At 35.2% G+C, this 57,671-nt stretch carries 48 protein-coding genes, 1 tRNA gene, 1 other RNA gene, 1 pseudogene and 1 riboswitch (1 of these 52 running past the window's edge); of the genes and pseudogenes, 26 read left to right on the top strand and 25 right to left on the bottom strand.

The features are described 5' to 3' along the window. The 3 genes in view from A9G38_RS03630 to A9G38_RS03620 are tightly spaced (at most 57 nt apart) and all read left to right on the top strand, a layout consistent with a single transcriptional unit that may run on beyond the window. On the top strand, window positions 1–1,764 hold the 3' portion of the coding sequence (locus tag A9G38_RS03630) for a TonB-dependent receptor plug domain-containing protein (RefSeq protein WP_162162642.1). 765 nt of this gene lie to the left of the window's left edge; the window shows 1,764 of its 2,529 coding nt (coding positions 766–2,529); its start codon lies off the left edge, out of view; its stop codon occupies window positions 1,762–1,764. 57 nt (window positions 1,765–1,821) lie between these two features. Continuing rightward, window positions 1,822–3,552: an ABC transporter ATP-binding protein/permease gene (locus A9G38_RS03625; RefSeq protein WP_065574695.1), complete on the top strand. Its 1,731-nt coding sequence runs from the start codon at window positions 1,822–1,824 to the stop codon at window positions 3,550–3,552. Between the two features lie 5 nt (window positions 3,553–3,557). Continuing rightward, the gene (locus A9G38_RS03620; protein WP_051634162.1) at window positions 3,558–6,356 is read left to right on the top strand and encodes a M16 family metallopeptidase; all 2,799 of its coding nucleotides are present in this window, start codon (window positions 3,558–3,560) and stop codon (window positions 6,354–6,356) included. Window positions 6,357–6,762: 406 nt separating this feature from the next. Here the strand turns inward: A9G38_RS03620 and A9G38_RS03615 are convergent, their stop codons facing one another. From A9G38_RS03615 to A9G38_RS03555, 13 genes are all read right to left on the bottom strand, one after another. Beyond that, entirely contained in the window at window positions 6,763–7,308 is a 546-nt protein-coding gene (locus A9G38_RS03615) for a 5-formyltetrahydrofolate cyclo-ligase (protein WP_034910648.1), read from the bottom strand. A 29-nt stretch (window positions 7,309–7,337) separates the two neighbouring features. Then, window positions 7,338–7,518, bottom strand: a non-coding RNA gene (ssrS, locus tag A9G38_RS03610) — 6S RNA. A 65-nt stretch (window positions 7,519–7,583) separates the two neighbouring features. After that, window positions 7,584–7,868, bottom strand: coding sequence for a cell division protein ZapA (gene zapA, locus A9G38_RS03605; RefSeq protein ID WP_034910649.1), 285 nt, complete (start codon window positions 7,866–7,868; stop codon window positions 7,584–7,586). Window positions 7,869–7,875: 7 nt separating this feature from the next. Then, entirely contained in the window at window positions 7,876–9,732 is a 1,857-nt protein-coding gene (gene dxs, locus A9G38_RS03600; RefSeq protein WP_034910651.1) for a 1-deoxy-D-xylulose-5-phosphate synthase, read from the bottom strand. 27 nt (window positions 9,733–9,759) lie between these two features. Further along, on the bottom strand, window positions 9,760–10,638 hold the full coding sequence (ispA, locus tag A9G38_RS03595; RefSeq protein WP_080702305.1) for a (2E,6E)-farnesyl diphosphate synthase: 879 nt from the start codon (window positions 10,636–10,638) through the stop codon (window positions 9,760–9,762). Continuing rightward, on the bottom strand, window positions 10,622–10,867 hold the full coding sequence (gene xseB / locus A9G38_RS03590) for an exodeoxyribonuclease VII small subunit (RefSeq protein WP_034910657.1): 246 nt from the start codon (window positions 10,865–10,867) through the stop codon (window positions 10,622–10,624). Before xseB ends, ispA begins: the two co-directional genes overlap by 17 nt. A gap of 66 nt (window positions 10,868–10,933) precedes the next feature. Beyond that, complete coding sequence (gene rmuC / locus A9G38_RS03585; RefSeq protein ID WP_051634163.1) at window positions 10,934–12,286, bottom strand: DNA recombination protein RmuC; 1,353 nt, start codon at window positions 12,284–12,286, stop codon at window positions 10,934–10,936. Between the two features lie 2 nt (window positions 12,287–12,288). Continuing rightward, on the bottom strand, window positions 12,289–13,275 hold the full coding sequence (gene epmA, locus A9G38_RS03580) for an elongation factor P--(R)-beta-lysine ligase (protein ID WP_034910659.1): 987 nt from the start codon (window positions 13,273–13,275) through the stop codon (window positions 12,289–12,291). A 52-nt stretch (window positions 13,276–13,327) separates the two neighbouring features. Next, complete coding sequence (mdoH, locus tag A9G38_RS03575; RefSeq protein WP_051634164.1) at window positions 13,328–15,688, bottom strand: glucans biosynthesis glucosyltransferase MdoH; 2,361 nt, start codon at window positions 15,686–15,688, stop codon at window positions 13,328–13,330. Window positions 15,689–15,723: 35 nt separating this feature from the next. Beyond that, window positions 15,724–17,286, bottom strand: coding sequence for a glucan biosynthesis protein G (locus tag A9G38_RS03570; RefSeq protein ID WP_080702306.1), 1,563 nt, complete (start codon window positions 17,284–17,286; stop codon window positions 15,724–15,726). A gap of 18 nt (window positions 17,287–17,304) precedes the next feature. Continuing rightward, the gene (locus tag A9G38_RS03565; RefSeq protein ID WP_034910661.1) at window positions 17,305–17,967 is read right to left on the bottom strand and encodes a hypothetical protein; all 663 of its coding nucleotides are present in this window, start codon (window positions 17,965–17,967) and stop codon (window positions 17,305–17,307) included. A 202-nt stretch (window positions 17,968–18,169) separates the two neighbouring features. Continuing rightward, window positions 18,170–18,409 carry a YecH family metal-binding protein gene (locus tag A9G38_RS03560; protein WP_034910662.1) on the bottom strand — a complete coding sequence of 80 codons (240 nt, stop codon included), beginning with the start codon at window positions 18,407–18,409 and terminating at the stop codon, window positions 18,170–18,172. A 204-nt stretch (window positions 18,410–18,613) separates the two neighbouring features. Beyond that, window positions 18,614–20,551 carry an exoribonuclease II gene (locus A9G38_RS03555; protein ID WP_034910664.1) on the bottom strand — a complete coding sequence of 646 codons (1,938 nt, stop codon included), beginning with the start codon at window positions 20,549–20,551 and terminating at the stop codon, window positions 18,614–18,616. Between the two features lie 136 nt (window positions 20,552–20,687). On the opposite strand from A9G38_RS03555, the gene A9G38_RS03550 reads away from it, so the two are divergent. Then, window positions 20,688–21,437 (top strand): alpha/beta fold hydrolase, encoded by a 750-nt coding sequence (locus tag A9G38_RS03550; protein WP_034910666.1) that lies wholly within the window; start codon window positions 20,688–20,690, stop codon window positions 21,435–21,437. 22 nt (window positions 21,438–21,459) lie between these two features. Here A9G38_RS03550 and A9G38_RS03545 read toward each other — a convergent pair whose 3' ends face one another. From A9G38_RS03545 to A9G38_RS03530, 4 genes are read right to left on the bottom strand one after another with little or no spacing between them, the layout of a single operon-like run. After that, window positions 21,460–21,795 carry a prepilin-type N-terminal cleavage/methylation domain-containing protein gene (locus A9G38_RS03545; protein ID WP_051634165.1) on the bottom strand — a complete coding sequence of 112 codons (336 nt, stop codon included), beginning with the start codon at window positions 21,793–21,795 and terminating at the stop codon, window positions 21,460–21,462. After that, window positions 21,788–22,222: a DUF2509 family protein gene (locus A9G38_RS03540; RefSeq protein ID WP_034910668.1), complete on the bottom strand. Its 435-nt coding sequence runs from the start codon at window positions 22,220–22,222 to the stop codon at window positions 21,788–21,790. Before A9G38_RS03540 ends, A9G38_RS03545 begins: the two co-directional genes overlap by 8 nt. Continuing rightward, complete coding sequence (locus A9G38_RS03535; protein ID WP_034910671.1) at window positions 22,206–22,769, bottom strand: prepilin peptidase-dependent protein; 564 nt, start codon at window positions 22,767–22,769, stop codon at window positions 22,206–22,208. The genes A9G38_RS03540 and A9G38_RS03535 overlap by 17 nt, the downstream gene beginning before the upstream one ends. Then, entirely contained in the window at window positions 22,763–23,239 is a 477-nt protein-coding gene (locus A9G38_RS03530) for a prepilin-type N-terminal cleavage/methylation domain-containing protein (RefSeq protein ID WP_034910673.1), read from the bottom strand. Before A9G38_RS03530 ends, A9G38_RS03535 begins: the two co-directional genes overlap by 7 nt. A 352-nt stretch (window positions 23,240–23,591) precedes the next feature. On the opposite strand from A9G38_RS03530, the gene dapD reads away from it, so the two are divergent. The 4 genes from dapD (at window position 23,592) to yqfB (ending at window position 27,857) form a co-directional block, all read left to right on the top strand. Beyond that, a complete protein-coding gene (dapD, locus tag A9G38_RS03525) occupies window positions 23,592–24,416 on the top strand; it encodes a 2,3,4,5-tetrahydropyridine-2,6-dicarboxylate N-succinyltransferase (protein WP_034910674.1) in 825 nt (274 codons plus the stop codon). Between the two features lie 104 nt (window positions 24,417–24,520). Continuing rightward, complete coding sequence (locus tag A9G38_RS03520; RefSeq protein ID WP_034910675.1) at window positions 24,521–25,012, top strand: YajQ family cyclic di-GMP-binding protein; 492 nt, start codon at window positions 24,521–24,523, stop codon at window positions 25,010–25,012. 210 nt (window positions 25,013–25,222) lie between these two features. Continuing rightward, window positions 25,223–27,505, top strand: coding sequence for a beta-glucosidase BglX (gene bglX, locus A9G38_RS03515; protein ID WP_051634166.1), 2,283 nt, complete (start codon window positions 25,223–25,225; stop codon window positions 27,503–27,505). Between the two features lie 43 nt (window positions 27,506–27,548). After that, window positions 27,549–27,857, top strand: a complete 309-nt coding sequence (gene yqfB / locus A9G38_RS03510; protein WP_034910676.1) for a N(4)-acetylcytidine aminohydrolase — start codon at window positions 27,549–27,551, stop codon at window positions 27,855–27,857. A 53-nt stretch (window positions 27,858–27,910) separates the two neighbouring features. Here yqfB and A9G38_RS03505 read toward each other — a convergent pair whose 3' ends face one another. From A9G38_RS03505 to A9G38_RS03495, 3 genes are all read right to left on the bottom strand, one after another. Next, on the bottom strand, window positions 27,911–28,375 hold the full coding sequence (locus A9G38_RS03505; protein ID WP_034910677.1) for an NfeD family protein: 465 nt from the start codon (window positions 28,373–28,375) through the stop codon (window positions 27,911–27,913). A gap of 106 nt (window positions 28,376–28,481) precedes the next feature. Further along, entirely contained in the window at window positions 28,482–28,712 is a 231-nt protein-coding gene (locus A9G38_RS03500) for a hypothetical protein (protein WP_034910680.1), read from the bottom strand. 107 nt (window positions 28,713–28,819) lie between these two features. Beyond that, window positions 28,820–29,728 (bottom strand): SPFH domain-containing protein, encoded by a 909-nt coding sequence (locus tag A9G38_RS03495; RefSeq protein WP_034910684.1) that lies wholly within the window; start codon window positions 29,726–29,728, stop codon window positions 28,820–28,822. A 361-nt stretch (window positions 29,729–30,089) separates the two neighbouring features. Here A9G38_RS03495 and A9G38_RS03490 point away from each other — a divergent pair, with 361 nt between their 5' ends. The 12 genes from A9G38_RS03490 to A9G38_RS03435 all read left to right on the top strand — a co-directional run bounded on the left by A9G38_RS03490 (window position 30,090) and on the right by A9G38_RS03435 (window position 45,631). After that, entirely contained in the window at window positions 30,090–31,652 is a 1,563-nt protein-coding gene (locus A9G38_RS03490; protein ID WP_051634167.1) for an anthranilate synthase component 1, read from the top strand. Further along, window positions 31,652–33,283 (top strand): bifunctional anthranilate synthase glutamate amidotransferase component TrpG/anthranilate phosphoribosyltransferase TrpD, encoded by a 1,632-nt coding sequence (gene trpD, locus A9G38_RS03485; RefSeq protein WP_034910686.1) that lies wholly within the window; start codon window positions 31,652–31,654, stop codon window positions 33,281–33,283. Before A9G38_RS03490 ends, trpD begins: the two co-directional genes overlap by 1 nt. Before the next feature lie 15 nt (window positions 33,284–33,298). After that, entirely contained in the window at window positions 33,299–34,681 is a 1,383-nt protein-coding gene (gene trpCF / locus A9G38_RS03480; RefSeq protein ID WP_034910688.1) for a bifunctional indole-3-glycerol-phosphate synthase TrpC/phosphoribosylanthranilate isomerase TrpF, read from the top strand. A 27-nt stretch (window positions 34,682–34,708) separates the two neighbouring features. Beyond that, window positions 34,709–35,902, top strand: coding sequence for a tryptophan synthase subunit beta (gene trpB, locus A9G38_RS03475; protein WP_034910691.1), 1,194 nt, complete (start codon window positions 34,709–34,711; stop codon window positions 35,900–35,902). After that, on the top strand, window positions 35,899–36,705 hold the full coding sequence (trpA, locus tag A9G38_RS03470) for a tryptophan synthase subunit alpha (protein WP_034910694.1): 807 nt from the start codon (window positions 35,899–35,901) through the stop codon (window positions 36,703–36,705). Before trpB ends, trpA begins: the two co-directional genes overlap by 4 nt. Before the next feature lie 212 nt (window positions 36,706–36,917). Further along, a tRNA-Met gene (locus tag A9G38_RS03465) sits at window positions 36,918–36,994 on the top strand. A 191-nt stretch (window positions 36,995–37,185) separates the two neighbouring features. After that, the gene (gene rimP / locus A9G38_RS03460; RefSeq protein WP_034910697.1) at window positions 37,186–37,647 is read left to right on the top strand and encodes a ribosome maturation factor RimP; all 462 of its coding nucleotides are present in this window, start codon (window positions 37,186–37,188) and stop codon (window positions 37,645–37,647) included. A 16-nt stretch (window positions 37,648–37,663) separates the two neighbouring features. After that, window positions 37,664–39,139, top strand: a complete 1,476-nt coding sequence (gene nusA, locus A9G38_RS03455; protein ID WP_034910699.1) for a transcription termination factor NusA — start codon at window positions 37,664–37,666, stop codon at window positions 39,137–39,139. 17 nt (window positions 39,140–39,156) lie between these two features. Continuing rightward, complete coding sequence (infB, locus tag A9G38_RS03450) at window positions 39,157–41,820, top strand: translation initiation factor IF-2 (RefSeq protein WP_034910701.1); 2,664 nt, start codon at window positions 39,157–39,159, stop codon at window positions 41,818–41,820. A 66-nt stretch (window positions 41,821–41,886) separates the two neighbouring features. Continuing rightward, on the top strand, window positions 41,887–42,264 hold the full coding sequence (gene rbfA, locus A9G38_RS03445; protein WP_034910703.1) for a 30S ribosome-binding factor RbfA: 378 nt from the start codon (window positions 41,887–41,889) through the stop codon (window positions 42,262–42,264). A 66-nt stretch (window positions 42,265–42,330) separates the two neighbouring features. Continuing rightward, window positions 42,331–43,230 carry a tRNA pseudouridine(55) synthase TruB gene (gene truB, locus A9G38_RS03440; RefSeq protein ID WP_218056486.1) on the top strand — a complete coding sequence of 300 codons (900 nt, stop codon included), beginning with the start codon at window positions 42,331–42,333 and terminating at the stop codon, window positions 43,228–43,230. An 835-nt stretch (window positions 43,231–44,065) separates the two neighbouring features. Further along, a complete protein-coding gene (locus A9G38_RS03435) occupies window positions 44,066–45,631 on the top strand; it encodes a hypothetical protein (RefSeq protein WP_176713223.1) in 1,566 nt (521 codons plus the stop codon). Window positions 45,632–45,838: 207 nt separating this feature from the next. Here the strand turns inward: A9G38_RS03435 and pssA are convergent, their stop codons facing one another. Together pssA and ydiK are read right to left on the bottom strand one after the other, a co-directional pair. After that, on the bottom strand, window positions 45,839–47,194 hold the full coding sequence (pssA, locus tag A9G38_RS03430) for a CDP-diacylglycerol--serine O-phosphatidyltransferase (RefSeq protein WP_034910709.1): 1,356 nt from the start codon (window positions 47,192–47,194) through the stop codon (window positions 45,839–45,841). A 181-nt stretch (window positions 47,195–47,375) separates the two neighbouring features. Further along, a complete protein-coding gene (gene ydiK / locus A9G38_RS03425; protein WP_051634168.1) occupies window positions 47,376–48,428 on the bottom strand; it encodes an AI-2E family transporter YdiK in 1,053 nt (350 codons plus the stop codon). Window positions 48,429–48,528: 100 nt separating this feature from the next. Between ydiK and eco the strand changes: the two genes are divergently transcribed. The 6 genes and pseudogenes from eco (at window position 48,529) to ribB (ending at window position 54,999) form a co-directional block, all read left to right on the top strand. Next, window positions 48,529–49,023, top strand: coding sequence for a serine protease inhibitor ecotin (gene eco / locus A9G38_RS03420; protein ID WP_034910714.1), 495 nt, complete (start codon window positions 48,529–48,531; stop codon window positions 49,021–49,023). 339 nt (window positions 49,024–49,362) lie between these two features. After that, window positions 49,363–50,472, top strand: a complete 1,110-nt coding sequence (locus A9G38_RS03415) for an extracellular solute-binding protein (RefSeq protein ID WP_034910715.1) — start codon at window positions 49,363–49,365, stop codon at window positions 50,470–50,472. A gap of 100 nt (window positions 50,473–50,572) precedes the next feature. Then, entirely contained in the window at window positions 50,573–51,709 is a 1,137-nt protein-coding gene (gene potG / locus A9G38_RS03410) for a putrescine ABC transporter ATP-binding subunit PotG (protein ID WP_034910718.1), read from the top strand. A gap of 321 nt (window positions 51,710–52,030) precedes the next feature. Then, window positions 52,031–52,900 (top strand): annotated as a pseudogene (locus A9G38_RS03405) (ABC transporter permease subunit); the annotation flags it as partial. A 243-nt stretch (window positions 52,901–53,143) separates the two neighbouring features. Further along, window positions 53,144–53,902, top strand: coding sequence for an ABC transporter permease subunit (locus tag A9G38_RS03400; RefSeq protein ID WP_141671718.1), 759 nt, complete (start codon window positions 53,144–53,146; stop codon window positions 53,900–53,902). 110 nt (window positions 53,903–54,012) lie between these two features. After that, window positions 54,013–54,190: riboswitch (FMN riboswitch) on the top strand. Window positions 54,191–54,351: 161 nt separating this feature from the next. Beyond that, complete coding sequence (gene ribB / locus A9G38_RS03395) at window positions 54,352–54,999, top strand: 3,4-dihydroxy-2-butanone-4-phosphate synthase (RefSeq protein WP_034910722.1); 648 nt, start codon at window positions 54,352–54,354, stop codon at window positions 54,997–54,999. A gap of 122 nt (window positions 55,000–55,121) precedes the next feature. Here the strand turns inward: ribB and A9G38_RS03390 are convergent, their stop codons facing one another. The 3 genes from A9G38_RS03390 to A9G38_RS03380 are packed head-to-tail and all read right to left on the bottom strand — an operon-like array spanning window position 55,122 to window position 57,353. Next, window positions 55,122–56,222, bottom strand: a complete 1,101-nt coding sequence (locus A9G38_RS03390) for an amidohydrolase (protein ID WP_034910725.1) — start codon at window positions 56,220–56,222, stop codon at window positions 55,122–55,124. A 14-nt stretch (window positions 56,223–56,236) separates the two neighbouring features. Further along, window positions 56,237–56,704: a YjiG family protein gene (locus A9G38_RS03385; RefSeq protein ID WP_034910726.1), complete on the bottom strand. Its 468-nt coding sequence runs from the start codon at window positions 56,702–56,704 to the stop codon at window positions 56,237–56,239. Beyond that, entirely contained in the window at window positions 56,697–57,353 is a 657-nt protein-coding gene (locus tag A9G38_RS03380; RefSeq protein ID WP_034910728.1) for a nucleoside recognition domain-containing protein, read from the bottom strand. Before A9G38_RS03380 ends, A9G38_RS03385 begins: the two co-directional genes overlap by 8 nt. Between the last annotated feature and the right edge of the window lie 318 nt (window positions 57,354–57,671).

The following is a 57,671-nucleotide window of genomic DNA, read 5'->3' as shown; positions in this document are numbered from 1 at the left end:
AGAAGAGAATCGGATATTTCTTCAGTCACTTATCAAGGACCTTCATTATTATTAGAAGGAGATGATTTGATTGAAATTCGAAAAAACGGTGGCATGAAAAACCAAACACGTGTTTCAGATAATTTTTCATCTAAATTTACTTGGTATGCTACTGATCAAACAATCGTCAATATTTCGGCCAATTATTCTAAGTATGATAATTATTCCTTTGCTGCAACTGTAGCTAATTCTGGCTATGATACTAAGCACAATGGGTTAAGCATGGCGTTGCAACTAATGCATGAGTTTGATTTTGCCAAATTAGATGTGACGACTAGTTATCAAATGCTAGAAGATAAAAGAACCAATGATCAAAATTATTTTGTTACGTTAGTTGATTATTCTGACTGGCGAAATCCCGTGCAATATCATTCGGGAGGCGTCGGTAATTTAACCACTAAACAAAATAATTGGGGATTTAAATCAAAGCTTGAGTTTATGCCTATTAATTGGTTGAATGTAACGCATGAGCCCTCTATGGGGTTTGAATTGACAAAAACCAAAGCTCGCTATATTCGCAATGAAGATTTTTATCGTTATACCTATACTGGTACATGGGATTCTCTTCCTTGGCTCTCTTTTGCTGATCATGCTTCAGTTTTCCAAGCAGGTCGTTATCAAGCAAGCTATGATAATTACACACTATTTGCTGATGATACAATGCAATATGGTCGCTTAACTGTTCGTCCAGGGATACGAATTGATTATGATAGTTTTATTAAAGATGCCAATCTGGCCCCAAGATTAGTGACTAGTTTTGATGCTTTTGGTAACGGTAATACGGTCTTAACTACGGGGTTTAACCGTTATTATGGCCGTACTATGATGGCTTATGCTTTATATGGTGCACAAAATGCAGGATTAAAGAACTGTTATTATTTTTGTACTCCTGGACAAGTTGATGAAGATTGGATAAGTTCAAGCGATTTTGAGGGGTTAGATTCACTTTCTACGCCTTACAATGACGAAATTAGCTTAGGCATTGAGCAAATCGTAGATAATAGTTTATGGCAATTACAATATGTGCATCGTAAAAGCTATGATGAAGTTCGCAGTCGCCCTAAATATAATAATGGTAGATCAAATGTTCGAACCTTTGATAATTCTGGGCGTAGTAAGCATGATACTGTTTCACTAACGGTAAAAAATAGGCTACCTATTGAGTTTTATCATGCTGAACATACAGCATCAGCATCTATTTCATGGCAGCAAAGCAAAAGTAATTCACCTAAAGAATTAGGATATGCGCATTATGATCCAGCAAATAACGTTCGCCATGATAAAGTTTGGTATAACGGCAAAATAATTAATGCATCGGATTTACCCGCAACAGATTTTAATATCCCTGTTAAAGTCAATGTTGAGCTCACAAGTAAGATCCCTGAATATGATTTAACTCTTTATAATTTACTACAATGGCAAAGTTCACGGCATCAAGCTGTTCGCTATAGCAACCAATATTACATAGATCCTAATACGGGTAATAAAATGGCAAAATACGAAAAAGAACGCTTTGCCAGTACTTTTCGGTGGGATACTAAACTCGGTTGGACACCAAGTTTTGCTAAAGGAGCTAATTTTTCGGTAGAAGTTAATAATATTTTAAATAAAAAAAATGTTATCGATCGTTATGTTTATGGTGCTGATAAGGTTGGTAATGATAGAGTTGTCAATGCTTATGCTCCAGGTCGTCAGTTTTGGATTCAAGTTGGTTATGACTTCTAATTTACATAAAACGTTATACTTTTGTCAAAATAATATAAATTTTAGTGCCGCATAAATATGCAAAAAATTAAACAATTTTTATATTTAGTAAAGCCATTTTGGTGTTCATCAGCATCAAAGGTGGCTTGGTTATTATTACTTTCTGTTGTCGTATTAAGCTTATCTACTGTATGGTTTAATGTTAAATTAAATCAATGGAATGGTGATTTTTATAATGCTTTACAGACTTTAAATGGGCAAATTCTTTATCGTTTATTAGGCGATTTTATTGTTCTTATTGTTATTATGATTTTGGTTGTTGTGTACGCTGATTATTTACAAAAGAAATTGTTAATAATTTGGCGTCACCATATGACAGAAAAGGTAACTAAGCAATGGTTATCTAAACATTCTCACCATTATCACCTTAAATGTAGGCAAGATAAACTAGATAATCCCGATCAACGTATTGCGGAAGATGTTTATTTACTAATCAAACAATCATTGGATTTATTGCTTTCATTTTTGCGTTCATGTATGACGTTAATCTCTTTCACTGCCATTCTTTGGACGCTATCTGGTACTATTTCCTTTACTTTGCTATCGATAGATATTTATATTCCAGGTTATATGGTTTTTGTCTGTCTTATTTATACATTATTAGGAGTTATTTGTACGCATGCTATAGGCAAACCATTACATAAGATTAATGTGGAAAAACAAAGAAGTGAAGCTGATTATCGTGCAGCCTTGATTTATTGTCATCAATCTAGCGAAGCAATTGCTGGTCAACATGGTGAAAAACAAGAAACAGCTAGATTACAAAACAAATTTACTGCTATTATTCATAATTGGCAAAATTTGATGAGTAATGAAAGAAATCTTTCATTTTTTAGTGTAGGTTATCAACAAGTTTCTTCTTTAGCGCCCATTTTTTTTGCCTTACCGGCATTTATTGCTGGCTTAATTAATTTAGGTGGTTTAATGCAGATTAGGCAAGCCTTTATGCAAGTTTCATCGGCATTAAGTTGGTTTATTTATGCATACCGAGATATTGCTATTTGGCAAGCAACGGTAACTCGGCTTTATCATTTTATTCGACTTTTAGATGAGCTACCTGAAAACACTGTTATCCCATCTACCAATAAGGATAAGTTACTCGATGCACAAGTAGTATTACGAAGTGCGGATAATCAGCAGGTATTATTATCAACTAATATTGAGTTAGCTAAGGGAGATACTCTATTACTTCAAGGGCTTTCTGGTATAGGCAAATCGACACTATTAAAAGCCATTAGTGGTTTTGGGGCAAACTATCAAGGTGTTATTCAACGCACAGATAATTATCTGTGGATCCCACAAAAAATTTGGCTTAGCTATGATAGATTAGATAATTTATTGACTTATCCAGCGTGTCGGCAAAGTTTTGCTCGAGATGCACTAATTGAAACGTTGTCATTGGTGGGTTTAGATAAATTAAATAGTGAATTAGAAACGGAAGATGATTGGAGCAACCGTCTATCGGGTGGGGAACAGCAACGCTTAATGTTTGCTCGATTATTACTTAATAAACCCGATCTGATATTATTAGATGAAGTAACTTCCGCATTGGATTTACCAAGCGTTTATCAACTTATTTCGTTATTACAAGAAAAACTGTCTGAAAGTGCTGTGATCTTTGTTTCTCATCAGCCGATACAAAATTATGTTAAATACATGATCAATTTAGATACTACTGTTACTCCGTCAAATCAACAATCAACTAAACTGCGCAGTAATGCTGTTAATATGTTTGTATCTAAGGTTTAAATACTATGTTAAAAAATTATTTATATTGTACTTTATTTATTTTATTGCTAAATTTTCCTCATTTATGTTGGGCAATAACGCCAATTGACACTGATCCTGCAATAGAAACTTACCAATTAGAGAATGGTTTAACCGTTTATCTACAACCACGCCCAAAAGCAGGATTAGAATTAAGGTTAATTGTGCACAGTGGTTCCTTGCAAGAAAATGAAAAGCAACTAGGTTTAGCACATTTTGTTGAACATATGGCATTTAAAGGAACAAAAAATTTCCCAGATAAATCAAGTTTTAAGTCGCTAGAAGAGCATGGTATTCATTTAGGTAGCCATATAAATGCGGCGACCAGCTTTAATTCTACTGTATACCGTTTGTCGTTACCAACTAGTACAGATCAACAGGTAGAAAAGGGATTAATGGTATTATCTGATTGGGCTTATCATATTTCTTTTGAATCGAAAGATTATGAAAGTGAACGCGATGTTATTATCGAAGAATGGCGTTTACGACAAGGTGTGGCTTATCGTATTAATACTATCTTAGATGAATTACGTTATCATGGTAGCTTATATGCTGATCGAGCACCGATTGGTTCGTTAGATATTATAAAAAATGCGCCTGTAGAAGAGGCGAAAACCTTTTATTCCAATTGGTATCAACCTCAAAGAATGAGCCTAGTTGTTGTAGGAAACTTTGATACTAAAGTCGCAAAACAATGGATTGCTAAGTTTTTTGGCCAACGTCCTCGAGGTAATGCACCTGTTGATGTTCCTCAATTAAGGGCTTTTGCATCGCAGAGTGAGCCATTAGTTAAGATTATTCTTGATCGTGAACAAGGGCAAAGGATAATACAATTAGCATTACAACGTAATTTGCCAACAACCTTAAATACACCACAAGGCATAAAAGAAGACGTTTTTGATCTAGTCTGGTTAACACTACTTAATCAACGGTTATCGTTATTGGTAGAAAATCAGATATTGCCTAATTCTCAAGTTAATCAACAAGGGATCTTATTCGATGATAAACGTATGCAATATCTTATTTTTGCACAGCCAAAAGATCAACAGTATTTAGATGCAATAAAGCATCTTTTTACTGAATTACAGCGGATGTCAACCAATCGTGTATCTGAAATTGAATTGCAGCAGATAAAAACGCAAATCTTGACAAAATTAAAACAACAATTAGAAAATGAAAGTAATTATCAAAATGATTATTTAGCTAATCAATTAGTTAACAACATCACCAATAGTTTGCCCATACAAAATAAACAGCAACAATTAACACAAACAGAAAAGATTTTAAAAAAGGTTAATACAGAACAATTGCAAACAATGGTGGCTGAAAGGTTAAATAGTGCTGATTTACGGATTGCTATTATTGGACCTGATAGTGATGAAGAAGCTATTAATATATCTCAAATCAAACAATTATGGCAATCTATTAGGCAAACTCAGCTTGGTGACTTTTCTTTTAAAAAGGTGGACGTTAAGCTTGATATAGTACCGTTAGAGCAAGGAAAGATTAAAACAACCCGTAACATCAGCGAAATAAAAGCATATGAGTGGCAATTAAGCAATGGACTTCGTGTTATTGCTCGTCCTGATAATACTTTATCAAGTGATGTTGAAATATTATTACAAATTCCAGGAGGATTATCCCTAGATACCTATCAACAATTAGGTATTATGCGTTGGTCTCAAAGATTGGCTGAAGCAAGTGGATATGGATCTTATAGTGCAGCAAAATTAAACCAATTTGAACGGCAACATCAAGTTAGCGTTTACCCTTATGCAGAATTACTTTATCATGGTTTACGTGGAAAAGCCCCCAATGATCAATTAGCATCATTATTTAAATTATTCTATTTGAAATTAACAGCGGCTAATTTTGACCCAGAAAGATTAGCTAAGACCAAACAAAAATTGGGCTTGGCTTACGAAAAACAACCTGTTGAAAGACAATTTTTAGATTTAATCAATAAAAATGCTTTTAACCATGGCGAGCGATTACTCGTTTCGCCAAAAGGACCTTGGATCAATTTTACTGTTGATCAACTTAAACAATACTATTCACAAACGTTTAACTTACCGCTATCAGCTAATATTATTATTTCTGGACGTTTTAATATTGATGACATTAAGCCATTAGTGGAACGTTGGTTTGCAGGTTTACCTGTTGTTGATAGGAAAACGACATGGATAGATAATGGTATCACACCAATTCATCATTCAATGCAAAAAGCCTATCCAATGGCTAGCAGTGATAAGTCGATGGTCAGCATACTTTATTCTGAGCAAAAATCATGGCAGTTGAGTGATCAACTGAAACTTGAATTACTTGATTATATTGTTAATTTAAGGCTACGTCATTATGTAAGGGAACAAGCGTCTGGTGTTTATACGATTATTTTTTCTCAACAATTGATTAAATATCCGACTTCTTATTATTTGGCTAGGTTAAATTTCACCACGGCACCAGATAAGGTTAACGCTTTAACTTTACTGGCTGATAAAGTGATTCAATCAGTAGCACATGATGGTATTACCTTAGATGAACTAGAGCAGGCGAAAAAATCATGGTTACTCGATCATCAAGAAAAGGTGACAAGTTCTACTTATTGGTTAACAGCTATGGCACAAATAGCCGCTGATGGAGATCGTTTTGATGAGTTAAAGACACAACCAAATATCATTGAAGCTATCACATTGGAGGATACCAATCATTTAGCGAAGCAATTATTAGGTAAAAATCCAAAAATTTTCACTTTATTACCAAAAGAAAACAACAGCTTGAATCAATAAAATTATTAATTTTGTTATGGAGTTAAAGTAATAAGCCAGCATATGGGGTATTACTTTTAATCCTATATTTTAGATATTTTTATACGGGTAATCTCTATGTCCTACTCTCATAATTATGATCGGCTTATTGTTTAATCAAACTTTTAGTGACAAAAAGATGCCTTATATAAATAAAAATATGGTTTCCAGTTTAAACCATGAGCCATTAAATTTGCTTAAACAACGGTATTTTATTTATTTTAGGTGTCTAATTATGGCAAGTCTTCTTATTTTGAATCTTCGTTTTCCTAATAAACTAATTTTTATATCTAGGCTGAATTTCTAGATATGAAGGTAAAACTGTTACAATTTATTCTTTATAATAAGAATGATTGTAATTTATAGTTTCAATAAAAAATAAAACAACTTAAGCATAGATAATTTCAGGTAATTGAACATCCCAAGGTTTGTTATCAATATGTTGGACTTTTTGGCAAGCAAAAGCAAGTCCAATTGGTAAAATTTGTTGAGTTTGATAATTTGCTAGTAATCGGTCGTAAAATCCACCCCCCATTCCCATACGATAACCTCGTTGATCGAAAGCAACTAGTGGCGTAAAAACAATGTCGAGTTGATGGTAAGGAAGTACATTTAATACATTTAACTTTGGTTCTAATATACCAAATTTATTTTTTATAAGTTGAGTTTGGCTAGTATATTTTAAGAAGAGTAAATGTTTAGAGGAAAAAGGGTGAATAATAGGTAAATAGACAGATTTATTTTGTTGCCATAAATAGTTAATTATAGGTTGGGTTTCGACTTCGCCATCAAATGATAAAAATATGGCAATATTTTTTGCTTTGTTAATCGCTTGGTGACAGGCAATTTTTTGATATATAGCGTGTTGTGCAATGTCTCGTTCACTGGAAGATAATTGTCGCCGTTTTTGACGAATGATTTGCCTTATATTCATCAGTTTTCACTGTTGTTTAAAAGTAAAAGAGCGCTCCAAGATGTCGTTAGGGTCGTAACCCTTGAACCCAAGGTTCAAGGTGAACATTGTGTTTTAATTTTTAGGTTTCCTTACAAGTAAGGCATACACACCAATTAAAAGTCACTCCGTTCTTAAGTTTAGAATATCGGCTCAGGGGACTAACCCATATGGCGATCATCTCAGAGTCGTGTGCTATAATACAAAATTTGACGGATCATACAATATTATTTGTATTAAATTTACAATTCAAGTAGTTAATTATTAGGATTTAGGGCTGAATCGAGTAATTGTTGTAACATTTTTAACCGATCGCCAAATTCATTGCTTTTTTCTTTTTCTTTTGAGAGTTCGTAAGAAATGTTTAGAGCCGCAGTCATAATAAGTTGATCACTGCCAACATGTGGAGACTTTTCTCGTAAATTTGTTAAGCGCGCATCTAAATCTTTTGCGGCATTGTTAAGTGCGTCGACTTCATCAACAGGACAATTAAATTTTAATGTTCGTCCAAAAATTTGAATAGTGACAGCTTGAGTTTCCATATTTAACCTATTGATTCATAAAACGATTAATTTTATCGATAATGTGTTTTTTATCTAGTCCTATTTCTTGCCTTATTTCGCTTTGAGAGCCTTGAGAAATAAACTTGTCAGGGAGTCCAATATTTAAAATATCACATTTTATTTTTTTCGATAATAAATATTCACAGACGGCGCTACCTGCTCCGCCTTTGATACTGTTTTCTTCGATGGTGACAAGTATATTATGAGTTTGGCTAATGTGCAAAAGGACTTTTTCATCTAATGGTTTAACAAAACGCATATCGATAACTGTAGCATTGATTTGTTCTGCAGCTTGTAAAGCTTCGGTAATTAAAGAGCCAAAATTTAGTAAAGCAATATTTTCACCTTGCCGGCACAATTTAGATTGTCCCAAAGGAATTGCTGTTAATGAGATTAATGGCGTTCCAGTGCCTTCACCACGGGGGTAACGTACTGCTGCAGGACCATTATGTAAATAGCCTGTGTAGAGCATTTGTCGACATTCGTTTTCGTCACTCGGTGTCATAATGACCATATTGGGTATGCAGCGTAGATAACTTAAGTCAAATGCACCTTGGTGAGTTTCACCGTCGGCGCCGACAATTCCTGCACGATCGATAGCAAACAATACGGGTAAGTTTTGAATAGCAATATCATGAATCACTTGATCATAAGCGCGTTGCAAAAAAGTTGAGTAAATAGCTACAACAGGTTTTAATTCACTAATTGCAAACCCAGCAGCAAGGGTTACCGCATGTTGTTCGGCTATTGCAACATCAAAAAATTGGTCAGGATAACTATTTGCAAATTTTGTCATACCTGAACCTTCTCCCATTGCAGGGGTTATTGCCATTAAACGTTTATCATTTTGCGCCATTTCGCATAACCAATCGCCGAATACTTGCGAATATGTTGGCGCAACTTTTTGAGTAGTAGGTAATATACCATCATTTGGATTAAATTTTGGTACGCCATGCCATAAAGTCGGATCTTTTTCAGCTGGTGCGTAGCCTTTGCCTTTTTGTGTTATTACATGAAGCAATTGTGGACCCTTTAATTGGCGAACTTTTTGTAAAGTTGCGACCAATCCATTAATATCATGTCCATCAACAGGACCTATATAATTAAATCCAAGTTCTTCAAATAAGATAGCCGGTGTGACTAATCCTTTTAAGTGTTCTTCAGTTTTTTTAACAAGTTCTTTTAATGGTGGAATATTAGCTAATATTCGTTTGCTATTTTCCCTAAAAGATGTATAGGCTTTACTCGATAAGATTTGAGTTAGATGTTGGTTAAGTGCACCGGTATTTGCAGAAATTGACATGTCATTATCGTTGACAATCACTAGCATATCCGGTTTGATATGCCCTGCATGATTCATAGCTTCAAATGCCATACCAGCAGTTAATGCTCCATCGCCAATAATGGCAGCTACTTTTTTACCTGATTGTTTTTTTTGTTCGCTAATTGCAATACCAAGTGCTGCACTAATTGAAGTTGAAGAATGACCTGTGGTTAGCACATCATATTCACTCTCATTACGATGAGGAAATGGATGAAGTCCCCCTTTTTGACGAATAGTGAGCATTTGGTCTCGTCGACCAGTCAAAATTTTGTGAGGGTAAGCTTGATGACCAACATCCCAAATAATTTTATCAAAAGGTGTGTGATAAACATAATGCAAGGCCGTAGTTAATTCAACCACACCTAGTCCCGATGCTAAATGACCACTTGATTGACTTACGCATTCGAGTAAGTATTGTCTAAGCTCGTGACAAATAGACGATAACTGTGACTGAGGAAAACGTCTTAGATCCTCAGGTGAGTTTATCTGTTTTAACAAAGGGTAATTATCTAAATTCATTATGTAATGTTGTATTTTAGCTAGTTATTAACTATTGCGATTAATAATATAACCAGCAAGTTCCTGTAATGGCTGATTATTATAAGGTATTTGTTTTAGACTATCGATAGCTTGCTGATAGAGTTGCTGGGTTAGTTTTACTGCACTATCTAGCCCAATTAATGCAGGGTATGTACTTTTTTCATGAGTAAGGTCTGAACCTTGTGGTTTACCCATAATAGATTGCTCGCCAATGATATCTAAAATATCGTCTTGAATTTGAAATGCTAGCCCAATTGCCTCAGCATAGCGATCGAGCATTAGCTGATAAGGTTTAGCTATTTCACCGCATGCAAAAGCACCCAAACGGATTGCCGTTTTGATCAATGCTCCTGTTTTATAACAATGTATTTTTTGCAAATGTTCAAGACTAATTGATTGATGTGTGGCCTGTAAATCAAGTGATTGACCAAGGCACATGCCATTAACGCCACTGGCATGGGCAAGTTCAGTTATCATATTAATTTTAGTTTCAGCATCGATTAATTTACTTTTTGCTAGTATTGAAAAGGCTAAACTTTGTAAGGCGTCACCAGCAAGTATTGCTTGAGCTTCACCAAATTGGATATGGCAGGTTGGTTTTCCTCGGCGTAAGTCATCATTATCCATTGCAGGTAAGTCATCATGAATTAATGAATAAGTATGAATTGCTTCAATCGCAGCAGCGGCTTCATCTAACTTAGAAAGGGGGCAATTAAAAATTTGTCCAGTTAAATAGACTAAAATAGGTCGAATTCGTTTTCCACCAGCTAGCAAGCTGTACTCCATTGCTTGTTGAAGTTGAGATGGTTCAATTTGTGAAATATAGGTGGTTAAAAACGAATCAATTCGTTCTTGTAATGGCTTTAAACTATTCATTATCATCATTTGAGAATTCTGACAGTTCGGCGTCACTATTTTCAGATAATAAAATCTGAATACGTTGCTCAGCTTGCTGTAACTGTTTTTGTCCTGCTTTTGCTAATTTGATCCCTTTTTCAAACTCATTTAGTGCTTCGTCTAATGGTAGATCGCCGTTTTCTAATTGAGCTACAATGGTTTCGAGCTGTTTAAGTGTCTCTTCGAAACTTACTTCTTTGTCTTGCTTTTTTGCCATATTCAATTCCTCTTTGCGTGCGATGAGTATACACTTATTTCCCCTAATCGTGAATCTGGGTTTTGTTTATTTACTCTCATTTTCGTTATTCAATTCATCGATTGATAATAAGGTAATATCTGGATTAATCGGTTTTTTAACTTCGATACCCATTTCACGAAATCGTTCAATTTGTCCAATTACATTGCCACGACCTTTACATAATTTGTTCATGGAATTTTGATAGGTTTGTTGAGCTTTGTCTAAACAACTGCCCAGATTTTCCATATCTTCAACAAAGCCACGCATTTTGTCATATAATTTGCTTGCTCTATCGGCAATAAGTTCAGCATTACGATTTTGATATTCAAATCGCCATAAATTATGGATAGTTCGTAATGCAACTAATAAAGTAGTGGGGCTTACTATCATAATATTACTTTTCAGCGCATCGTTAATTAATGTTGGGTCATTATCTATTGCACTTAAAAATGCTGGCTCGACAGGAATAAACATCAAAATATAATCTAATGAATTAATGCCAATAAGTTTATGATAATCTTTTTGGCTAAGTTGTTTTAAATGGTTACGCACAGCCGTTAAATGTTCGGCCATTGCTTTTGCTTTAACGTTTTCGTCATCACTATTAAAATGGCGTTCGTAGGCAACCAAGGTCACTTTTGAATCAATAACTACATCACCCCCTTGCGGTAAGTGAACAATGACATCGGGTTGTAATCGTTGATTGTTTTCGTTGGTTAGATTAACTTGTGTTTCGTACTCATAACCTGAACGTAATCCTGAATTATCTAAAATTTGACTTAAGATAAATTCTCCCCAGTTTCCTTGGGTTTTGTTATTGCCTTTTAATGCATTGGTTAGATTGGTTGCCTCTTTGCTCATTTGTGCATTAAGCTGTTGCAAATTACGAATTTCATGGGTTAATGTGTGGCGCTCTTTAGCCTCTTGCCCAAAACTATCTTGAACTTGCTTTTTGAAGCCTTCTAACTGTTCTTTAAGTGGTGAAAGTAAAAAATCAAGGCTCTGTTTATTTTGTTGTTCAATCTTTTTACCACTCTGTTCAAAAATGCGATTAGCTAGGTTTTCAAATTGAGTGGTAAGTCGTTGTTCACTTTGTTCTAGTATAGTTTGACGTTCTTGTGTTGCACTTAATGTTTCTTCTAAGCGTGTTTTGAGTTCACTAATTTTGACATTTTGCGCCAAATTTTGTTGTCGATACTGCTCTAATTCGTGTTCGAGTTGTTTTACTTGAATTATTAAAGTTTGGTTTTCTTCCTTTTTTTGAATTAGTTGTAGATCGAATAGTTGCTGTAAATTATTAATTGTTAATTGAGATTTTATAGCAAACACAAATAACATTAAGGCAACAATCCCAATAATAATGGCAATCCATTCTGTGAATCCTAAAGCATTGAACATAATTAAGCCCTTTCAAAAGTAAATGACATTACATCATTCAAGCTATTACAGTTTAGAGCAAGCATAATTAAACGGTCTAATCCGATAGCAACTCCAGCACAGTCTGGTAGCCCAGCTTCCATAGCGGCCAGTAATTCAATGTCAATATTCTGAGCTGGTAGGTTTTGATTAGTACGATCTAAATTATTTTGTTCAAAACGCATTCGTTGTTCTTGGGCATTAGTCAACTCTTTAAAGCCATTAGCAAGTTCAACACCTTTGTAATAGAATTCAAATCGGCTAGCTACACGATGATCTTCCGGGCTAATAGCGGCTAATGCAGCTTGTGATGATGGAAAGTTAAATACAGCAATAGGTTTGTTTTGACCAATATGTGGTTCAATGCCGAAAGTGAATAAGCATTGTAACAATCCATCTTTATCATAATTATCTGTGTTAAGTCCGATATCAAGCTGATTTGCTGCATTAGCTAAGGTTGCGTGATCGGCTTCCAAAGGGTCAATATTAAGATGTCGTTGAAATGCTTTTTGATAAGAGATGCGTTCAGCAGGTTCACAATCTAAAATAGTTTGTAATAGATCATCGACTTCATTAATCATTTGCATCATATCAAATTGGATGCGATACCATTCTAACATGGTAAATTCAGGGTTATGATAACGGCTGACTTCTTCATGATTACGAAAACATTTACACATTTGATAAATTGGACCACTACCAGCAGCTAGTAAGCGTTTCATATGATATTCAGGGCTGGTAATTAATGACATGTTTCGCCCTTGTTGATCATCGATTTCACCAGGCTTTAAAAACTTAGTGTGAAAAGAGCTTAAATGTACGTCTGTTACTGCATATTGGCTTAAGGTAGGTGTTTCGACCTCTAAAATACAGCGATCAGCAAAAAATTGACGAATTTGAGAAACAATTTTCGCGCGCTTAAGTAAATTATTTATAGGTGCAGAAGGTTGCCAAGTCATAAAAATATCCATGGATTTTGATTAGTTACTAAAAAGAAGTGAAATAGGGCAAAAGCCCTATTTCTTATTGTTGGCGTTCATTTTGCCATATTGAGAACAAATTGTCGTATTTTTCTTGTTGCTGCCAAATATGACGATGTAATGCGGAAAGAATAATTGGGTCTTCTAAAATAGCTAACTGCTTTTCTTTACTCATTTTTTCTAAGTCTATGTGTTGATATTGTTCAATAAGCTCATTGCGTTTTTGTTGGTTTTTATTATTAACTCTATGTCTTGAAGTCGATAAAGCGCAAGTTAGCGCATTATATATAGGATCGACCAACGCCATAACAAAGCCATGCTCAACAAATGCAGTTTCAGTTTTAATTAAATATTCGCCTGTAAGAGTAACAGCTCTTGTAGGATGCGTTTCTTCAGGGGTTAAAAATAGTCCTGCTTTTTTTGCCTTCATGCCGATACTTGAAAGCCCAGATACTCTAATTACTAAAGGTGAAATGGTTAAAGGTATTAATATGGCTATATACCAATAAGTAAATTGTGGATTTAACCAGATAATTACTCCTAACCAGACAATACCTAATAATGAAAGTGGCCAACAAAAATAAAATGATTCACCCCATGTTAAAGCATCGTCATTTCGAGATGGTGATTTCCATTGTATTTTACTGCCCATCCATGCTTTTAGTACAAATTTACTATGAAAGATCATGCGTATTGGTGCTAAAATCATAGACCAGATCATTTCAATTAGTATTGATAAGGTTAATTTAAATATACCACCAACATCTTTTGCTCCAGTTCTGGCTATAATAATACCGTAGCTGAAGAATTTAGGTGCAAACAGTAAAACCATTGTGGTTGATAATAGTTGAATTGCTAATTGTTCGTCCCATCTTGGCCAAGTTGGGTAAAATTGGTTAGGTTGGAAGAAATATTGAGGCTCAGAAATATTAAACACCAATAGTAATAGTGTCGAAAATATTAAAAATATTAGCCACAATAATGAAGAAATATAAGCCATGCCACTAGTTGCAAACATTAAACGATGGGTCAATTTAATACCGCTTTTGAAGATTAGTCTTAAATTAATTAAGTTACCCATACACCAGCGATTATCACGTTTTAAATCTTCAATCATATTACCAGGAAGCTCTTCATAACTTCCATTCATATTATAAGCAATCCAGACGCCATAACCAGCACGACGCATAAGCGTCGCCTCAACTAGATCATGCGATAAAATATGAATTGGACCCTTACGTTTTTGCAATGGCGATAATATGCAATGCTCAATAAAAGGTTTTAAGCGAATCATTGCATTGTGACCCCAATATTGTGCTTCGCTTAGTTGCCAAAAGTGTGTGCCAGAGCAAAATATATCACTATAAATCTGATTGGCAAATTGTTGAATACGTCCGTAAAGTGTTGTCATTCTGACTGATTTTGGTGGTGATTGTAAAATACCTGCTTTAGGTGTCATTTCCATCATGGCGATCATTTTTAAAATACAATCACCTGTCATGATACTATCGGCATCAAGGATCATCATGTATTCATATTGGTGCCCCCAACGACGGCAAAAATCATCAATATTACCACTTTTACGTTTTACTCGGCGTTTGCGATGGCGATAAAAAACGTTGCAACCATTGTTTTGTTTTGCTGCATTAAATTCAGCCCAAGCTTTAAGTTCGTTCACATATAGATCGGGATCGTTAGTATCACTTAATATATAAAAATCACAACAAGCTGCGTGGCCTGTTTCTGCTAAAGATTGATAAGTTGCTTGTAACCCAGCAAATACTCGAGCAACATCTTCATTACAAATTGGCATAACAAGAGCGGTTCGATGTTTTGTGTCGATATGTGATGCTGGATCCTTGGGAATAGGAATAGTGTAACGGTCTTTACCCATGACGGCTAAAATTAGTCCCATAATGCTGGTCCAAAATCCAATAGAGATCCAACAAAACAAAATAGCAAACAGGATAATAATCGCCCCTTGTATGATATAAGGTATTATGCTGTAGATGGCTAATTCAGGATTGATATCCCAATTAGTCATAAAATTGATTTTTTGCCAACTCTGGTATGGTAATAAAGAAGATAGATAAGTGGTTCCATAATATGTTTGTACTACAATCAACGCAAACATAATAAAGCGTCGAATTATAGCTAAAATATTAAAGTTATGTTTTGACTTGGCAATATAGCGCTGGTTCCAGATTTGAGGTTGAATTGAAACGCGTTCAACTTCAGGATAACTTGGTTGTTGTTTTCGGTCATCAATAAAAGAACTAGTATCGCCAATCTGATTTAAGCGATATTTTAAGAACTCAACATCATCAGGTGGTGTTGTATTATTTTCATATTTTTGACGCCAAGCTTCAGCATCAGGTAGATTTGTAAAGTAATCTTTTTTCATATTTTTATCTTATAATAATAATGACTATTACATTACTATTGTGCTGGGTATTGCCCGCTCCAAGTTTCAGAAATCACTTCATTGGTTGCTTGTGAAGCGAGTTGTACACGAATATCCGTTGCCTTTTTACTATCTTGGACGTTGAATCTAACAATTACACGCCATCCTTTTATTATTGGATTGTACTGTGAATTACAGCTTACAATAGAGCCGTTAGTAATACTTGAAATTACTTTGACTGGGTCATTTTCTGATAATGAAGGACCAGCGAAGTCAATCACGTACGCATTAGAGCCATCAAGTTTACGAATTAAATTAGCTTGTTTTATATCGCCGAGTGATAATCGGGTACTAATAGCTTTTGCGATATTATTAGGATAACGCTGTAATTCATGTAATGAATAATGTAATCGATATTTTATATCAAGCACGTCGCCAGCTTTATATTGTTTTTCTGGCACCCAAAAAGTGACAATATTATCGTTAGTTTCGTCTGCTGTTGGGATTTCAACTAATTCGACTCGTCCTTTTTGCCAATCGCCTAAAATTTCAGTCCAAACGCTTGGTCGTTTTTCATAGTGATCATCGAGATCTTGATAATCATCAAAACCTTTATCACGCTGAATTAAGCCAAAAGCTTTTGGGTTTTCTAAGCTATACGATGAAAAAGATAGACGTTTAGGGTTATTTAATGGACGCCAGATCCATTCGTTATTATTTGCTAAAATTGATAGTCCATTAGAATCATGCATTGCAGGTCGATAATTTAACAATGGTGATGGTTGATTAGGCCCAAATAAAAACATACTGGTTAGTGGGGCAATGCCAAGTTTTTTTACAGAATCGCGGAAAAAGACCTTAGCTTGAACTGTAACAGTAGTATCAATACTTGGAATCAATGTAATTTTATAAGCACCAGTTACGCTTGGTGAGTCAAGTAATGCATAGATAACTAAATGTTTTTGATTTGGTTCTGGTCTTTCAATCCAGTACTCTTTAAAACGTGGAAATTCTTCACCAGACATTTCTCCAGTGTTAATGGCAAGCCCTCTTGCCGAAAGACCATAGCGTTGATCTTTACCTACCGCACGAAAATAACTGCCACCAAGAGCTGAAAATATTTCATCGTCGGTTTTTGTTGGATTATTAATTGGGTAATGGACTTTAAAACCAGCAAAACCCAAATTTTTAGTATCTAGTTTATCAAGATTAATCTGGCTTAAATCAAAATAGCTAGGATCATATTGTATTGGAGTTATTTGGTTATTAACAATTTCATTAATCTTTATTGGAACATCAAAGTACATTCCTTCGTGATAAAACTCAAGTTTGAAACGGCTTTTTTGATCACCCCAGTAAGCTTTTTTATGATTAAATAGAATTTTTTGGTAATCAGCAAATTGTAAAGATGCTAATTCATTAGGAATATTTTTAGATGGTTGAACATAAGCCTTTTTAGATAGTTTTTCAGCTTTTTCAACTACATCATCAAGCGAAAAAGCCCATGCAGAAAAACTAATACAAGTAGCTGAAGCTAAGCAAAGCACCTTGCAAATTAAAGTTTTATTAAACTTATGAATTGGAAATAAATTGCACATAAAAGACTCGCGTTAGTATTATCTAAAAATATTAAAATAATTGATAATATTGTTTTTTGGATCATCTAAGCATTTCTCAACGTAATCCACTTTCATTTCTTGAAGAATGCTTGGGTTTTCGTTTATTAGGAAGTAAGAATAGTCATCTTTAGTAATCTTTGCTTTTAAGGATGATATATCTTGTTCTGACATTCTAAATTGTGGTCGAAAATATTGTGTTATTTTTGCATTATCTTTTGTATAAATTGCTGCAACGAAATCAGCTGAATATTGGCAATAACTTTTTATATTGTTTTCAGTTGCTTTTATTTTACTTAGTTCCATATTATGTTCGGCTTGGTTTTCCTCAACTACTTTTTTGAGTTGCACATGATACTTTAATTTATATAGTTCATTTAAATAAAAATTCAATACACAAGAGGAGAGGTTATTATCGCCTTTACAATTTAGAATACCTTGTTTAATAATGTAGTTATCGAAGTTTTTATCACCAACAAACCGAATTAATTGATTTTTAGCATCAACAACATAAGGGTCGTTAGTTTCAGTTTGTTGTTTTAATAGAGATAGTTGCTCTGTTTCGGAAATTGGTTCATTATTTTTTAAAGGTAAATTTTTTTTTGCACAACTTGTGACAAGAATAGCAACAAAGGTGCATATAAGGATATTACTTACTTTCATTTATCAAATTCCATGAGCATATTCTTTAGGTTAATTTTAAAGCGAGCAACTTTGCCACTAGTTTAGTCACGTTATTAGTAACAACAGCCACTTATAACGATTATTGTTGTAGCGCGAAATTATATACTCTTATTAATTTAAAAAACACTAGCAGATTAAATTAAATTTATAAAAATTGTACTTTATATACGGTCATTTTTCTCTAATGTTTGCATATTTTTTTATTATCGACCGTAAATTTAGTTTCATGATCAACTGAGGGTTTAAATTTCCCCTTTGCTTTTAAAAAAGCGATTAGTTGCTCTGCATTCATGTTGGATTTTGAACAAGTATGAAATATGGCATCTTCTCCAAACTTACTTTTGATAGCATCAAGTAAAGAAGATTCGGTATAATTGTTTCCATTCATCATATGCAATACTTCGTGTCCATGAATTGACATTATAGCCTCCCTGAATTATTGTTCATTTTAATGATTAATTCATTATTTCTAGCCGCGAAAGATAACAGATATTTTTAATAAGAAAAAGAGGTTTAATATTAAAAATATAATAAAGTTTTAATTATTCCCCCTGATTTACATCGGGGGAAGAAATAACAGCAAAAAAGCTGTAAATTCAAGTAAGAATAATCTTTCTTTTATTTTTTAATTGTTGGCTAATTTTGTAATGATTGATTGATTTTCGCTTTTAACCTGATGAATAACAACAGAGATAGTATCAGCAAGTTTGTAGCAAACCTCATCTTTAATTTTGATGATTCCTTCCTCAGGTAACGAGATAATTTCTTCCTTGACTGAGTGAATCATTGAAAGTGGCACAAATGCAAAAGCGCCTATATCACATAAACGAACTCGAGCACCACCACGATTGATATCGATAATTTCAGCAGAAAAACTTTCACCTACTTTATTTGACAAGTATTGAGCATAAAGGTTTTCAGCCATATCACGTTCTGCATAGCGTAATGTTTTGCGTCTTTCATTCATGTTTTTTAATTGATCTTTATCGGGTGCGATTAATTCTTGTGATCGGATAAATGCTTTGATTAATCGATGGTTGACCATATCACCATATTTACGTATTGGTGAAGTCCATGTTGCATAGGCATCAAATCCCAAACCAAAATGTGGTTTAGGTTCAGTTGAAAAATCAGCAGGGCTTTGGAACTTGCGAAGTTTTGTTGACAAAAATGGAGTGTTGTCGATTATACGACGCAACTTTACGTAACCATCGAAAGATAATAATGATTCTTTATCAAATTCAGTGATTCCGTTGTCATTTAAAAAAGTCACTACTTGTTCAATATATTTATTATCAAAACCTGAATGAATATTAAAAATTCCAAAACCAATTTTATTTTTTAATTGCAATGTTAAAGCTTGGTTAGCTAAAACCATGACTTCTTCTACTATTTGATTTGCAATCCGACGAGACTCTTTAATTATTGATTTAACTTGGCGATTTTCATCAAGTTCAAAACGATAATCTCCATTATCTTTAAAAACTAATGCATGATTTTGCCGCCATGTCATACGAATTTTTGCTAAGTCAGCTAAATGTTTAAGTTGCTGTTTAATAATTGGATTATTAGTTTCTAAATCTTCATTATTTTCTAAAAAATTAGAAACATTGTTATAAGTTAATTTAGCTTTTGATTCAATCCAAGCTGGTATAAAAGTGATCTCATCGCTATTAATATTGCCCGTTTCGTCAATACTCATTTTACATATCATTGCTGGACGTTTTTGATTTGCTTTTAATGAACATAAATCATTGGCAAGCTCTTTGGGTAGCATAGGGATATTAAAATCAGGCAAATAAGTGGTAAAATTTCTGATTTTGGCAATACGATCAAGTTCGCTATCTTGTAATACATAAGCGGTAGGATCGGCAATGGCAACCGTCAATTGATAATCTCCTTGTTCACCTTTTGATATCGCAATAGCATCATCCATATCTTCTGTATCTTCGCTATCGATGGTGAAAAAGTTAACATCGGTTAAATCTTGACGGTTATCAAGTTCAGTAACGTTAATTGATAATGAATCGAACTGTGGGGCGTGAGTTTCTAAATCGTAGCGCGCTAACGTTTTTAGCCAAAGTTGATAAGGTGAATTGCTTTCAGCAACAAAACGAACAATTTCGGCAAGAAATTGATTCTGTTCTTCTTGCAAAGGGTGAGAAACAAGCGTTGCCACAACCCAATCGCCTTCTTTTAGTTTTTCGCTAACTTGCTTGTTTATTTTGCAACGAATGGCTAGATTAGTTGACATATTTTCAGGATAAATAACCATTGCACGATCTTGAAAGCCTATTTTGCCAATAAATTTTTGCAATGCACTTTCAATTAATGATTCAGGTTCAAAAGACTCTTTATCGTTATTACTTATTACTGTCCCTGATACCTTATCACCATTGCAAACTCTTTTCATTTTAGCAATAGGGATGAAATAACTTTTTTTATTATCAACATCTAAAAAACCAAATCCTTTTTCATGAGCTCTAATAGTGCCTTCAACGCGTGGTGTTTGTTCATGGAGTTCTTGTTTTAATTGTGCAAGTAGAGGGTTATTTTGAAACATATGGCTTAATACTAGTTAAAAAGTTGGTGTTAAATTCTATCATATTTATGTAAATTGTGGTTATTGAATTAATCGGTGATGGTATTGAAAATAGACGTATAATAATGCCACTTAAAATAATTGGTCAAATTAGAGTATGAAATTAAACTATAAATTACAGGGTGATGGACAACCGATAGTGTTTTTACATGGGGTGTTTGGTAGTTTAGATAATTTAAATATGATAGCGAAAAATTTTGTGCAGCATTATCAAACCGTGCAAGTTGATCTTCGTAATCATGGGCATTCCCCTTGGTCTGATAAGATAACTTATCAAACTATGGCTGAAGATGTAGCTGAACTTTGTTATGATTTACAATTAAAAGATATAATATTAGCTGGTCACTCAATGGGGGGGAAGGTTGCTTTGCAATTGTCGCAAATGCTTTCAGATTCTATCCAAAAAATTGTTGCTATCGATATTGCGCCTATAAAATATCACCGTTCGGCCAATGCCACTATTTTAAGAGTGTTAATGTATTGCCTTAGTAACCAAATTACCGATAAAAAGCAGATCATCAATTTAATGGAACAAGTAGGGATTAACATGCCAACCATTCTTTTTTTACTAAAATCGTTTAAGAATGATAAATGGTTGTTTAATATTGAAGCAATTAATTCACAATATGCTCATATATGCGATTGGCAAAATATCTCTCCTTGCTTAAAACCCACGTTATTTATTCGGGGAGGTAACTCTACTTATATTACAAATGAAGCTTATCCAGCGATTTTCGAACAATTTCCTAATGCAAAAATTGAAGTAGTTGAAGGTGCTGGGCATAATGTTCACGCTGAAAAAACGTCACAAGTTTTGCAACTTCTACATAACTGGATAGAGGGATGAATGGTATTTAACTTGCAAACATTTAGAGTGAATTACAAAATAATCGTTGCTGCTTGGCAACTTGTTTGTTAGGTGCATTAACCGTTATAACAACCATTTTACACTGAGCATTATAAGTTTTACTGGTGAGCTTATAGTGCCAACCAGAAGGAATAATTTGGTTTGTGGTATAAGGGTAGCTATCAAGTAGCTGAAAAGCAATTTTGTTGGCACGTAAGTAGTTTGTAAAGTAGTGATGTTTATAAAACAATGCTTGTTGGTAATTAACAAATCCTAACATAATAATTGAAAATAATAGCGTTGCTATCATAACTTCAATTAAACTAAAGCCAGCTATTTTTTTCTTTTTGTTATTCACAATAAATAGCCTTTTTTTCTGGGCAATAATCGAGCCAATGACCTTTTTCAACAATCAATCGATTGTTATCAAAATGTGCAAGTGTATATAAATAGAAGCCTTTAGATTCGCCCCTTACTAACACATACTTATCAATTTTTAATAAAGACTTTTTTATACATGCTTTTAATTGATAAGTGGGTTCAGTCATACAATACCAATTTGTTTTAGGAGTTTGCCAATTTTGGGTTATTGCCCAAGTTAAAGATGAACTAGCTTGATTAAATTTTTGATAGTATTGACTTTCCATTAAGATAGTTTTTTGCCACGAGGTAATAAGTATATTAAAACCAATTAATAGCACCAATCCCACAACCATCAAAATAATTACCATTAAAATAGTGCTAAACCCAGACGAAGTATAAATTTGTTTAAAATAGGTTTTCATTTTTGATTATTTCAGTTATGTGATAATTAATCTGCTTGTTTTTTCTTAATTCAGCAGTAACAGATAGACTAATGGCATCGGGTAGCTGTTTTATTGTAAAATCGGTTACTTTGATTTCGTTTGAATCAAATAAGTTTTCCCATTTAGTTCCAAAACAATCTATTGCTCCTGTTTTATAGGCTATATTGTTTTCTTTATAGCGATAGGTAAAAACATCTGACTTTATAGGGGAAAATTTGTCCCAAACCCAAGAATTGCGAATTTCGCTATCGTATCGAAGAACAATACATTTTCCTTGTTTATCGATTTTAATAGCTTTAGCTGTTATTTTTTTGGGGTCATTAGCAATAAAACCAGCTCGTCTTATGTCTTTTTTCATACCAGCTAATCCAAGTTCAATTGCCTGTTGTAAACGTGTTTTTTGATAATATTGCATCATACTTGTTTGTAATTGAATGTAAAACGAGGTTATACCCATAAAAATTAGACTTGATAATATTAAGCTAATAAGCATTTCAAATAAGGAATATCCAGATGCTTTTAACATGGAGGTAAGCCTGTTATATAGCTATTTTCTGCACAGAATCGAATGCGTCCAAATAAAGAAATAAAAATCCTGCTAGTACCTATCTTATTTTTTAATTGGAAAGACATTGTTTGTGCTAAGTTGCGACGACCTAAGATCAAAGCATTTTTATTGTTTAATAATTCACTAATTTCAACAGAATTATCAGGTTTGATAAAATAAAGTACTCCTTCACTGCACGAAGTGGGTTTTTCATCATTAGTGATAGCAATACACCAAGGTGAAGTAAATTGATGAATAATGTAATTCTCATTTTTAATCGACGCTTTTATTTGAACTTCATACAAAAAATAAGCTAACTGTTTGGTTGTATAAGCTAATTCATTACGCAGTTGTTGCTCTTTCCAATGCTCAACGCCTATTGTGACTAAAATAGCACTAATACAAATAGTTATTAACAGTTCTAGTAATGAAAATCCCCAATTTTGCATAATGTTATTTTTTTAAGATCGTAGTAAAGCAAGTGTAGCTTGGAATAAAATAACTAATTATTTATTGCTTTTAATTTGTGATGAGCTACGCAAATAAATTGTACTTTTTTATATTGATAAAACTTTGATAGAAATTAGTTCAAAATCATTCAGGTAGAACATTTATTTTATTAGATATTTTTTTATTTAATGTTTTTGTTTTTTGAAAATATGAATCATCATTATAAAAAAGGCCAAAAACGGTATTGATTGAGAGGATATGATTAAACCACTTAAAAAGCGAGAAAGATTATATTATACTGTCTATCTATTTATTATTTGCTAACGGGCTATAAATTAAAGGAAACTTGAGATGCAACAATTACAAACTATTATTGAAGCAGCATTTGAACGTCGTGCTGAGATTACACCGTCAAATGTTGATACAGTTACACGTGATGCGATTAACCAATGCATTGCTTTATTAGACAGTGGTAAAATGCGTGTCGCAGAAAAAATCAATGGTGATTGGGTAACTCATCAATGGTTAAAAAAAGCGGTTTTGCTCTCTTTCCGTATTAACGAAAACCAACTGATTGATGGCGGTCCGACTAACTATTATGACAAAGTGCCATTAAAATTTGCTGAATATGATCAAGCAAGATTCCAACAAGAAGGTTTCCGTGTTGTTCCATCTGCTATTGCTCGTAAAGGTGCCTATGTTGCTCGAAATACTGTATTAATGCCATCTTATGTCAATATTGGTGCTTATGTCGATGAAGGTACGATGGTTGATACATGGGTAACTGTTGGTTCTTGTGCGCAAATTGGTAAAAATGTTCATTTATCGGGTGGTGTTGGTATTGGTGGTGTTTTAGAACCGTTACAAGCTAACCCAACCATTATTGAAGATAACTGTTTTATTGGTGCACGTAGCGAAATTGTTGAAGGCGTTATTGTTGAAGAAGGTAGCGTAATTTCAATGGGTGTATTTATTGGTCAAAGTACTAAAATATATGACCGTGCAACTGGTGAAATTCACTATGGACGTGTACCAGCTGGTTCAGTAGTTGTTTCTGGCAACTTACCGACAAAAGATGGCAAATATAGTCTTTATTGTGCAGTTATTGTGAAAAAAGTTGATGCTAAAACTTTAGGTAAAGTAGGTATCAATGAATTGCTTCGTACTATCGATTAATTCACGCTTATATTTTAAAGTCGCCTAAATTATTGTTAGGCGACAATTATTCTATTTATTAACTAGATAATTTTAGTTTTATAACCATTAGAAGAGGAGAATTTATGCCTTCTTTTGATATCGTTTCAGAAATTCAAATGCCAGAAGTTAAAAATGGTGTTGAAAATGCCACTCGAGAGTTAGCTACTCGTTGGGACTTTAAAAATGTTGAAGCATCGTTTGAATTAAATGAAAAAAATGAAACGATTAAAGTAACAAGCCAATCTGATTTCCAAGTACAGCAACTGCTCGATATCCTGCGTGATAAGCTAGCTAAACGTGGTATTGATGGTGGTGCACTTGAAATTCCTGAAGAAATGGAGCACAGCGGTAAACTTTATAGCATTACGGTTAAGCTTAAGCAGGGTATTGATAAAGAGCTAGCTAAAAAAATTGTAAAAGCGATCAAAGACAGCAAAATTAAAGTGCAAGCTCAAGTTCAAGGTGAACAAGTTCGTGTTACAGGTAAATCACGTGATGATTTACAAACTACTATGGCATTAGTTAAAAATAGCGAATTTGGTCAACCGTTTCAATTTACCAATTTTAGAGATTAATGTGTTATTGAGTTGATATTGCCAACAATTGTCGGCAATATTATCCCTTGAACTTTGTAAAAAATTTCAGAAAAGACAGCGTTTGAATAAGGGGATGCAATAACTATTATGATGTTTTAAACCTGAATGTAAGTAGATAAAAAACGAGATTTTTTGTAAATACGTTATGCTGTCTGCTTGTCTATCCTCTTAATTATAACAATATTTATTATGATGAAAAAAGTAGCTATATATTTATTTTTTCTTATCTTTTCTGGGCATTTGTTTGCACAAGAACCTAATAGCGAAGTAAAGGAAATAAAGAAAGTTTTTATTGATAATCTATTATCAAAAATGACGCTTCAAGAAAAAGCGGGACAATTGCGCCTAATTAGTGTTGGTGGTGATCTAACGTTAGATAAAGTACTTGATAAAATCGAAGCAGGTGAAATTGGTGGCATTTTTAATACTGTTGTCGAACCTGACCTTTCTCAAATGCAGGAGCGTGCTCTAAAATCTCGCAATAAAATTCCTCTATTTTTTGGTTTTGATATAATTCATGGACATAGAACTATCTTCCCGATTAATTTAGGTATTGCATCCACTTGGGATCGTAGTGCAATTGCAAAAGCTGCTGAAGTATCAGCTGACGAAGCTACCTCGGATGGGGTAAATATAACTTGGGCGCCAATGGTTGATATTACACGTGATCCTAGATGGGGGCGTGTGTCTGAAGGGTTTGGTGAAGATCCTTATTTAACCTCAGAAGCTGGGCGTATTTTTGTTGAAAAGATGCAAAAGCAATCGCTTGCCGATAAAAAATCATTGGTGGCATCAGTAAAACATTTTGCACTTTATGGCGCAGTTGAAGCAGGGCGTGAGTATAACAGTACGGATATGAGCGAACGCAAAATGTTCCAAGAATATCTTGTGCCTTATAAAGCAGCAATTGATGCAGGTAGTCGAGCTGTGATGGTTTCGTTAGTGAGCGTTAATGGTATTCCAGCAACGGGGAATCATTGGTTGTTAACCGAAGTACTACGGAATCAGTGGCATTTTGATGGTGTTGTTGTTAGTGATCATGGAGCTATTCGTGAACTTATAAATCATGGCGTAGCTAGTGATCCGAAAGATGCTGTACGTGTTGCGATTAAAGCTGGCATTGATATAAGTATGAATGATGAATATTTCTTACAATTTTTGCCTGAATTAGTCGAAGAAGGTGCCATTACAGAAGATGAAATAAACCAAGCTTGTCGTCATGTACTTGAACTTAAATATGATATGGGGTTATTTAGTGATCCTAATCGTAATTTAGATCCAAAATTAGATATCGATACAATGTTTGCTGATAATCGATTACATCGTGAAGAAGCTCGTGATGTGGCACGCCGCAGTATTGTGTTATTAAAAAATGAGAATGAGATATTACCGCTAGCTAAAAATAAGAAAATTGCGGTGATTGGTCCATTAGCTGATTCAAAACGTGATATTTTGGGGAGTTGGTCGGGAGCAGGGCGTGCTAATTTAGCGGTAACTCCATTAGAAGGTATTAAAAATGCAGTTAAAAATCCTGAATCAATTAGCTATGCATTTGGTGCCAATCTTTCTGATGATGAAAATTTATATCGGTTTTTAAATTTATACGGAGAAACAACTAAATTTGATAATCGACCAGCCGATAAAATGATTGCAGAAGCGGTGAAAATAGCTAAAAAAGCTGATATTGTTATTGCCTTTGTTGGTGAAGCAGAAGGAATGGCTCATGAATCATCAAGCAGAACAGATCTATCTTTGCAAGCGACTCAAAAACAATTAATTAAAGCAATGAAGAAAACAGGTAAACCTTTGGTCATTGTCTTAATGAATGGTCGTCCTTTAACACTATCTGAAGAATATGCTCAAGCTGATGCTATGCTTGAAACTTGGTTTTTAGGAACTGAAGGAGGTAATTCCATTGCCGATGTACTATTTGGTGACTATAACCCTTCGGGTAAATTACCCATGTCTTTTCCTTATAATGTTGGGCAGATCCCAGTCTATTATAGCCATTTGAATACAGGCCGTCCTCGTGGTACGGAAAATATGGGCAAATATACAACCTCGTATTTTGATAGTCCTAATGAGCCGTTATTCCCCTTCGGGTTTGGTTTGAGTTATACCAATTTTACGATGGACTTTTCATTATCAAGTACTAAAATGAATCGAGAAGGTGAAATTATTGTCACCGTTAATGTTGAAAATACAGGGAATAGAGAAGGTATGCAGACCGTCCAGCTTTATTTGCAAGATGTGACAGCGTCGGTTAGCCGCCCAGTGAAAGAGTTAATTGGTTTTGATAATATTACTTTAAAACCGCACACTAAGGGGCAAGTAAAATTTGTGATTAAATATGATATGCTGAAATTCTGGAACAATAAAATGCAATATGTTGCCGAACCAGGAAAATTTAATGTGTATATCGGTAGTGATTCGACAACTCAGAACAAGCAAACATTTACTTTGCTTGATTAATACTTGTTAAATAATTTGGGTAATTTTCATATAGGATAATGCTGTGCAAAATGATATTACTTTTTATCAACGTTTTAAGTCTGATATTTTAGCTGGTTTAAAAGTCATTACCATTCGAGATAAAAGTGAATCACATTTTAAAGTTGGTGATAAGCTTCGTGTTGGAACTTTTGAAACTGATGAGTATTTTTGTACAATTAAAATAGTTAATATTACACAAATTACATTTGATCAACTTACCGAAAACCATGCCCAACAAGAGAATATGACTTTGAGTGATTTGAAAAAAGTAATTTCTGACATATACCCCAATGAAAATCATTTTTTTGTAATTCATTTTTCGCTCTTATAATAAAAAAGACGCATTGTTAATGCGCCCTATTTATTTTTATAACTAGCAAAAAACTATTGATTTATAGGTAGCACATCTAAAATTAGACCATCCACAGCAATAATTTCAACACGCTGCCCAACATTAAGATCTTCAACGCATCTTGCCGACCATGTTCCATCTTTGATTTTTACTCGACCTGAGCCATTAACAATAGCATCTGTGACAACTGTTTTAATACCAATTAAATCTTGTTGTGGCTGATTGATTTCGCCTTTATTTGATTTATCTTTACCTTGCTTTTTGAGCCAAAGCCACCAAAGATAAGCAGATACAAGCGTTAGAATTGCGAATAAAATCCACAAAATTGGCCAAGAAAGAGGTAAAATCCAAGCAATTAAACCAACAATAATGGCAGCAATCCCACTCCAAAGCCCGTATCCGCAGGTACCAAGTAATTCTATAATCAGCAAAATACCGCCTAAAGCAATAAATACCCATTGAGGCGAATTATAGAAAACCATAAAAAAATCAGTCATGATCAATTACCTTTAAGATTCATTCAGTAAAAATCTTAAACATAGCGTTTATAGATTTTGTCAAAAAGTTTCAGGAAACACTATGTTTAAGTATAAAATTTGATTTTTATTTAGTATTTTTAATTATTTCATTAATGCCTCCAAGGCTGTCCATGATCCACAAAATTGGCCAAGAAAACGGTAAAATCCAAGCAATTAAAACAATAATAAAAGTAGCGATCCCACTCCAAAAACCATATTTGCCGGTATCGAGTAATTTTATAACTAGCAAAATACCACCTAGAACAATAAATCCCCAATAAGGCGGATTATAGAAAACCATCAAAAAACCATTCATTATCAATCACCTCTAAGATTCATTCAGTGAAATTTCTAAATATAGAGTTTACGATTTTGTTAAAAAGTTTTCAGGGAACACTTTGCCTATGTATAAAATTTGATTTTTTATTTCGTGTTTTTAATCAATTCAGCAATACCGCCAATGCTACCCATTAAACTTGACGCATCAAGTGGCATCATAATCACTTTACTATTATCCGATGAACCAATTTGTTGTAATGCTTCAGTATATTTTTGGGCAACAAAGTAGTTAATAGCATTAATATTACCTGCAGCAATAGCATCGGATACCATTTGAGTTGCTCTTGCTTCTGCTTCGGCAGCACGTTCACGCGCTTCGGCTTGTAAAAAGGCAGATTGTCTTTCACCTTCTGCTTTTAAAATTTCAGATTGTTTTTCACCTTCAGAGCGTAAAATCGCTGCTTGACGAACACCTTCTGCTTCGAGAATTTCGGCACGTTTATTACGTTCTGCTTTCATTTGCGCATTCATCGCAGCAATCAATTCTGCTGGTGGGCGAACATCTCGAATTTCGATACGGGTAATTTTGATTCCCCATGGACTTGTTGCCTCATCGACAATACTTAGTAACTTAGAGTTAATATGATCACGTTGTGATAACATTTCATCCAATTCCATGCTACCTAAAACAGTACGAATATTAGTCATCATTAAATTAATGACAGCACGCTCTAATTGATTTACTTGATATGCAGCCCTTGCTGCTTCTTGTACTTGGATAAAGCAAACAGCATCAATTTGCACATTAGCATTATCTTTTGAAATGACTTCTTGTGATGGAATATCGAGTACTTGCTCCATCATATTAATTTTACGACCAACACCATCCATAAACGGAATAATGATATTTAAACCGGGTTCAAGTGTATGGGTATATTTACCAAAACGTTCAATAGTATATTGATAACCTTGGGGAACAATTGTAATTGCCTTTAAGACAGTAATTAACGCAAGCAAAACAATAACACCAATGACGATATAAAATACTGGCATAGTTCAAAAATCCTTATAATTTTTTATAATAAAAATGAGTCAACCATTTTATAGATTATTAAATTTTTTGCCTAGTTATAAATGCGAAGTTTGTTTTTTAAAATAAATAATCTCTTGACAGTGTGCTAGTAAACTAGTTTAATAGTACAAAATTTATTTTTAATCGATAAAAATTATGAAAGCACAATATTTACATCTTATTACTCGTCAATTCACCAGCTTTGGTTGGTGGTGCGTTACCTTTTGCGGGTGATGTAATGATGTATTGTCTTTTTTACACAACCCGCTTTATGCGGGTTTTTTAGTTTTTTGGATGTTAAACGAATCAGCTAAATAAAAATTTAAATGTAGAGAGCCAACAATGAATAAGCCGACATTAACACAAATAACCCAAACCATCGGTTATTATCAAGATCCAACTCAAGTGTTTTATCAATTGTGCGATAGTAAACCGGCAACGTTGTTACTAGAATCAGCCGAAATTGATAATAAGCAAGGAATTAAAAGTGTCATGATTGTCGATAGTGCATTACGTATTTCGGCAATAAATAATGAAGTGACTTTTAAGGCATTGACCACAAATGGTGAAAAGCTATTACCTTTATTACAACAGGCTTTTACAGACAAGTTAGATAATGTACAAGTGGATGAACAAACACTTAAATTGGTATTTCCCACTATTGATAGTATGCAAGATGAAGATTCAAGATTAAAGTCGCTATCAGTTTTTGATGCATTACGCACATTATTGACTATTGTGAATATCCCTGAACAATGTGGTCAAGATGCGATTTTTGTTGGTGGGCTATTTTGTTACGACCTTGTCGCTGGATTTGAAAACTTACCTAATTTACCTACAGAGCAGCGTTGTCAAGATTTCTGTTTTTATTTAGCTGAAACAATATTAGAAATAAATCATAAAGATCATAAATCCATTTTAAAAACGACGGTTTTCACTTCTGATTTAAAAGAAACTGAGCGCTTAACACAACGGTTAGCTAATTTACAAGCAACATTAAATAGCCCAATGAAAGCCATTCATACTCAGTCCCTTGCTAATATCGATGTGACATGTAATAAAAGTGATGATGATTTCAATACAGTTATCAAAAAAATGCAAGATGCAATTGAGCAGGGGGAAATTTTTCAAGCAGTACCTTCACGGCGTTTTAAATTACCTTGCCCTGAACCATTATCGGCTTATCAGATATTAAAAAACAATAATCCAAGCCCTTACATGTTTTATATGCAAGATAGTGATTTTGTGTTATTTGGGGCCTCACCTGAAAGTGCACTTAAGTATACTAAAGCAACTAATCAAGTTGAAATCTACCCAATTGCCGGTACTCGTCCACGTGGATTAACTACAAATGGTGAAATTGATTTTGATTTAGATAGTAGGTTAGAACTTGAAATGCGCACCGATAAAAAAGAACTAGCCGAACACTTAATGTTAGTTGATTTAGCTCGCAACGATTTAGCGCGTATCTGTAAACCCGGTACTCGTTATACTAAAGATTTGTTAAAAGTGGATCGTTACTCTTTTGTGATGCATTTAGTTTCGCGTGTGGTTGGTCAGTTACGCAGTGATTTAGATGCGCTTCATGCTTATCAAGCCACTATGAATATGGGAACATTAACAGGAGCACCCAAAGTTCGTGCGATGCAATTAATTGCTGAATCAGAAAAAGTTAAACGTGGTAGCTATGGTGGTGCTGTTGGCTATTTTACCGCGAATGGCGATCTTGATACCTGTATTGTGATTCGAAGTGCCTATGTCGAAGATGGCATAGCGACAGTACAAGCTGGCAGTGGTGTGGTGCTAGATTCAAAGCCACAATCAGAATCTGATGAATCACGTAATAAAGCACGTGCAGTTATTCGAGCTATCATGGCAGCGCATAATGTAGAAGGTGTATTCTAATGGCTAATATCTTATTTATTGATAATATTGATTCTTTTACTTATAACTTGGTCGATCAATTACGTAATAGTAAGCATTGTGTGACGATTTATCGAAATACTATCCCTGCAAATGTAATTATTGAAAAATTGTCACAAATGCAAAACCCTATTTTAATGTTATCACCAGGTCCAGGAGCGCCAAGTGACGCTGGATGCATGCCAGAACTGTTAAAACGTTTAAAAGGTAAATTGCCTATTATTGGTATCTGCCTTGGTTATCAAGCTATTGTGGAATCCTATGGTGGAGCGATTGTGCCAGCTGGCGATATTTTGCATGGTAAGGCATCTTTAATTGAGCATGATGAGCAAGCGATGTTTAAAGGATTACCAAATCCGCTACCGGTGGCTCGTTATCACTCTTTAAAAGGTGAAAATATTCCAAAAACACTAACCATCAATGCGCTTTGCAATAATATTGTAATGGCAGTTCGTAATGATGAGGATCGGGTTTGTGGTTTTCAATTTCATCCAGAATCTATATTAACCATTCAAGGTGTAGAATTATTAGAACAAACTATTAAATGGGCACTAAATCCTCCACAAAAACAAGAGAAGCCAAAACAGGAGGCTATTGTTGATAAGCAAGAGTATAATATTCAACCTATTGTTAATAAATTATATTTAGGGCAAACCCTTACACAAGAGGAAAGTAAAATACTATTTAATTTAATTATTCAAGGTAAGATTGAACCAACTGTATTGGCTACCGCAATAATTAGTATGAAAGTTCGTGGTGAAAAACCGGATGAAATAGCAGGGGCAGCTTTAGCATTGCTTGAGAATGCCGATCATTTTGATTCTCCAGATTATGATTTTACTGATATTGTTGGTACTGGGGGTGATGGCACCAATAGCATTAACATCTCAACAGCTAGTGCTTTTGTGGCTGCAGCATTAGGTTATAAAGTGGCTAAACATGGTAATCGTGGTGTATCAAGTAAATCAGGCTCTTCCGATGTGCTTTCTGCCTTAGGCATTAAATTAAATATGTCAGCACAAACATCTCGTCAGGCATTAGATGAACTTGGTGTGTGCTTCTTATTTGCCCAGCAATATCATTCAGGTTTTCGCCATGCAGCACCAATACGCCAACAATTAAAAACTCGGACCATTTTTAATGTGTTAGGACCATTGATTAATCCATCTCGTCCTAAACGTATTTTATTAGGCGTGTATCATCCAGATTTGATCCAACCGATTGCTGAAACATTAAAAATGCTTAATTATAAACATGCTTATGTGGTGCATGGCGCAGGTATGGACGAGGTTGCTATTCATGGCGAAACTGACGTTGCTGAAGTTAAAGATGGTAAAATTCGATATTTTACGCTTAAACCTGATGATTTTGGCTTGCCAACATTTACCTTAAAAGATATTGAAGGGGGTACACCTGAGCAGAATCGTGATATGTTAATTGCCATTTTACAAGGTCACGGAAAACCAGCACACCAATCAGCAATTGCCGCTAATGTTGCGATGTTAATGAGCTTATTTGGCGAGTCAAATTTAAAACAAAATGCACAACGGGCAATTGAGATGATGCAAAGTGGTAAACCTTATGCATTATTACAACAACTAGCAGCAAGATAACAAGTGGAGAATAACATGGCAATTGCAGCATTAGTAAAAAATGTTGAAATGGCAACAGTACTAAAAAAGATCATTGACGATAAACAGATTTGGTTAACGCAGCAGCAGGAAACAAATCCACTTACAATGTTCAAATCAGCAGTAATACCTAGTGATCGCAATTTTTATCAAGCGTTAAATCAATCTAAAACGGTTTTTATTTTAGAGTGTAAAAAAGCGTCGCCATCAAAAGGATTGATTCGGGATGATTTTGATCCAGCCGCTATTGCTAAAGTTTATAAAGATTATGCTTCAGTAGTTTCAGTATTGACTGATGAAAAATATTTTCAAGGTAGCTTTGAATTTTTACCCATAGTTCGTAATGAAATCATACAACCCGTGCTTTGTAAGGACTTTATTATTGATGAATATCAGATCTATTTAGCGCGTTATTATCAAGCTGACGCAGTACTATTAATGCTATCTGTATTGACGGATGATGAATATCGTCATCTAAGTAACATTGCTCATAAGCTCAATATGGGGATATTGACAGAAGCTAGTACTGAAAACGAAGTTGAAAGAGCCATCCAACTGGGTGCGAAAGTAATCGGTATTAATAATCGTAACTTAAGGGATTTGACGGTTGATCTAAATCGGGTAAAAGCCTTATCCAAATCAATTCCTAACGATCGCATTATTATTAGTGAATCGGGTATTTATACTCACAATCAGGTTAAAGAACTGAGTCGTTTTGCAGATGGATTCTTAATTGGTAGTGCGTTAATGTCTGAACCAAACTTAACTTTGGCAATTCGCAAGTTGATGTTAGGCGAAAATAAAGTATGCGGTTTAACACGTCCCGAAGATGCTGTTAGTGCTTATCAAGCTGGTGCAGTTTATGGTGGTTTGATTTTTGTTACAAATTCAGCACGTTATATACAGCCAATTAAGGCTCGAAAAGTTATTGTTGCAGCACCGCTTAATTGGGTTGGTGTATTTCGAAATGAAGAGATCGAAACAGTAGTTCGAATAGCAAAACAGTTATCCTTGTATGCTGTCCAACTGCATGGTAATGAAGATGAAAACTATATCGAAATGTTGCGACAAGAATTACCCAGAACTTGCCAAATTTGGAAAGCATTAAGTATTGGTAGCACCGTTCCTGAACATAATAATCTCTTAATCTCACGTTATCTGTTTGATAACGAGGATGGTGGTACAGGTGAATGTTTTGATTGGACAATGCTCACTAATCATAATTTAAATAATGTCATTCTAGCAGGGGGTATTAACTCAAAAAATATAAAGTCAGCTTTAGCAACTGGGGTGATAGGCGTTGATCTAAACTCTGGTGTTGAAATATCCTCAGGAATTAAAGATAAACAAAAAATCCAAGCTGTATTTGAACAAATTTAATTTTTATTTAAAAAAAAAGGAATAGTTATGTCTAAGTTAAATCCTTACTTTGGCGAATTTGGTGGGCAATATGTTCCTCAAATATTAATGCCAGTGCTTGAACAACTTGAAGATGCTTTTATCTCTGCAGTCAACGATCCAAACTTTCAGAAAGAGTTTAACGACTTATTAGTTAACTATGCTGGTAGACCAACAGCATTAACTTTATGTAAAAATCTAACGGCAGGCACCAAAACCAAGCTTTACTTAAAACGAGAAGATTTAGTGCATGGTGGTGCACACAAAACTAACCAAGTTTTAGGACAAGCATTGCTTGCTAAAAGAATGGGCAAAACTGAAATTATAGCCGAAACAGGTGCAGGGCAACATGGTGTTGCTTCGGCTTTAGCCTGCGCACTACTTGGCTTAAAATGCCGAATTTATATGGGTGCAAAAGATGTTAAACGCCAAGCACCTAACGTATTTAGAATGCGGTTGATGGGCGCAACAGTCATCCCAGTTGAAACTGGTTCAGCGACTTTAAAAGATGCGTGTAACGAGGCATTACGTGATTGGTCTGGCAGTTATGAAAAAGCGCATTATATGTTAGGTACTGCAGCAGGTCCGCATCCTTTTCCAATAATTGTACGTGAGTTTCAACAGATGATCAGCCGTGAAGCTAAACAACAAATCCTTGAAAAAGAAGGACGTTTGCCTGATGCAGTAATTGCATGTGTTGGTGGTGGTTCAAACGCAATTGGTATGTTTGCTAATTTTATTGATGATAAATCCGTCAAATTAATTGGTGTAGAGCCAGGAGGTCATGGGATTGAAAGTGGCGAACATGGCGCTTCGTTAAAGCATGGTAAGCTTGGCATCTATTTCGGTATGAAATCACCGATGATGCAAACGGAAGAAGGACAAATTGAAGAATCTTATTCAATATCGGCAGGGTTAGATTTTCCATCAGTTGGTCCACAGCATGCGTATTTAGATAGTATTGGTCGTGCTGATTATGTTTCAATTACTGATGATGAAGCGCTTGATGCATTTAAAGCGTTATCACGGCATGAAGGTATTATTCCTGCGTTAGAATCATCACACGCATTAGCTTATGCTATGAAAATGATAAAAGAAAATCCAACTAAAGAACAGCTACTAATAGTTAATCTGTCAGGGCGTGGCGATAAAGATATCTTTACCGTTTATGATATTTTAAAAGCAAAAGGAGAAATAGAATGAGCCGTTATCAAAAACTGTTTGCAACATTAACAGCCGAAAAACGAGGTGCTTTTGTTCCTTTTGTTCCAGTTGGTGATCCAACGCCAGAACTATCATTTAAAATCATTCAAACTTTAATTGAATCTGGCGCTGATGCACTAGAGCTAGGGATCCCATTTTCAGATCCTATGGCCGATGGTCCAACTATTCAAAATGCCAATATTCGGGCATTTAAAGCAGGAATAACAGTTGAAAAGTGTTTTGAAATTTTAACCAATGTCAGAGCGCAATACACCAATATTCCAATAGGATTACTTATTTATGCTAATTTAGTTTTCAAAAATGGTATCGACGACTTTTATGCCAAGTGTACCAAAGCGGGAGTTGATTCAGTATTGATTGCTGATTTGCCAGCTCAATATGCACAAGAATTTACAGTGGCCGCCGAAAAATACAATATAGCACCGATTTTTATTTGTCCACCAAATGCTGATGATAAAGTCATTCAAAGTATTGCTAAGCAAGGCAAAGGTTATACCTATTTGGTATCACGAGCAGGTGTTACTGGTGCTGAAAATCGAGCTAACAAACCGCTTACCCATCTGATCAAAAAATTAGTTGAGTTTGGTGCTCCACCTGCGTTACAAGGGTTTGGTATTTCAGAACCAACTCAAGTTAGCGAAGCGATTAAATCCGGTGCAGTTGGGGCAATTAGCGGATCGGCAACAGTAAAAATTATTGAGAAAAACCTCGACAATCCCGAACAAATGCTTAGCCAATTAGCCAAATTTGTTCAATCAATGAAACAGGCAACTAGCAAGTAATTTATATTACTTTATAGTACTAAATAGTGGGCACAATAATAGGCTTGAAAATGGAATTATTGTGCCAATATAAGTTAAACAATTATGCTTAAGTTAAGTGGTATATATATTAAAATTGACGTGTAACATATTTTTAATAATTTTACTGATAAAATCGGTGTGATTTGCAGTTGCATTTTATTTAAAATGCCGTATAATTCTCATTCATCTATCGCGGGGTGGAGCAGCTTGGTAGCTCGTCGGGCTCATAACCCGAAGGTCGTTGGTTCAAATCCAGCCCCCGCAACCACTTAAATTTTCATTCATAAACCAATCTATCCTGTTATTGTCTGAAAGTTCGAATAAAGTGGCTTCATTATAGTTAGTTTTTGAATGTAAGCCTCGCATGTCGAGGTTTTTTTTCGTGTAGTGATTTAAGCGTAAGTTTAAAAAGAATGTTGGGCTTTATGCCCTTTTTTATTTTCTGCTGTGGAGGTTTGTTTGGCTAATATAGAACAACAATTAACCGATATTATCCAAGAGCCAGTTAATGCACTTGGTTTTGAATTAGTCGGAGTTGAATATATTCGTGGTCGTTATCCTATACTACGAGTCTATATTGATAGTGAAAATGGTATTACGGTTGATGATTGTGCTGATGCAAGCCGTCAAATCAGTGCGGTGCTTGATGTAGAAGACCCGATCAAAGATGCTTACAATCTTGAAGTTTCATCACCAGGAATGGACAGACCTTTGTTTACGCTCGAGCATTATCAGCGGTTTATTGGTGAAGAAGTTACAGTCAGTCTACGTATACCTGTTGCTAATCGCCGTAAATGGAAAGGACAAATTAAGTCTATCGATAGCCAAATGATTACATTAATTGTAGATGATAAAGATGAAGTATTTGCTTTTAGTAATATTCAAAAAGCGAATATTGTACCTAATTTTAACCTTAAATAGAGTACGGATGTAAAGGATGAATAAAGAAATTTTAGCTGTTGTTGAAGCTGTATCAAACGAAAAAGCACTTACGCGTGATAAAATTTTCGAAGCTTTAGAAACCGCATTAGCAACGGCCACAAAAAAGAAGCATAATGTTGATATTGACGTTGTTGTTAAAATAGATCATAAAACAGGTGATTACGATACTTTCCGCCGTTGGCTTGTTGTTGATGAAGTTACGCAACCAACTAAAGAAATGACATTAGACGCTGCACAATACGAAGACCCATCTGTTAAACTTGGTGATTACGTTGAAGAGCAAATTGAATCCGTTGCTTTTGACCGTATAACCACACAAACAGCAAAACAAGTTATCGTACAAAAGGTACGCGAAGCTGAGCGTGCAATGATCATTGACATGTTTAGAAATCGTATTGGTGATATTGTGACTGGAATTGTCAAAAAAACCAATCGCGATAGCGTGATTCTTGATTTAGGTAACAATGCAGACGCAATGATGTCACGCCATGATATGTTACCGCGTGAAAACTTCCGTATAGGCGATCGTGTCCGTGGTATTTTATATCTTGTAGAACAAAATAATAAACCTGCACAACTATGCATTAGCCGTTCAAACCCTGAAATGATGGAAGAGTTATTCCGCATTGAAGTCCCTGAAATTGGTGAAGAGATGATTGACATCAAAGGCGTGGCTCGTGATCCTGGCTCACGTGCTAAAATCGCAGTTAGTAGTAATGATCGTCGTATTGACCCTGTTGGTGCTTGTGTTGGTATGCGTGGTGCGCGCGTACAAGCAGTATCTAATGAATTTGGTGGAGAACGTATTGACATTGTTTTATGGGACGATAATCCTGCACAATACGTAATTAATGCTATGGCGCCGGCAGATGTTGTTTCAATTGTTGTTGATGAAGACAAACACACCATGGATGTAGCCGTCAATGCTGAAACTTTACCACAAGCCATTGGTCGAAATGGTCAAAATATCCGTTTAGCTTCACAGCTTACTGGCTGGACTCTAAATGTGATGAGTAACGAAGATTTACAAGAAAAACATCATGCAGAATCTTTTGCTGCAATCAATAATTTGATGAAACATCTTGATATTGATGAAGGGCTTGCACAGTTATTAGTTGAAGAAGGCTTTACCTCACTTGAGGAACTTGCCTATGTGCCAGTTGACGAATTGCTTGAAATTGAAGAACTTGATGAAGATCTTGTTGAAGCTTTAAGAACGCGAGCAAAAGATGCATTAACAACACTTGCACTAGCAAATAGTGGCGAAAAACAACCAGCTCAAGATTTGCTAAATCTACCTGGTATGACACAAGAGTTAGCTTATCAATTAGTACAACATGACATCATTACTTTGGAAGATTTAGCAGAACAAGGTACTGATGATTTAGCTGAAATTGAAGGTATAACAAACGAACAAGCAGGCGATTTTATTATGGCTGCTCGTAATATTTGTTGGTTTGCAGATGAATAATTGAGGAAAAGTAATACATGACCAAAGTATCAATAGAAACACTGGCTCAAGAAATCAATACACCAGTGCAAACACTTTTGCAACAGTTTGCTGATGCAGGTATGAAGAAATCTGCAACAGACACTGTCACACAAAAGGAGAAAGAAGCTTTGCTTGCTCATTTAAAACCTCAGCAAGGTCCAACAAAGTTAACATTGCAACGTAAGACGCACTCAACCTTAAATGTGTCGAGCGGTGGTGGCAAAAGCAAAGAAATAAAAGTAGAAGTTCGTAAAAAACGAACTTTTGTTAAACGCGATCCAGCTGAAATTGCGGCGGAGCAAGAAAAAGCACGCTTAGAAGCTGAACAAAAAGCTCGCCAAGAAGCAGAACTAAAAGCGAAACAAGAAGCCGAATTAAAAGCGCGTAAAGAAGCGGAAGAAAAAGAAAAGAAAGCTGAAGAAGAAGCGAAAAAGCGTGCTCAAGAGGAAAAAGCGAAAGCGGCACAAGAGCGAGTAGTTGATCCAAAAGTAAAAAAAGCGCAAGAAGAAAAAGCACGATTAGAAGCTGAAGCGAATGAAATTAAACGTAAAGCGGAAGAAGAAAATCGTCGAAAATTAGAGGAAGATGCCAAGCGTATGGCTGAAGAAGCTCGTAAGCTAGCAGAACAATATAATGAAGTTGATGATAGTGATCATACAGAAGATGAAGATTATCATGTGACAACCTCTAAATACGCTAGAGCAGCAGAAGATGAAACTGACCGTGAAGTTGAAAGCGCTCGTGGACGTGGTCGAAACACTAAACAAACTAAACAGAAAAAAGGCAACAAGCTATCAGAAGGCAAAGCGGAACGTGAAGAAGCTCGAGCTGTGACTCGTGGCGGCCATAATAAAAAGAAAGGTAAAAGCACGTTGCAACAAAGTTTTACTAAACCTGTCCAAGCGGTTAATCGTGATGTTGTTATTGGTGAAACCATTACCGTTGCTGAATTAGCGAATAAAATGGCAGTAAAAGGTTCCGAAGTGATCAAAACTATGATGAAAATGGGGGCAATGGCAACTATTAATCAAGTTATCGATCAAGAAACAGCACAATTAGTGGCTGAAGAAATGGGACATAAAGTAGTACTTCGTCGTGAAAATGAGCTTGAAGAATCTCTTATGAGCGATCGTGATACAGGTGCAGAAAAAGTTTCTCGTGCACCTGTAGTTACCATTATGGGACACGTTGACCATGGTAAAACCTCTTTACTTGACTATATTCGTAAAGCAAAAGTGGCTTCAGGCGAAGCTGGTGGAATTACACAACATATCGGTGCTTATCATGTTAAAACACCAAATGGAGAAATAACTTTCTTAGATACTCCAGGTCATGCGGCGTTTACCTCTATGCGTGCGCGGGGTGCTAAAGCAACGGATATTGTAGTACTTGTTGTTGCTGCTGATGATGGTGTAATGCCTCAAACTATAGAAGCAATCCAACATGCTAAAGCGGCAAATGTACCAATTGTTGTTGCTGTTAACAAAATTGATAAACCTGAAGCTGATCCAGAGCGTGTAAAAGGCGAACTTGCACAATATGGCGTGATGTCAGAAGATTGGGGTGGTGATACTCAGTTTGTTCATGTGTCTGCTAAAGCAGGTACTGGTATTGATCAACTACTTGAAGCCATCTTACTACAAGCTGAAGTGCTTGAATTAACCGCGTACGAAACAGGTATGGCAAGCGGCGTTGTGATTGAATCATTCCTTGATAAGGGTCGTGGTTCAGTTGCAACAGTACTTGTTCAATCAGGTACATTGCATAAAGGTGATATCGTACTTTGTGGATTTGAATACGGTCGTATCCGAGCGATGCGTAATGAACTAGGTAAAGAAGTGACTGAAGCTGGTCCATCAATACCAGTTGAAATTCTTGGCTTGTCTGGAGTGCCATCAGCTGGTGACGAAGCTACTGTTGTACGTGATGAAAAGAAAGCTCGTGAAGTTGCGCTTTATCGACAAGGTAAATTCCGTGATGTAAAACTTGCTCGTCAACAAAAAGCGAAGCTTGAAAACATGTTTACCAACATGACAGAAGGCGATGTTTCTGAACTCAATATTGTTCTAAAAGCAGATGTTCAAGGTTCTGCTGAGGCGATTTCTGATTCATTACTTAAACTATCAACAGATGAAGTTAAAGTTAAAATTATTGGATCAGGTGTGGGCGGTATAACCGAAACTGACGCATCGCTGGCTGCTGCATCAAATGCGATCATTTTAGGCTTTAACGTTCGTGCCGATGCTTCAGCACGTAAAGTGATTGAATCAGAAAATTTAGATCTACGTTATTACTCTGTTATTTATGATCTAATTGACGAAGTTAAACAAGCTATGAGCGGTATGCTTGCACCAGAATACAAACAAGAAATTATTGGTCTTGCTCAAGTGCGTGATGTGTTTAAATCACCTAAATTTGGTGCAATTGCAGGTTGTATGGTAACCGAAGGTGTTGTTAAACGTCACAACCCAATTCGTGTATTGCGTGATAACGTTGTTATCTATGAAGGTGAACTTGAATCATTACGTCGCTTTAAAGATGATGTTAACGAAGTACGTAATGGAACCGAATGTGGTATTGGTGTGCGTAACTACAACGATGTTCGTGTTGGCGACACGATTGAAGTTTTTGAAACTATCGAAATCAAACGTACGATCTAATTACAACGTATTTGATGTTATAAGCAAGGTATAGTCCTTGCTTATTCATTTATAAGGAAAATAGATATGGCAAAAGCATTTAATCGTTCATATCGAGTTGGACATGAATTACAAAAAGAAATTGCAATTATCTTACAACGAGAAATCAAAGACCCTCGCCTTGGTATGGTAACTGTTTCAGGCGTTGATATCTCGCGTGATCTTTCGTATGCCAAAGTTTTTGTGACTTTTTTGAATGACGATGATCCACAAGTTATTGAACAAGGATTAACGGTACTTAATGATGCTAAAGGTTACATTCGAACCTTAATTGGCAAAGCGATGCGTTTGCGAATCATTCCAGAGATAAAATTCTTTTACGATGAGTCGCTAGTTAAAGGTATGCAAATGTCGAGTTTGGTGGCGGATGTTATCAAACAAGATAATGAGCGTCATAAAGATTAATATTAAAAAATAGTCCTGAACTCTGTCAAAAAGTTTCAGGTAACTATGTGTTTCAGTATAAAAATGATGAATATAAAAAAAACTCGCCGTGATCTTCACGGCGTTTTGTTGCTAGACAAACCGCAAGGCATGACATCAAACGATGCGTTGCAAAAAGTAAAATGGGTATTTAATGCTAAAAAGGCAGGGCATACGGGAGCTCTTGATCCACTAGCGACAGGGATGCTTCCTATCTGTTTTGGTGAAGCAACCAAATTTTCACAATATTTATTGGATTCAGATAAGCGTTATCGTGTGATCGCCAAACTAGGAGAACGAACCGATACATCTGATGCCGATGGTCAAATTATATGTACCAAACCTGTTAAAGTGACTGAATTACAAATCAACCAAGCTTTAACACATTTTCGCGGTGATATTTTACAAGTGCCAACTATGTTTTCGGCATTAAAATATCAAGGAAAACCGCTTTACCAATATGCTCGCCAAGGTATTGTGGTTGAACGTGAAGCTAGACCAATTACCGTTTACGAAAATCAATTTATCCAATTTGATACAATAAAAAACGAATTAACGTTAGAAATACACTGCTCAAAAGGCACCTACATCCGAACCATTATTGATGATTTAGGGGAATTATTGGGTTGCGGAGCACACGTTATTTATTTAAGGCGTTTACAAGTTACCAATTACCCGATTGAAAACATGGTTACGTTAGAACAGTTACAAAATATCGAACTTAAAGATGATCTACTAATGCCCGTTGACAGCCCATTGCAAGATCGCCCAAAAGTTACCCTTAGCGATACGCAAGGTAAAGACATATTATTAGGACGAACCATTGAACTTGAAAGCTCCACGCAAGTTGAAACCTTAGTGCGAATTTATCAAGGCAAGCAATTTATTGGCGCTGGTATAATGCAAAATAACAAATTATTGCCAAAGCGTTTAATATCAACATCCTAATTCTTTTAAAAAGTTAAATTTTTCCTAAATTACTTGATATTAAAAAGATCTATATTTGTTGATATCTAGGACTTCATCCTGAAATAGCAAAAAAATTATTTGGCACTGGCATTACATTTATGCCAGTAGTTGTCTCAAAATTACTTTCTTAAAAGATCAAAAATAAAAAAGAATGTTTAATCAATATTCAACATTTATCAGCTTGTCTTGCTCGGTTTAAATCGACTACAAAAACAAGATCTTCAAGCTAGTAGTTTTTAACGACTCGTTGAGATATGAAACGGTATAAACTCCTGAATCTTTTTTACAAGATAATAAGGCATACTAAAGCAATAAATGGGCACATAGTGTAGCCGATCCATGACTATATACTAGGTTCAGAAAATATCTGCCTAAGCCCTATTTTAAAAAAATTAAAGTGAGTATTTCCGTTAAAGGGCTTTTCCATAAATATGGCATGAGTAATTTGACTTTTATAAATGACGATAAAATATAGCGAAAAAATATTTACGCTAAGTTTTTTGTAATGTTTCAATCGTATTCAAGACATTACAATAAATTAACAAAATACTAGCTCTTTAGTGTTTAACCAGCTATAATTTCGACGCATTATTTAGTATAATAATGCTTATTAAATAAGCAAATAATCATAAAAACACAAATAAAACAACGAATTACTTGACAGGTAGAATGTTATGCGATATCATAATAGGCACCAGGCACCAGGCACCAGGCCTGGCAACCCTACGCCTTAAATCTTTTTCAATTTCACAGTAGTCAAAAACAGATTCGATTCTTATTTTTATCACCAAATCTATCGAAATCGATAAAGTTGTTGGCAAGGGTATCTTTGATTTTTAGATTGCTATCCAAGTCACCGCTGGTTTTTGCTCCATTGCTTTTATTGCCTTATTCGCTGAGCTCGCAGGCGTTATCGGCAAAGACATCACAGGTCATTCAAGGCTCTGCACCATATTTAAGTATTGATGGTGTAACTAAAGTTGTTAGTATGGAAGATTTATTGGGTATAAGACTACCAAATATTAGTTATATTCCTCAGGGAGCAAATAGTGCACTTTATCCCAATGCAGTAATAGATCAATCTAACGTAGATGCACCAATTGAAATGCCAAATATAACAGATACATTTGCTGATATACAAGCAATAGTACCATTGGTAAATTACCCAAGAATTCAATTAAGCGAATTAATGGATTCACCTTATAATTATGGTCGAGACGATGATGGCGATGATAATATAAATGCAACAGGAAATTTAACCATAAAATGGCAAGATAAAAATGGTACAGATATTACAGGAGAAGTTAAAGCAAATCCGAATAGACGGCTAAATCTTTGTGATGGGCCTTATAAACTTACCTTAACAGCAACTGCAAGCACCTTATCGACGCAGTATGGTGTTCCCAATAGTAGCAATTTTACTGGTAATGAGCATAGTTACTATATTAATGCCAATATGAATAGGCCAGTTGCTTGCTATGCGCAACCAAATTTAGCTTACGATGACCATGCTTTTGGTACTACCATTTGGGATATGGATGGTCCAAATTGGGTTTCGTTAAAAGGGTTTAAAGTCACAAATAATAGCAATATAGCAGAAAACTTTCCGACGACAGGATCTGATAGGTTATATTTCTATTTATTATTGGGAGGAATCTCTCCTGAACAAGTTATAGCTGCAAATGGTACAACGGTGAGTGCGGTTAGCGGTAGTGGTGTATCATTATCGTTAAGCAAAGAGAATACACAACATTGGGCTATTGACACTGATAGGATATGTAGAACTTGTATTAGAGATGGTAACCTTTATCCTGGTGGCGAACAAGCACTAAAGATTATATTAAAAGGCCCTTCGATAAATTCAAGTAATAAGGCTTTTTCCCCTTCGTTATTTAAGCTTTACTCTGATGTAAATCATACAAAATTACTGTATAGCTTTAAGATAGAACGTTGGTATATCTCTCAACCAGGAATCACAGTAAGATATGGGTATGCGGATGCTCAAAACTTTTGTCGTAATTTAGGTAATGGTTATCGAATTCCCGATATAAATGACTATACCAATGGGAATGGAGCTGGTTGGACAGAAGGTTTACCTGGAAGAAGTATTAATAACTGTCAACGAAAAGTCAGTTATAAAGATATTAGCGGTAAATGGGTTGGCGGACTATTTAACGAGTGGGGTTTTACTGCCAATACTATGAATAATTTCTATGAAGGTAGTGATTGGAATCTCAGTATTGGTAACAACTGGGCTAATGATACAGGATATTGGGCTAATTCATATAATGGCAGTCTATATGGTGTTTATTCAGCCGATGGGGGGATTTTTCTGCAGAGTACAGCTAATAGTCACTTTATGGCTTGTGTTACCCCTTAATTCTATATGTGCTTTTCTTGTTAAAGGCGATATTGCCTTACTGCAATGATTAGAACGCACCTATCTGTAGACCTTTAATATGAAGTCTAGATCAAATTTGCGCTTTTGTTGTTAAACAGCAAAAGCGCTTTTTTCTCAAAATTAGTTGAAAAAATATTGTTTTTATTATGTTTTTTAAGAAACCTTTTCTTTCAAAACATCTTACCTTTACAACAACCGCTTAATAAGCCTATCCACTTTAATGCGGCTCAGTCGCTTTATCAACTTATGAACTTGACTTGGATAAAATTGACTCGCTTGGATTTGTTGAAAATGTGTGATCAATGTGGTTTTTTGACGAATAGTGTCAAGTTCTTGGTTAAATTTATGGCTTAATTCTTGCTTTGGATCATGTATTAATATGCCATTTTCCAGATCAAGTCGCCAAGCGCGTGGATTTAGGTTGTTGCCTGTTATAAGTACCCAAGTATTGTCCACCCAGATACCTTTAAGATGATAGGTTTGCTCTCCATCCTTCCACAGACGTATGATAAGTTGCTCTTTGTCAATAAAAGATTGTAGGCGCTCAATAAAACTTCTTAAATTGATTTCGTATAAGTAGGGTAATCCACCTGATATGTTAAAAGGTTGGTCTGGTGGAATATAAAAATCATTGGCTTCTTTATCACCAATAATTAGTTCAACTTGGCGACCTTTACGAAGCAAGCGAATGATATCGCGAACTAGGATGTTAGGCAAATTAAAGTACGGCGTGCAAAATATGATTTTTTGTTCGGTTACGTTGATTAAATGATGAATGATTTTGTTGAGCGAGTTATTTCGGCCAAGCCCCATTATTGGTGCAACCGATAAGGTGTTGTTGTCGGTATTGCTATTATATTGATAGCCGGTATTCATTAAGTGTTGGCGTAGCTCTTTAATTTCAGACTTAATTTGTTTGCGGGTTTTATGGGTGCCAGTATTAAGTAGTTGCAACGCTTGATATGGTAAAAAGTGGTCGTGAATAAACTGCACCATGCTGTCTGCTAATAGTGGGTTAGTAATAAAGTGATAACGGTCGAAACGGTATTTTTCACGCTTGTGTAGGTAGACGTTATTAATGCTAGCCCCACTATAAATGACAGTATTATCAATAATAAAACCTTTTAAATGCAGTACGCCTAGTACTTCACGACGATTGACAGGTACACCATAAATAGGAATGTCAATATCTGGATATTGCTGTTTTAGTTGGTAATAATAATTGGCGTTGGTATGGGCTTTTTCTTCGCCAATTCTACCCCGCTGTGCACGGTGCCAGTCAACAAATATTTTGATATCTAAATTAGGGCGTTGCCGTTTGATTTGGTACAGTTCATTAAGAATTTCTTGACCAGCCTCATCTTGCTCTAGATAGAGCGCAACTATATAAATTCGGTGCTGGGCTCTTTTTATACTTTCAATTAAAGCCAGTCGATATGCTTTTGGAGTATAGTAGATATGATATTGCTTGGCATCTTGCTGAATTTTACCTAATTCGTCAAGATGCTTTTGGTGATTGTATTTTATAAATGGTATTCGCATGATTTTTTGTTATTATAACTGTCAAGTTACTTTAGAAACTTGTTTTCTAATATAAGCTAAGCCAGTAAAAATAACACTCCTTTTAATTTGTATGCATTTTAGCTCAGTTGCTTTAAGTCATGTAGCGTATTTAGCAACTTGTTTATGCTCTTATGCTTCTTACTGGGTGATAATAAATTGTTTAAGATTGTTCATCAACCCAAGTTTGAATTATTTTGTAAGTTAAAGCTAGTACGACAGGACCAATAAATAATCCCATTATACCAAATCCAAGTAAGCCACCAATCACACCAAATAATATAAGTAAAAACGGTAAATTGGCACCTTTTTTTATTAAGTAAGCTCGCATTACGCTATCTAAGGTGGTTAAGATAATTGCCACAACAATTAATACGATACCAGCTATGGTGTTGCCCGCCCAAAATTGCCAAAAAATGCACCCAAGCATTACAATCACGGGACCAATTTGTGCGACACAACAAATAAATAAAATTAGAGTGAGTATACCTGGTAACGGCATGTCGGTTAATATAAAACTTAATCCACCAATTAAAGCTAAGGTAATGGCAGTAACCACAACACCAAGAGCTACAGCTCGAATGGATTGTCCTGCTAATGTGACAGTGATTTCGCCATATTGTTTTGATAATCGGTTGGCTAGTAGGTAAACGTATTTGGTGATACTTTCGCCTTTTAAAAATAGTAATAGACTAAAAATAATCATTACACCAGCATGAAAGATAAATAGTCCAATATTAGTGGCTTGCTCAAGTAGCCAACTTATCATGGTGCCAATATAAGGTTGTATGCTTGAAACTAAATCAGAGCCATCAGTTTGTATTAAGTTTAACCATTTTTGGTGTAGTTCAGAGCCAAAGGCAGGTACGCTTTCAAGCCAGTCAAATGTTGGTAGTTTTTGGTGAGATAGCGTTTTTGCCCATTCAATAAGATGGTGACCGTTTTGTGCTACCGAGCTAATAATTAATATGAAAGGTATAATACAAACAAAGGCTAATATTAGGGCCATTACTAGTAGTGATAGCCAGCGTTTGTTAAATAATTTTCGTTGTATTTTTATCATTAAGGGCCAAGTGGCAATTACCACCATCACCGCCCAGAAGAAACCGAATAAAAAAACTTCAACAACACGATAGGTAATAATGATTAGTAAACCAATTATTAACAGGTTTAAAATCAATTTAAGTAAATCGGTAGTATTTTTTTCTGCTGGCATTTTTACACCAATTTTATTAATCTAGATGGTGTTATTATACGCATTATCACTGAAAATTAATACGATGGTGTTTATGATTAATTAGTTAAAGGAGATAAAAATGAAAAAATTATTGTTATTAACATTATTAGGTGTAGCATTAACAGCATGCGCAAATTCACAAAAAACGCAACCTGTTGCACAAAGTGTCAATGATATAGCGCCATTCCCTGCAGCTCAAGTTGGCTATACTCGTTATGCTATTCATTTACCAACTATTGCTAATGAAAACAATGCGAAAGTTGAGGTGATCATTGGTAAAGAAATGAATGTTGATTGTAATTTGCAAAATTTAGGTGGTGTAGTTAAGCAAGAAGAGCTTAAAGGTTGGGGATACTCTTATTACGTAGTTGAAAAGACTGTTGGTAACATTTCAACATTAATGGCTTGCCCTGAAGGTACTAATAAAAATCAATTTGTGACAATCAACCATAATTTAGGTTTGTTTAGCTATAACAGCCAATTACCGTTAGTCTTTTATGTTCCGAACGATTTGCAAATTAAATATCGTGTTTGGCAACCAAATGCTAAAACTATGCAAGCAAGTGCTGAATAATTTTGTTATCTAATTGTTAATTGGTTGTTCCTTACTCCTTGGGTGGTTAAAATACAACCACTCAATCCTTAAACTTTCAATATTTGATTTTTTAAGTGGACATCTTTAAAAAAAAAGGTATTTTATCCCTCGTAATGCAAGGTTAGCTCTACTAGTTCATTTATTTTATTAATGACTTGTGATTGCCTGATTACCTCGGTTTCGCTAGATGGTTGTTACTTTGATAATTTTTATTATTGTTAACAATGTCGATAGTAAAATTTGGGGGTCCGTTGTGTCTTTGCAATGGGCTTGTGTCTAACATGTAATATCCCTACAACTAGAGGAGAAGTGGTGAGCATGTTTACTCAACGTAAAACAATTCTTTCAATCGTGGCTGGTGTTTCACTAGCGTTATCTCAATCTGCTATAGCTAAAGATCGTGTCGTACATTTTTACAATTGGGCAGGGCAAATTGGTTCTAATACGATTTCTGATTTTGAAAAATCGACTGGTATTAAGCTGGTTTATGATGTTTATGATTCTAACGAAGCTCTTGAAGGTAAATTAATGGCGGGTCATTCTGGCTTTGATGTGGTTTCGCCTTCAGATAGCTTTTTAGCTAGACAAATTAAATCTGATATCTATCTTCCATTAGATAAGAATAAATTGCCTAATTGGAAAAACTTAGATCCTAATCTAATGAAATTAATGGCAACGCATGATCCTGATAATAAATATGCTATCCCTTATGTATGGATGACAACAGGTATCGGTTATAACATTGATAAAGTTAAAGAGCGTCTAGGTGATAATGCACCAGTTGATAGCTGGGATTTAGTGTTTAAACCAGAAAATATGGAAAAGCTAAAAGATTGTGGTGTGGCATTTTTGGATGCGCCTACTGAAATTTTTGCTAGTGCTCTTCAATATTTAGGTAAAGATCCAAATAGTACAGATGCCAAGGATTATACTGGTGCTGCCTATGAGCTGTTAGAAAAAGTTCGTCCAAATATTCGTTACTTCCACTCTTCACAATATATTACCGATCTAGCTAATGGCGATATTTGTGTGATTTTGGGTTGGTCTGGCGATATTTTACAATCACGAGATAGAGCTAACGAAGCAAATAACGGTGTGCATGTTGGTTATCAGATACCAAAAGAAGGTGCTTTAGTCTTTTTTGATACTTTCGCTATTCCAAAAGATTCAGCAAACCCAGATGAAGCTCATGAGTTTTTAAACTTTGTTATGAAACCAGAAATTGCAGCGCAAGTTACTAACGATGTTAACTTTGCTAGCGCTAATCAGGTTGCTAATGAAAATTTTGTAAAACCAGAAGTGAAAAATGATCCAGCAGTTTATCCAAAACCAGAAGTGATGAAAAAACTATTCACTTTAAAAGTTAAAGATCCAAAACTTGAGCGTGTAATTACCCGTACGTGGACTAAGCTCAAAACTGGTAAATAAGCGATATTTTGTATATCGAGTCTTAACTAATAATCCAAGACGGAGAGGCTATGAGTCTTTCCGTCTCGTTTTTTTGGCTTGTTGTTATGAGGAAAAAAGAGTGAACGATAAAACAACAAATCAGGTACAGCCTAAAAAAAAGATGATAACTCCTTTATTGGAGATCAAAAATTTAACAAAAGTTTTTAATGATGATTATTATGCCGTTGATGATGTAAATTTGACTATATATAAAGGTGAAATCTTTGCATTATTAGGCGCATCTGGAAGTGGTAAATCAACATTATTGCGTATGCTAGCTGGTTTTGAGCAACCGACTTCGGGGCAAATCATTTTAGATGGAAAAGATTTATCACAGGTTCCGCCTTATAATCGTCCTATTAATATGATGTTCCAATCGTATGCTTTATTTCCTCACATGACGGTTGAACAAAATATTGCCTTTGGCTTAAAACAAGATAAATTAAGCAATAGCGAAATTAAACATCGCGTTGAAGAGATGTTAGCACTTGTACATATGGAGCAATTTGGTAAACGTAAACCACACCAATTATCAGGTGGTCAGCGCCAACGTGTAGCTTTAGCAAGAAGCTTAGCCAAACGACCAAAATTATTGTTACTTGATGAGCCAATGGGTGCACTTGATAAACAACTTCGAGATCGAATGCAACTTGAAGTGGTGAGCATTTTAGAACAAGTGGGTGCAACTTGCGTTATGGTTACCCATGATCAAGAAGAAGCTATGACTATGGCTGGTCGTATTGCTATTATGAATAAAGGTCAATTTGTGCAAATTGGTGAGCCAGAAGAAATTTATGAACATCCAAATAGCCGTTATAGTGCTGAGTTTATTGGTTCGGTTAATATTTTCGACGGTATCTTGCAAGAAACGTTAGAAGATGGTTTGATTTTGAGTTGTCCTACTATTAAACATCCATTTAAAGTCGATTATGATTCGCCTGCGGTTGAAGGCGTGCCGATTAAAGTTGCTTTGCGCCCGGAAAAAATTCAATTATGTGAACAATTACCTGAAGATGGTTATAACTGCGCTACAGGTGAAGTTGTTGAAATCGCTTATCTTGGGGATTTATCGATTTATCATGTCAAATTGCCAAGTGGGCAAGTTATTATTGCACAATTGCAAAATGAGCATCGTTATCGTAAAGGAATGCCAACTTGGGGTGATATAGTTAACTTAAGTTGGGAAGTTGACAGTTGTGTTGTGCTTACTGAATAAACAAAAGAGGATATCATAATGCGATCCATTGTATTAGGATTGTTGTTAAATGCATTTGTGTTGCTCAATGTTTATTGGCGTTTTGTAACAACAGGTGCATTTGACAATTTATTTTTAGATGCGCTATTTACCGCAATGACATTGAGTTTTTTATTGTCATGCTTTGGTTGTTTTTTAGCGCATTATAGGCCGTCTAAATTTGCTTATCGGCTTATTATTGCTGGCAGTATTTTATTTATTCCAGCAGGATTAGTTGTAATTTTTTATACATATAAAAAATTGCGTCAACAACGAGATGATTCGGATTTAATGACTCTTTATGGACGGTTAACCGTAATTGCGATCCCTTATTTATGGATGCTATTACTGTTTTTGTTACCATTTTTAATCGTATTTAGGATCAGTTTTTCTGAAATTGCTTTAGCTGTACCACCTTATACTGATTTGTTAAGTTATGACGATGGTTTGCTTAATATTACGTTAAATTTTGGCAATTATTTAAATCTAATTAGTGATACGATTTATATTGATTCGTATTTGCAATCACTCAAGATTGCTGCGATTTCAACCGTGCTTTGTATTTTAATTGGTTACCCGTTGGCTTGGGCTATTTCTCAGTGCAAACAGTCAACCCGTAATATTTTATTGTTGTTAATCATTTTACCTTCATGGACATCATTTTTAATTCGTGTTTATGCGTGGATTGGTATTTTGAATCCTAATGGTTTATTAAATCATTTTTTAATGTGGTTAGGGATTATTGATCAGCCTTTGATTATTATGAAAACCTACTTTGCTGTATATATTGGTATTGTTTATTCTTATTTACCATTTGTGGTATTGCCAATTTATACGTCGTTAAGTAAGGTCGATTCAACGTTAATTGAAGCAGCATTAGACTTAGGTTGTAAACCAATAAAGACATTTTTTAAGATCATTGTACCTTTAACCAAAAATGGGGTGATTGCTGGGGGGATGTTAGTGTTTATTCCTGCTGTAGGTGAGTATGTGATCCCTGAATTATTAGGCCCTTCAGAAGGGATTATGATTGGTACACAGCTTTGGACTGAGTTCTTTAATAATCATGACTGGCCAGCTGCCTCGGCTGTAGCTAGTGTGATGTTGATGATATTGATTGTGCCTATTTATTATTTCAATAAATTCCAAAATCGACAAATGGGAGGTAAATAGATGAACAATTTGCCCGTTATTATGCGATCGGCTTTGATTGTTTTTATCTCGTCATTGCTTGGTGCGATTTTATTGAGTATTTTAATTTCATCATCGGGATTATCGCTTTTGAGTGAATGGAGCTTTTACTATAGCTGTTTTGTTTTTAGTTTCATTATTACCGTTTTAGTTACCATTGCATTGCTATTCCGGTGTTTGAAAGGACTTATCTTTTTGGTGGTATTTTCGTTTTTATATATCCCAATGGTTATTTTGATTGTTTATTCGTTTAATAGCTCGCGTTTGGTGACAGTTTGGGCGGATTTTTCGATCAAATGGTATTTTGAGTTAATTAATAACGAAACATTACTTAAAGCTGTTGGGCTAAGTTTGTCTATTGCTGCAGGTGCTGCAACTTTTGCTGTTGTGCTTGGTACATTAGCGGCTTATGCTATCATTCGTTTTAGAGGATTCCGAGGCTCTAATTTATTTTCGTTTATGACTACAGCACCGCTGGTTATGCCAGATGTTATTACTGGTTTGGCTTTGCTGTTGTTATTTGTGGGAATGGGACAGGTACTTGGTTGGCCAAAAGACCGTGGCGCTATAACTATTTGGATGGCTCATGCTACATTTTGTACAGCTTATGTGACTGTGGTAATTAGTGCTAGGTTGCGTGAATTAGATAAGTCAATTGAAGAAGCTGCATTAGATCTTGGTGCAAATCCTTTAAAGGTATTTTTTATTATTACACTACCAATGATAGCACCAGCGTTAGTGTCAGGTTGGCTTTTAGCATTTACATTGTCACTTGATGATGTGGTTATTGCTAACTTTGTGACTGGACCAGGTGCTATGACGTTACCTAAATTGATATTTTCAAAAGTACGTTTAGGGGTTGATCCTCAGGTTAATGCTTTAGCAACAATTATATTGCTAATTGTTGGTATTATTGGCTTTATTTCGTGGCTATGGATGCGTAAAGCCGAACGGCGTCGCATAAGTGAAACTCGTAGGCATTAATTAAACTCTGCTCTTTCTATTATTGCCGCTGTTTGCGGCAATATTTTCGTTTTAAAACTCCGTGTCTTTTTTATCATTTTGTATTATAGTGTGGTTCGTCAACTTTTTGGCAAAATTCTCAGGGCGGGGTGTAAGTCCCCACCGGTGGTATAGCCCACGAGCGCTTAATTTATTTTGTTAACTGTGGTAGTTGTTTTATTGCTCAGTTAGATTTTGATAGATTAAGGACAAGCAGATTTGGTGAAATTCCAAAGCCGACAGTAAAAGTCTGGATAAAAGAGAGTTGCTTATCTTTCCAATATTTGCTGAAAGGCAAAGTCATGCTGGTCAAGCACTGCCCTGATTCTGGTATTTTATTTATACTTAATTAATTAGATAGCAAATAGCCATTTGATTTTAATTAGATAAATAATGAAATAAATGAGTTAATAAAAATATAGGTATTTACCATGAATCAGTTTAATTTAAATAAATTTGGAACGCCCATTGAACGTGTTAAAAAAGCAATTGCTTCTATTAAAGCCGGTCAAGGTGTACTAGTTTTAGATGATGAAGATCGCGAAAATGAAGGTGATATTATTTGGGCTGCCGAGTCTATTACCAGTGAACAAATGGCTCTAACTATTCGTTACGGCAGTGGTATTGTTTGTTTATGTTTGCCTAAAAAACGCTGTGATGAGTTAAATTTGTCTATGATGGTAGAAAATAATACTAGTAAAAATAATACAGCGTTTACCATCTCAATTGAAGCGGCTAATGGAGTTACAACAGGTGTATCAGCCGCTGATCGCGTTACGACTATTAAGGCTGCTGTGAATGATAATGCCAAACCAAGTGATCTTAATCATCCAGGGCATGTGTTTCCTTTAGTTGCTAAAGAAGGTGGTGTATTAATTCGCCGAGGTCATACTGAAGCATCTATTGATTTAGTAACATTAGCGGGTTTAAAGCCTGCCGCAGTACTGTGTGAGTTAACCAACGACGATGGCACTATGGCAAGAGCGCCAGAGGTTGTTAAATTTGCTAAAAAGTATCATATGCCAGTTGTGACGATCGAAGATATTGTTGAATATCGTAACTATTTGGCATTGAAGTGAAAATCTTAACTTAAAAATGTTAAGTGCTTATCAACAGTATTATACAAGTTAGGGAAAGATCCTTTGTTTGTGATTTAAATCATCTTCCGCCGAAGTAAGGTATCGGCGGAATAGGGTGGAAATTAGCCAAGTACTTTTAATGCACAAGCTTTGGTTATTTTGACTCCATTTTCTAATGCTAAAGTGTCAAACTTCATTTCAGGATGATGTAATCCTGGCGTTAGATCAGCTCCTAATCCCCAAAAACCAGCTTTGACATTACGTTCACAAGGATAATTGAAAAAGTCTTCTCCACCTGGGGTGAAAATAGGCTCTTTTAGCCCCTCTTTGCCAAGTACATCGACAATGGCTTCGGCAATAATTTTTGTGACATCATTATCAATTTCCGCGGCTGGAATTTCTTTAGTGACATTGATATCCACTTTCGCACCGATAGATTCAACACTGAGTTTTATCGCATTTAACGTTTTGGCTTTTAGTTCATCCATGGCTGGGTTAGTTGGCGCTCTTAGATCCCAGCATACATATGCTTCAGATGGAATAGCATTGGTGACTCCAGCATCGCAAATGCAACGTGTGGCTTTAACACTATAGTTTAAGTTAGGTGCAAGGTGAATGGTATTAACTGCTTGAATGGCCAGTGTTGCTGCATCAAGGGCATTAACGCCTAAATGAGGTCGAGCACCATGTGCTGGGATACCATGAATATTTACTTCAACTGTGGTGGATGCTGAATAATACATTGCCGCTGCAGCAAAGCCTTTTGGACATTCATCTTTTGGACGTAAATGTAAACCGATAATCATATCAACATCATCAATAGCTCCTCCTTCAATCATAGCTAAAGCACCTGTTCCAAGTTCTTCGGCAGGTTGAAAGATGAGTTTCAATCGACCTTTTTTGATGTTACCTTCTTTTATTAACTCTTGTGCCGAGCTTAATAATATTGATGAATGGCCATCATGACCGCAGGTATGTCTTGCGCAAGGTTCGCCGTTAATAATATGTCCTAGAGCATCCATATCTGCCCGTAAAGCGAGTGCAGGGCCAGGTTTGCCGCTATCGTATTGCGCAACAATTCCTGTTGTGTTATTGATGTTGCGAGTTACTTTATAGCCTGCTTGTTCAAGTTGCTGTGCGATATATGCCGATGTTTTGTGTTCTTCAAATCCCAACTCTGGAATTTGGTGTAAATATTGATAATGTTCTAATACGTTAGACATGCTTATCTCCTTTATTAAACAAAAAATTGCATAATAATCATTGAAACTAATGCATTAAAAATACTGGTTAACATGAGTAATGGCCAGTATTTTTTTGGTACATCGGCAACGCCTAATAATCGTCCCATATATTGTAATTGTGAGCCCATTAAGAAAATAGCTGGGGCTAATATGGTTATTGCTGTTGGATTGATTGTTCCTGCAGTAAATAAGTTAACTGCTACGCCTGTACCTGCTGATGCTGATAACCATGCAGTTAGTAATACGGTAATTGCTTCGCCCGGTAGGCCAAAAATCTCCATTACTGGTGCACAATAAGTTCCTATTAATTGCATTATGCCTAAACGTTTTAGAATTTCGGTGATTACAAATGCCATTAAAATATTGGGCATTAAATTGTTAATAGCAATGTTGAATCCTTTGCGAGCACCAATTACAAAGATATCTAAAGGGTTATTAGTTTGTTTTTGCGAATTACTCATTGATAAAATCCTTTTTATAAATTGAATTTAATACTATACGAACCATTATTGCGCCTACAAATTTAAGCACTAACATGATGACAAGAGGAATAAAAATAGCTACAGTCATTGAGGCAAATAATGCCGAACCAATCGAGAAGTAGTTATTAATTAAACCCGCACCAGAATATTGCCAAGCACTAATAATGATAAGGTCTTTTTTAGTAATTTGCTTTTCGTCATATAACTCTTTAGTTAATACAGCACCAGCATCAGTGCTTTGTAGGTCGGTAATTAATGCAAGTCCAGTTTTACCTGGTACACCTAAAATTGGTTTTAATAATGGTGTTAATAATTTATGTGCAGCACGAATGGTGCCGTAATGGGTAAATATTTCTAACACGCCTAGCGCTAACATAACCGTAGGTATAAGTGATAAGGCGAAAATAAAACCAGCTCTTGCACTGTTACCTCCTTCACCCACGAAAGTATTTTTTTCAGGATGTAGCATAGTGCCAAATTTGCCGCTTAAACTGGTAAAATCAAACGCTCCAAGCCATTCTTTACCTTCTACATTAAAAAATAAGCCTGAAAAAAATAAAATTGCTACTATTAGTGATATATAGGCTTTTATACCAACTTTAAATTCATTATTTGTCTTTTTTGACATGCTAGCTCCCTTTTTCCTAATGTTTAAAAAATATTAAGTATTGTCACAATTAACAATATTTAATAAGTACAAAATGTTTATTATACAATTTAGTTAAAAAATGCCTAAAAAGTGTTTTTTTATCATTCTATAACGATTTTAAGTTAAATTAAAAAAGATATAACTTTTTTAATTTTTTTCTAGGGCGTGTTGATCTTTCATGATTATTTTTTAGACGGCATGATGTGAGTTATAATAATTCAGCCAAAAACAACCATAACTCGATTCATCATGCCAAGAACAATGCTAACAGATAAACGGTGGGAAAAGCTACTACAA

The organism is Gilliamella sp. Imp1-1, from assembly GCF_001690415.1.
GTDB classification, from domain to species: domain Bacteria; phylum Pseudomonadota; class Gammaproteobacteria; order Enterobacterales; family Orbaceae; genus Gilliamella; species Gilliamella bombi.
Note: the sequence above shows the minus strand (reverse complement) of the source record. Positions and strands in the feature narration are given on the sequence as shown.

Bases quoted from the DNA above. Each gene is read 5' to 3' on its own strand.
- ribB (WP_034910722.1), top strand. From the start codon at position 54,352: ATGAATCAGTTTAATTTAAATAAATTTGGAACGCCCATTGAACGTGTT.
- A9G38_RS03615 (WP_034910648.1), bottom strand. From the start codon at position 7,308: ATGAATATAAGGCAAATCATTCGTCAAAAACGGCGACAATTATCTTCC.
- dxs (WP_034910651.1), bottom strand. From the start codon at position 9,732: ATGAATTTAGATAATTACCCTTTGTTAAAACAGATAAACTCACCTGAG.
- A9G38_RS03530 (WP_034910673.1), bottom strand. From the start codon at position 23,239: ATGCAAAATTGGGGATTTTCATTACTAGAACTGTTAATAACTATTTGT.
- trpD (WP_034910686.1), top strand. From the start codon at position 31,652: ATGGCTAATATCTTATTTATTGATAATATTGATTCTTTTACTTATAAC.
- dapD (WP_034910674.1), top strand. From the start codon at position 23,592: ATGCAACAATTACAAACTATTATTGAAGCAGCATTTGAACGTCGTGCT.
- A9G38_RS03500 (WP_034910680.1), bottom strand. From the start codon at position 28,712: ATGAATGGTTTTTTGATGGTTTTCTATAATCCGCCTTATTGGGGATTT.
- A9G38_RS03570 (WP_080702306.1), bottom strand. From the start codon at position 17,286: ATGTGCAATTTATTTCCAATTCATAAGTTTAATAAAACTTTAATTTGC.
- zapA (WP_034910649.1), bottom strand. From the start codon at position 7,868: ATGGAAACTCAAGCTGTCACTATTCAAATTTTTGGACGAACATTAAAA.
- truB (WP_218056486.1), top strand. From the start codon at position 42,331: ATGAATATAAAAAAAACTCGCCGTGATCTTCACGGCGTTTTGTTGCTA.
- A9G38_RS03535 (WP_034910671.1), bottom strand. From the start codon at position 22,769: ATGTTAAAAGCATCTGGATATTCCTTATTTGAAATGCTTATTAGCTTA.
- rbfA (WP_034910703.1), top strand. From the start codon at position 41,887: ATGGCAAAAGCATTTAATCGTTCATATCGAGTTGGACATGAATTACAA.
- A9G38_RS03495 (WP_034910684.1), bottom strand. From the start codon at position 29,728: ATGCCAGTATTTTATATCGTCATTGGTGTTATTGTTTTGCTTGCGTTA.
- A9G38_RS03555 (WP_034910664.1), bottom strand. From the start codon at position 20,551: ATGTTTCAAAATAACCCTCTACTTGCACAATTAAAACAAGAACTCCAT.
- xseB (WP_034910657.1), bottom strand. From the start codon at position 10,867: ATGGCAAAAAAGCAAGACAAAGAAGTAAGTTTCGAAGAGACACTTAAA.
- mdoH (WP_051634164.1), bottom strand. From the start codon at position 15,688: ATGAAAAAAGATTACTTTACAAATCTACCTGATGCTGAAGCTTGGCGT.
- A9G38_RS03505 (WP_034910677.1), bottom strand. From the start codon at position 28,375: ATGACTGATTTTTTTATGGTTTTCTATAATTCGCCTCAATGGGTATTT.
- trpB (WP_034910691.1), top strand. From the start codon at position 34,709: ATGTCTAAGTTAAATCCTTACTTTGGCGAATTTGGTGGGCAATATGTT.
- ispA (WP_080702305.1), bottom strand. From the start codon at position 10,638: ATGATGATAATGAATAGTTTAAAGCCATTACAAGAACGAATTGATTCG.
- A9G38_RS03565 (WP_034910661.1), bottom strand. From the start codon at position 17,967: ATGAAAGTAAGTAATATCCTTATATGCACCTTTGTTGCTATTCTTGTC.
- epmA (WP_034910659.1), bottom strand. From the start codon at position 13,275: ATGGATATTTTTATGACTTGGCAACCTTCTGCACCTATAAATAATTTA.
- A9G38_RS03550 (WP_034910666.1), top strand. From the start codon at position 20,688: ATGAAATTAAACTATAAATTACAGGGTGATGGACAACCGATAGTGTTT.
- pssA (WP_034910709.1), bottom strand. From the start codon at position 47,194: ATGCGAATACCATTTATAAAATACAATCACCAAAAGCATCTTGACGAA.
- A9G38_RS03385 (WP_034910726.1), bottom strand. From the start codon at position 56,704: ATGAGTAATTCGCAAAAACAAACTAATAACCCTTTAGATATCTTTGTA.
- A9G38_RS03390 (WP_034910725.1), bottom strand. From the start codon at position 56,222: ATGTCTAACGTATTAGAACATTATCAATATTTACACCAAATTCCAGAG.
- rmuC (WP_051634163.1), bottom strand. From the start codon at position 12,286: ATGTTCAATGCTTTAGGATTCACAGAATGGATTGCCATTATTATTGGG.
- ydiK (WP_051634168.1), bottom strand. From the start codon at position 48,428: ATGCCAGCAGAAAAAAATACTACCGATTTACTTAAATTGATTTTAAAC.
- trpA (WP_034910694.1), top strand. From the start codon at position 35,899: ATGAGCCGTTATCAAAAACTGTTTGCAACATTAACAGCCGAAAAACGA.
- A9G38_RS03540 (WP_034910668.1), bottom strand. From the start codon at position 22,222: ATGAAAACCTATTTTAAACAAATTTATACTTCGTCTGGGTTTAGCACT.
- A9G38_RS03625 (WP_065574695.1), top strand. From the start codon at position 1,822: ATGCAAAAAATTAAACAATTTTTATATTTAGTAAAGCCATTTTGGTGT.
- infB (WP_034910701.1), top strand. From the start codon at position 39,157: ATGACCAAAGTATCAATAGAAACACTGGCTCAAGAAATCAATACACCA.
- A9G38_RS03415 (WP_034910715.1), top strand. From the start codon at position 49,363: ATGTTTACTCAACGTAAAACAATTCTTTCAATCGTGGCTGGTGTTTCA.
- A9G38_RS03400 (WP_141671718.1), top strand. From the start codon at position 53,144: ATGGTTATTTTGATTGTTTATTCGTTTAATAGCTCGCGTTTGGTGACA.
- nusA (WP_034910699.1), top strand. From the start codon at position 37,664: ATGAATAAAGAAATTTTAGCTGTTGTTGAAGCTGTATCAAACGAAAAA.
- A9G38_RS03520 (WP_034910675.1), top strand. From the start codon at position 24,521: ATGCCTTCTTTTGATATCGTTTCAGAAATTCAAATGCCAGAAGTTAAA.
- eco (WP_034910714.1), top strand. From the start codon at position 48,529: ATGAAAAAATTATTGTTATTAACATTATTAGGTGTAGCATTAACAGCA.
- A9G38_RS03560 (WP_034910662.1), bottom strand. From the start codon at position 18,409: ATGTCAATTCATGGACACGAAGTATTGCATATGATGAATGGAAACAAT.
- bglX (WP_051634166.1), top strand. From the start codon at position 25,223: ATGATGAAAAAAGTAGCTATATATTTATTTTTTCTTATCTTTTCTGGG.
- A9G38_RS03620 (WP_051634162.1), top strand. From the start codon at position 3,558: ATGTTAAAAAATTATTTATATTGTACTTTATTTATTTTATTGCTAAAT.
- A9G38_RS03490 (WP_051634167.1), top strand. From the start codon at position 30,090: ATGAATAAGCCGACATTAACACAAATAACCCAAACCATCGGTTATTAT.
- trpCF (WP_034910688.1), top strand. From the start codon at position 33,299: ATGGCAATTGCAGCATTAGTAAAAAATGTTGAAATGGCAACAGTACTA.
- A9G38_RS03380 (WP_034910728.1), bottom strand. From the start codon at position 57,353: ATGTCAAAAAAGACAAATAATGAATTTAAAGTTGGTATAAAAGCCTAT.